The sequence below is a fragment of the Hyphomonas sp. CACIAM 19H1 genome (genome assembly GCF_003325995.1).
Lineage (GTDB): Bacteria > Pseudomonadota > Alphaproteobacteria > Caulobacterales > Hyphomonadaceae > Hyphomonas > Hyphomonas polymorpha.
Genome location: NZ_CP016437.1, coordinates 346362 through 401522, shown reverse-complemented (window position 1 = coordinate 401522; position 55161 = coordinate 346362). Strand labels below are relative to the sequence as shown.

Below are 55161 nucleotides of genomic sequence, written 5' to 3'. Positions count from 1 at the left end.
CCCGTGATCATCCAGCGCATAGTCCGAAGGCGGCAGGATCGAGAGTGCGCTCCCCTCGGCAGCCAGCCGGATCGATTTCAGCGTCAGGGCCTCCCCGTCGAGCCGCATCGGGCCGCTGCCTGCCGGGGTCACCTTCATTGTGGCGCGCACCTGCGTGGCGGCGGGGTCCAGCCGGAACTCAAGGCGGACCTCATCAATCGAGAAGGGATAGGGCGTATAATCAGCAAGGCGGACGGCGACGGGGGTTTCAGTTCGCATCAATCGGGTCTCCGGGAGGGGTGACAGGCCTGCAGGGATACCGGAGCGGGCCTGCGCCGTCGAGGCCCGTTGCCCATACGGTAGCCCTCTGGCAAAGGGGGACCATGCGTCATCCTCCCTCTTTGCGGCTGATCCGCAGGCTGGCTGCCTTTGCCGCCCTGGTGGTCGCCATCGTCGTTGCCTATCTGTCGCTGATGCCGGTGGATGAGGGTCCGGCCCCCGTCTTTACCGACAAGGTGAACCATTTCCTGGCTTATGCCGGGCTTGCCGCCCCTCTGACACTCGCCTTGCATCCCAAGCGCTGGCTGAGCGCGGTGATCGTGGCCACGGTTTACGGGATCGGGCTGGAATTTGCCCAGGCGATGGGGGATGCCGGCCGCGAAGGATCGGTGCTCGACGCGCTGGCAAACTTTCTGGGCGCCCTGGCCGGCGCAGCGCTGATCCGCTTCAGCGCGGGCGTGCGGCCCTGATCACTCCGCCGCGGTCGCGGCTGTGTCTTCTTCCAGGCGATAAACAGCCCGCAGGATCTTGGCGCAGCGCGCCGCCACCGGGCGCAGCTCCTCGGGCACATTCTTCGGATTGGCACCAGCGAACTCCGCAATCTTGCGCGCAACGCGGAAAAGATCGGGCGTGTGGGCAATCATCCGGGCCTGGTGTTCGACGCGGGCCGGATCGCGGTCATATTCCGTGGCCGGCACCCGCCAGCCGCTATTGGGCCCGTCATCGGTAGCAACTGCCGGATAGGTGCCCGGCGTCACACCGAGCGCCACCTGCCCGTCTCCGGAACGCCATTTCATCAGGCGCCGGACGACCCGCCACTGCTCGATCAGCGTGTCGTCCTCGTCATCTTCTTCGCTGCGTTCTTGGCGGTGCATGGCCTCTTCAGACACAAGTTCATGCGCCTGAAACAGCCGGCCGAGGCCGCAATCATAGGTGATACGCAGGGGCTCATCGACACCCTTCACCCAATGGGGCACCACCCGCTCGATCGGCACCCAGGTGCCCACCGGCTTTACGTAAACCCGCTGAGACTTGTGAAACAGCGCCTTTGCCATGACGGATGACCCCACCTCGATCAACCCGCATACATGCCAGAGGAGTATGTCGCCGAGGTAAGCACAATCGATCAAATTTCCCCGAAGTAACGGGCGAATTTGTTTCCCTTGGGTCACGGCTTTCCGTGCGCGTAAAGCGCGCTATGGTTCCTCATCAGCGATAAACGAGACACGCCCGCAAGGGCGATTGGGAGCCTGACGCGCCATGAATTTCGATTTTTCCGAAGACCAAAAGTTCCTTGCCAATGAGGCCCGGAAATTCCTTTCGCAGGAATGCACCACGGCTGTCGTGCGCACGGTTCTGAACGACGACAAGAAAGCCTATCACAAGGAGCTCTGGGGCAAGATCGGCGAGATGGGCTGGCTGGGCGCGGCCATTCCGGAAGAGCATGGCGGCCTGGGCCTGGGCATGCTGGAGATGTGCGTGCTGGCCGAAGAAATGGGCCGCGCGATTGCGCCGGTACCGTTTGCCTCCACCGCCTATTACCTGACCGAAGCGGTGAAGCTCGCCGGCAATGACGGCCAGAAAGCTGCCCTGCTGCCGAAGATTGCCGCCGGCGAAGTGATCGGCGCCTATGCCGCCAGCGAAGGCCCCGGCCATCCCGACGCCGCCAGCCTGAAGACCACGTTCGATGGCAAGACCCTTTCGGGCACCAAGATCCCGGTGACCGATGGCGACATCGCCACCCATGCCATTGTTCTGGCCAAGGAAGGTTCGGGCGCCTCGCTGGTGCTGGTGGACCTCTCCGGCGCCGGCGTTACCCGCAAGAGCGTGCAGACGCTCGACCCGACGCGCAGCCATGCCGAGATCACCTTCTCCGGCACCCCGGCCGAGCGCCTCGGCGGCAAGGGCGAAGGCGAAACGCTGAATGATGAGCTGCTCAACCGCGTGGCCGTTCTGCTGGCCTTTGAACAGCTGGGCGGCGCTTCGGTCTGCCTCGAAATGGCCAATGACTATGCCAAGAACCGCTATGCCTTCGGCCGCCCGATCGGGGGCAACCAGGCGATCAAGCACAAGCTGGCGGACATGTATGTGAAGAACGAAGTGGCCCGGTCCAACTGCTATTACGGCGCCTGGGCGCTTTCCACCGGCGCCGCCGAACTGCCGGAAGCCGCCGCTGCCGCCCGCGTCGCCGCGTCGGAAGCCTACTGGTTTGCCTCGAAGGAAAACATCCAGACGCATGGCGGCATGGGCTTCACCTGGGAAGTCGACTGCCACCTCTTCTATCGCCGCGCCAAGCTGCTGAACGTGCAGGCCGGCGCGCCGAAGGTCTGGAAGGAAAAGCTGGTGCGTGCGCTTGAGGCCAAGAATGCGGCCTGAGGCATCTGCCTCTTACGGAAGGACCGGGCGGCAGGAGATGTCCCGCCGCCCGGCGCCCGGATTATTCTGCCGCTGCGGCAGGAACGCCCGGATAGTTGTTCGTGCCGGCCGACTTCCAGGTGAGCGTATCTGCCGGGGTGTTGCCGGGGCCGGTGAAGACCTGCAGCGTGGCGGTGTCGTAGGAGATGTCGAAGTTCTCGATCACGGCATTCCCCTCGCCCGAATAGGTCGAGTAGTTGTTGAGCGTGGCGTTCGTCAGCTTCCAGACCTGACGGCCCGGCGCGCCATCCGTGGTCATCGTGATCTGCAGGGACGGAACGCTCGTGCCGTTGATGACATGGCTCAGAACCTTGACGGACGAGGTGTCGAAGCTGCGCGTGACGTAAAGCGAGCCGGTGTAGAGTTCGGACCGCTTTGGCTCGACCGGCATGTAGGTTTCCGGATCATAGACCGGCTGCTGCGAGACGCTGAAGGTCAGGTTGGTGGCAGGAATCTTGGTACCGCCGACATCAATCTCGATACCGGCATGGGCAAGCCCAGCGATCAGCAGAGAGGCCGCTGCGGCACCGATGAACCTGCGAGATTTCGTAACGACTTGCGACATGAGTATCCGTCCCTTTTTCTTTTGACGCCCCCGGCGGAATCGCCCCGGCGCCTGCGTGTCATAGGACGACGCAATTCCGGATGGAATATGGCAACACGCCGGCAGCATCCGCACACGGCAAAAAAATCCGGGGACAGAGCCTTCCCGCCCTACCCCACCCGATAATCAAAAACAGCAAACACAGACGATAACGAACGGAGTGCCCCATGGACTTCAATGATACCCCCGAAGAAGCCGCCTTCCGCAAAGAGGCCAACGACTTCCTCTCCAAACATCTGGAGCTGAAGAACGGTGCCAAGCCACGCGCATCCGGCGAGTCCGCACTCGCCCGCGCAAAAGCCTGGCAGAAGACCAAGGCCGAGAACAAGTTTGCCCAGATCACCTGGCCCAAGGAATGGGGCGGCCGCGGCGGCACCTCGATGGAAGCCGTTATCTGGGGCCAGGAGGAGTCCAAGTATGACGCGCCGACCGGCCCGTTCGCCATTGGCCTTGGCATGTGCATCCCGACCGTGATCGCGTTCGGCTCTGACGAGCATAAGAAGAAATATGTCCAGAAAGCCCTCTTCGGCGAGGAAATCTGGTGCCAGCTCTTCTCCGAGCCTTCGGCCGGTTCGGACGTGGCAGGCCTCAAGACCCGCGCGGTGAAGGATGGCGACGAGTGGGTGATCAACGGCCAGAAGGTCTGGACCTCAGGCGCGCACTATTCCGACTACGGCATTCTCTTGGTCCGTACCGATCCGAAAGTGCCCAAGCACAAAGGCCTGACCATGTTCATCGTGAACATGAAACAGCCCGGCGTGGAAGTCCGCCCGATCCACCAGGCTTCCGGTGGCCGCGAGTTCAACGAGGTGTATTTCACCGATGTGCGCATTCCGGACTCTGACCGTCTCGGCGAAGTCGGCGCGGGCTGGAAAGTGGCCCTCGTGACGCTGATGAACGAGCGCCTTGCTGTGGGTGGCTCGCCCGGTCCCGACTGGGGTGAGATCATGGCCTATGCCAAGACCGCCGGCACGATGGACGACCAGGCCTTCCGCGAGAAACTCGCTGACTGGTATGTCGCCGCGCAGGGCTACAAGCTGACGAAGTTCCGCACCCAGACGGCTCTGTCCCGTGGCCAGACGCCCGGCCCGGAAAACTCGATCGGCAAGATCATCACCGCCAACCATCTGCAGGACATCTGCAACTCGGCCATCGAGATGCAGGACCATTACGGCATCATCACCGAAGCCGACCGGATGCCGGCCGATGCGATCTTCCAGCAGAGCTTCATGTGGGCGCCGGGCCTGCGGATCGCCGGGGGCACCGACGAGATCCTGAAGAACATCATCGCCGAGCGCGTGCTGGGACTGCCCCAGGATGTGCGCGTCGACAAGGATCTGGCCTTCGACGAAATGAAGTCCGGCTGATCGGCCACCGCTTCAGGAAACAGAAACGCCGGCCGCGTCAGACGCGGCCGGCGTTTTCTTTTCCGGAGAAGGCTCCTCAGGGCTGGCGGGTGGCGTCGGCAATGAAGGCGGCCGCTTCCCGCGCGCAGGCCTGCCCGGCCTGCACCAGCGCCTCGGCGCGCGCCGCGTCGGTGCGGCCCCGCGCAGTGGCCGAGGTGGCAATCGAGGTCTGGCGGAAAACGCTGCGTTCCTTGCCCCGGAGGATCGCGCCTTCAAGGCGGCAGCGGGCCGCATCCCCCTTCAGGGTGAGGTCGGAAATGCGCCAGGAAAATTCGAAATCGGTGAAAGCGCCCGCCTGCGCCGGCAGGGCCACATTGGCGCCCTCCCCGCTCAGCAGGTCGAGCAGGGCTTCCTGCATCAGGCTGGTGGCGCGGTCCGTCCACTGAACAGAACGCACATAGCGCATCGCGCCGGTTTCATCTTCGGCGGCAATGGAGCGGCCAGCCAGCAGGCGGGAGGCTTCCGGCTCACGCACGGTGACGGAGGCCGCCAGCTCATAAGCCGGATCGAGCGGGCTCAGCCGGTAGAGGGCATCTGCCGGATCACGTTGCGGGATGACGCTTGCGCAGGCGCCCAGCGACAGTGCGGCAGCGGCCAGGATCAGGGGGCGGAACATCAGCGTTTCTCCTCATAGGGCACAGCTTCGCCGACCAGCAGCGACTGGGGATTGCTTTCCAGCTCTCTCAGGAAGCGGTCAAACCGGTTAAGCATGATGCGCAGCTCCTTGCTGGCAACACCGGCATTCTGGAAGGTTTCGGTGGCCGGGCCCTCGATGATGGCAGTCGCGGCAGCGACGGCCTCTGCGCTGCGGTCGAGCGTGCCGCTGGCCGATTTGGCAACGGTGCGCAGATCAGCGACGAGGATCTTGAGATCTTCGGCTGCCGCCGCCAGGCTGGTATCGGCCGAGTCGCCGAACTCCTGGAACTCGACCGACGCCTTCTCGAAGGCGACGGCGGCGCGGGAGACATCGTCCACAGCAGCGGCGGCCTTGTCGATGAGGCCATCGTTTGCGGCGAGCTTTCCGGTGGCGATCTCGATATTCTTCAGCGTGGCATTGACCGAGGCGATGTTCTCGTCGGTCAGCATCTTGTTGATATTGTCGAAGGTGAGGTTGGCGCGGCCGAGCGCCTGGGCGCCGCCAGCAACGATCTGGTCGACCAGTGTACGCTCCGACCGGATGACGGGCACAGGTTCGCCCGCGCGCGCTTCAAGCGGACGGCCTGTGCCGGCGGTGATCTGGATGAAGGTTGTGCCGGTGATGCCGGCGAGCTGGATCGAGGCGCTGGAATCTTCGCGTACCGGCGTTTCGCGCGAAACCCGGACCCGGGCGCGCACCTTGGAGGAGTCACCCCGGTCTACCCGGACGGTTGCGACCTCACCCACCTTGATGCCAATATAGCGCACGGCGGCCCCCTCCTCCAGGGAGACCGGCCCATCGAACACGATGTCGTAGGCTTTGTAATCGCGGCTGAACTCCGACTGGCCGAGCCAGAGAACAAAGCCAGCGACCAGCGCGGCGGCGAGGATCACCAGACCGCCAATCAATGCATAGTTTGCCCGGGTTTCCATGGGTCCAAACTCTCCTAATAGCCAGCCGAGGCCGCACGTCCGCGCGGCCCGCCAAAGTATTGCTGTATCCAGGGGTGATCGACGCGCCGCAGCTCGTCCATCGTGCCGACGGCCAGCACGCGCTTTTCACCGATCACGGCGATCCGGTCACAGACCGCGTGCAGCGTGTCGAGATCGTGGGTGACGAGGAAGACAGTGAGGCCAAGCGCCTGCTGCAGATCGCGGATCAGCTTGTCGAAGGCTGCCGCGGTGATGGGGTCAAGACCGGCGGTCGGCTCGTCCAGGAACAGAAGTTCCGGATCGAGCGCGAGGGCGCGGGCGAGCGCAGCACGCTTGCGCATGCCGCCAGAAAGGTCTGCGGGGTATTTGTCACCGGCGCTGGGGGAAAGACCCGCCATCTGGATCTTCATGTCGGCCAGCTGGGCGCGCAGGGTCGGATTGAGATCGGTATGCTCGCGCATCGGCACCATGACGTTTTCCCGCACGGTGAGGTTTGAGAACAGGGCCCCATCCTGGAACATGATGCCCCAGCGGCGCTCCAGCGCGGTGCGCTCTTCCCGGTTCAGCAGGCCGAGCTGTTCGCCAAAGACTTCGACCGTGCCGGATTCGGGCTGCTTGAGACCGACGATGGCCCGTAGCGTGACGGATTTACCGCCCCCGGACGGACCGATGATGCCGATGACTTCGCCGCGCTCGATGTCGAGATCAAACTCATCGAGCACGACATTGCGGCCATAGGCGACTTTCATGTCGCGGATCTTGATGACGGGGTCGGCGCTCATATGCCCATCTCCATGTAGAAGATGGCAAACAGCGCATCGATGACGATGATGGCGAAGATGGCCTGAACCACGGAGGTGGTGGTCGCCTTGCCCAGCGACTGGACCGAGCCGCCCACCTGCAGGCCCTGGCGGCAGGCGATCAAGGCAACGACGAGGCCGAACACCGGTGACTTCGACATGCCGACCCAGAACTGGTCGAGTGTCACAGCTTCCCGCATCTGCTCCAGAAACACTGCCGGAGCGATATCCAGCGTGCCCCAGCAGACGGCCATGCCGCCGGCAATGCCGGAGACGGTGGCCACGAAGGTCAGCACCGGCGTCATCACCAGCATCGCAAGGACACGCGGCGCGACGATGACATCCATCGGCTTGAGGCCGAGGGTCTGCATCGCGTCGATTTCCTGACGCATCTTCATCGAGCCGATCTGGGCGGTGAAGGAGGAGTTCGTGCGGCCGGCCAGCACGATGCCGGTCAGCACCACGCCGAATTCGCGCAGCACGGCAAAGCCGATGAGCTGGACGGTGAAGACTTCGAGCCCGAAATCGCTGAGCAGGGTGGCGCCGATGAAAGCGATGACGAGGCCGACAAAGAAGGAAAGGAAAGCGATGATCGGCATCGCGTTGAGGCCGGCTTCTTCCATCACCGAGACGATGGAGGTCCAACGCAGCTTCCAGGGCTGGACAGCGAGGCGGGCAACGGTAACCAGGGTTTCGCCAAGGAATGCCAAGCTTGCCTGGGTTTCCTTTATGAAATCAACGCTGCCCTTGCCCGTCCGCTCCAGCAGGGCGAGGAGGCCGGTATCGCGCTTTTCAGCCGGCGGGGCCGGCTCGGCATGCGCGTGAACCTGCTCGAGCAGGCTCTCCACGGAAGCATGTTCACCCAGGATACGGGGTGGCCAGGCAGCGCCCTTTTCGCGCAGGGTGCGGTCAATCAGAAACGCGCCGGAAGTATCGAGGCGGCCCAGCGCGGACACGTCCAGACATTCCGGGACATCTCCGGACACGGCGCGCAGCTGGGCATCCAGCTGGTTAATCGTCGCCACCGTCCAGTCTCCGCTGAGGCGGAGGACGCGGCCTTCATCGCTCTCTTCAAGCGTGAAGCTGGGGGCGGTAGAGTTCAGCATTCTTCGGGTCCTGACTGACCTCAATAACAAAACATGCTTAAGGACGGCGTGTGCCAAACCAAGACAATTCGTCTGTGAGGATTAACCCATGGGTCATTTCCGGCTTGAAGCTGCTCATATTTCCACCCCTCTGAACGCGGCGTTCGCGATTTCCCGCGGCGCCAAGACGAGCGCCGAGACCGTGCGCGTGCGCCTCACGGATGGGGATAACTCCGGACGGGGGGAAAGCGTTCCCTATGGCCGGTATGGGGAGACGGTCGACACTGTCCTGGCGGAGATCGAAGCGGCGCGCGCAGAGATCGAGGCCGGGATCAGCCTTGAGGCCCTGCAGAGCCTGATGAAGCCAGGCGCGGCACGCTGCGCGGTGGACTGCGCGCTGTGGGATCTGGAAGCGAAGAAAGCGGGCAAGCCGGTCTGGCAGCTGGCGGGGCTGCCGGAGCCCAGGCCGGTGGAGACGGCGAGGACGATTACGCTGGACGCGCCTGCCGCCATGGCGGACGCCGCGCGCGCAGCGCCGGGCAAGCTGCTGAAGCTGAAACTTGGCGGGCCGGGCGACATTGCCCGGCTGCAGGCAGTGCATGAAGCGCGGCCCGATGCGCGCCTGATCGCCGACGCCAATGAGGGCCTCTCCCCGGCTGATCTGCCGGCCCTGATGAAGGCGGCGGCGGAGCTGGGTGTGGTGCTGATCGAGCAGCCCCTGCCCGCCGGCCAGGATGAGGCGCTGCTGAAGCGGCCCGGCGCGGTGGCCCTCTGCGCCGATGAGAGCGCCCACACCAGCGCCGACATCCAGACCCTCGCCCGCTGCTATGACGCTGTGAATATCAAGCTCGACAAGGCGGGCGGGCTGACCGAAGCGATCGCCATGGCGCGCGCCGCGCGCGGGGCCGGCATGGGCGTGATGGTGGGCTGTATGGTGGCAGGCTCGCTGTCGATGGCGCCGGCAGTGCTGCTGGCGCAGCTGGCAGATGCGGCAGATCTGGACGGGCCGCTCTGGCTGGCGGGCGATATTGAAGACGGGCTGACGTTTACGGACGGTGTTGTGGCGCCGCCGGGAGCAGCGCTCTGGGGGTAAACGGAAAGTAGGCCAGGCCGGTCCGGCGAACTGCCCCCCCGTCAATTGGCCGGGCCGGTGACGCTTTCGATGGGCAGCACATAGTGGCGGTTGCAGAACTGACAGTCGATGGCGAGGGTGCCATCGGGCTCAACCAGATCACGCAGCGACTCTTCGGGCATGCCGCGCAGCGTCTGCAGCAGGCGCTCCTCATTGCAGGTGCACCGGTCATCGACCGCGCGGCTGTCTTCCAGGCGCACGCCCTGTTCATGGAACAGGCGGAAAAGAAGATCCGTCATCGGAAGGCCAGGGTCTGACAGTTCCGCAGGCGTCAGCGTGGCGAACAGGGCCTCAGCCTCGCGCCAGGCTTCCTGCGTATCGCCGCGGGTCTCGTCGCCGGCGATGCGCTGGATCATCATGCCGCCGCAGATCCAGTCTCCGCCTTCGGTAGGCTCCACCGACAGCCGGATACGCGAGGGCACCTGCTCGGACATGCTGTAATAATCCTCCGCACACTGGGCAAGCGTGCCCTTGTTGAGCGGAACGATGCCCTGATAGGGCTGCAGGTTGGGATTGTCCTGCAGCAGGATCAGGCCAAGCCGGCCAGCGCGCCCGAAAAGCTGGGGCATATGCGGTGGCTTGCCCTTGTTGAGGCGGTCAAGATTTGCCCAGGCCTCTTCATCATAGCGGGCATAGCCGCGCACGCCGCCATTGGTGGTGTATTCTCCCACCAGCATGCGCACGGGACCATCGCCTTCAGCCTGAACCAGGATGCGGCCATCAAACTTCAGCGAGGAGCCGACAAGGGCCGCCAGCGCAACCGCTTCGCCGAGGATGCGGGCGAGGTTTTCAGGGTAATCATGCCGGGCCAGGATCGGGGTGAGGCTGCCCGCGCCCATGCGCACGGCGCGCCCGCGGATGGGGCGATCCTCAATCTGGAAACTGGCGGTGAAATCACCGGTCTGGAAGGCAGGCAGGGTCATGGGGCATATCCCGTTCGGGGCAATGGGGCGGTCAAGGCGCCCCATGTGGCAGCGAGGGGCCCTGATCGCAAGGGGGCGCCCTGCCCTGGCCTATTTCCCGAGGCACCAGCGCAGGATAGCTTTCTGGGCGTGGAGGCGGTTTTCGGCTTCGTCGAAGACGAGGCTGGCCGGGCCGTCGATGACTTCGGCGTCGACTTCCTCGCCCCGGTGGGCCGGCAGGCAGTGGAGGAATTTCGCCCCGCCGGCCGCCAGCGCCATCAGCTCCTCGGTGACCGCATAGGGCTCAAGGATCTGCAGGCGGCGTTCGGCGTCGGTATCCCCCATCGAGACGAAGGTGTCAGCGATCACGACATCGGCGCCGGCAACGGCTTCCTCAGCAGTCTCGAAAAGCTCGATCCGGCCCTGAAGCTCGGCCGCGATCTCCAGATCGTCTTCATCCGGAGCAAACCGCTTCGGCGTGCCGATGGCGAGGGAAAAGCCGAATTTCGGCGCGGCATGAATGAAACTGGCGCAGACATTGTTGCCATCCCCCACCCAGGCGATGCGCGCGCCCTGCAGGGTGAGCCCGTGTTCTTCCAGCGTCAGCAGGTCTGCCATGATCTGGCAGGGATGGGAGCGGTCCGTGAGGCCATTGATGACCGGGACGGTGGCCGCTTCGGCAAAGACTTCCACATCGGTATGATCATTGGCGCGGATCATCACCGCATCGACATAGCGGGAGAGCACCTTGGCGGTGTCGTCGATCGTTTCGCCCCGGCCGAGTTGCATGTCGGACGAAGTGGCGGTGATCGAGGATCCGCCCAGCTGGCGCATGGCCATATCAAAGGAGAAGCGCGTGCGGGTGGATGATTTCTCGAAAATCATCGCCAGCGTGTGGCCGTCCAGCGGGGCGCCGTCATCCACCTTACCCTTCGGCCAGCCAATGCGGGCCTTCTTCATGCGGTGGGCCTCATCGAGGATCGCGCGGAGTTCAGCGCGCTCAATGGGCCAGATATCAAGGAAATGGCGGATCGTCATGAGCGCTGCCCCCGCAAAAGAAAGGGCGCCGCATAGCGTGTTTTTCGGAGGATCGCCAGTGTTTGTTGGTGAAATCACCGGCAGGAACTACCCGCCCGGCAGCGCGGGCGGGCAGAAGGCCAGCTTGGGGCGCGTCAGGCCCGCTTAATGACGCGGACGACCAGAAGCAGGATCACTGCGCCTATCGTGGCATGGAGGATTGCTCCCAGGATGCCAGCGCCGAGGCTGACCCCGATGGCGGGAAAGACATAGCCCGCAATGAATGCGCCGAGGATGCCGACAACGATATTGCCGATAAGCCCAAAGCCGAAACCTTTGACGATCAGCCCGGCGAGCCAGCCGGCAACCGCGCCGATCAGCAGAAATATCAGAATACTTTCAAGGGTCATTCTGGGTCTCCTTCCCGTTATGCAGGCCTCAGTGTGCAGCGGCCGGGTGGCCGCAGAGAGCCTGACGGGCAGTCTCGTGGCTGCCCTTAGGGAAAGGATAGGACTGATCCGGGCCGCGCGGGAAGCAAAAATTCGCCTCGGACGAGTGTGCCCTCCCGATCACACTTACAGTGCGTTCAATCGAAAACTGCAAAATTACCGGAACGCGCCTTATATTCATCAGTTTTATAGGCTCTGCCTCCGCACTCGAAACCATAGGAAATTCAAACGTGAATGAAGCTCATTTTCTAGCGTATTTGCTACGCATTCTCAAATCTGGAATGTGGCGATTGCAAGGCCGATTGCAATGACGGATCCTTATTCTCGCACCACACCAACAATAAATCTAAAGTGGAACAATCTACGGCACAATTGCCGGATGTTTCCGACTGTCGCGGACTGCGCCGAGCATTGTGTGCCCAGTCTGCGCGCCTGCGCCCGGCTGTTTTGCGGGTCGCTGAGCGAGGGAGACAGCCTCGTCGAGAACTTCCTGCAGGAATTGCTGACATTTCCGGTGACGCAGGAGACGTTGCGTACACCCAGGGGGCTGATGGCCACCTTCGAGACCTTTCTCCGCGGCCGGTTTGGAGCCCAATCCCGGCGCATCCTCCTGTCCGTGCCGCCCGAGCGGACGGCGAATGCCTGGATGACGATTGACGAGTTTCTACGCGCGCTTTCGCGCATCTAGAGGCGCCCGCGCGCCCTTCCTACGCTCGGAATCCGTAGGCGCGCTCCACCCTGGCGACGCGGATCGTGTAGGCCGAATAGAAGGCTTCGCGGCCCCGTTTCTGGGCGGCGATATGATCGGCCTGGCGTCTCCACGCGCGGATGGCGTCTTCGCTCTCCCAGTAGGAGACGGTGATCTCCAGCCCGCCCTCGCCTTGCGCGGACTCATAGCCGAGGAAGCCCGGCATCGTATGGGCAAGGGTGACCATCGCTTCGGCGGTTTCGGCATATTCCGCCTCCTCCCGGCCGGAGAATATGGCCGTGAAGATGACGGCCCAATAGGGCGCCTCGGGCGTGGTGGCAATCATGGCGGTGTCCCCCTCTTATGGCCCCTTCACAGGCCTGTCATTGTGGCACGTCATAGGCGGGCCTATCTAGCCCCCTTCCCGCGCCCCGCCAGCTAGCGTCCGGCGGCAAAGTGCCCTAAGGGAGGCGCACAGTTTCAACCCTTTCCGGGAGTTAGCCCAGATATGGACAGAGTTCTCATCATCGGCGCCGGCGCAGCCGGTTCAGTCGTCGCCAAAAAGTGCGCGATGGACCGCGACACGTTCAAACACATCACCCTCGCCTCGCGCCGCATCGAGAGCTGCGAGAAGGTGGCGAAGGATTGCGTGACGCCCATCGAGATTGCGCAGGTGGACGCCGATGACGTGGCCGCCACGGTGGCGCTCATCAAGAAGGTAAAGCCCGACCTCGTGATCAACATGGCCCTGCCCTATCAGGACCTGCCGATCATGGACGCCTGCCTCGAGGCGGGCACGAACTATCTCGACACCGCCAATTACGAGCCGCGCGAAGTGGCGAAGTTCGAGTATAGCTGGCAGTGGGCCTATCAGGACAAGTTCAAGGCGGCCGGCCTCACCGCCATTCTCGGCTGCGGGTTTGATCCCGGCGTGTCCAACATCTGGTGCGCCTATGCGCAGGAGCACCTGTTCGACGAGATTCACTATATCGACATCGTGGACTGCAATGCCGGCGACCATGGCAAGACCTTCGCCACCAACTTCAATCCGGAGATCAACCTCCGGGAAGTGACGCAGGACGGCAAATACTGGAAGAATGGCGAATGGATCGAGATCCCGGCGCTCAGCATCAAGACGATGGTGGACTATCCCGAAGTCGGCCCGCGCGCCTCTTACCTCATCTATCATGAGGAAGAGGAAAGCCTTGTAAAGAACATCCGCGGCCTGAAACAGATCCGCTTCTGGATGACCTTTGGCGACGCCTACATCAAGCACCTGGAAGTGTTCAAATCCATCGGCCTGATTTCGCTCGAGCCGATCAAGCACAAGGGCATGGACATCATCCCGATGGAATTCCTGCGCGACCTGCTGCCGCCGCCCTCCTCCCTTGCCGAAGGCTATTCCGGCAAGACGAGCATCGGCGTGATCATCCGTGGCAAGAAGGATGGCGAGAAGATCGCCAAGATGCTGTACAATGTCTGCGACCATACCGAGACCAACAAGGAAGTCGGCGCGCAGGCGGTGAGCTACACCACGGGCGTACCCCCGGTCTCCGGCGCGGCGATGTTCTTCCGCGGCATCTGGAAAGGCCCCGGCGTGTTCAACGTCGAGGAGTTCCCCTCTGCGCCTTTCCTCGAAGACGTGGCCAAGCGCGGCCTGCCGACAACGATCATCGACATCAAGCCGGGCGACCAGGATCCGCTGTTTGAGGTGGTGACCTGACCGCGAAGCCCCTCACCTCCCATCGCTGCGCGATGGGCCCCTCCTCTCCCGGAGGGAGAGGGGCTTCACCACGCCATCTCAAACGCAACATTACCCCTCTCCCGCTTGCGGGAGAGGAGGGACCCGCGCCCAAATGGCGTGGGAGGTGAGGGCCTTCTGACATGACCGACATTCAAACCCCCTGCTTCGTCCTCGATACCGCCCGTCTCCGGAAGAATCTCGAAACGGCAAAGCGTGTGCGCGAGGAGGCAGGTTGCAAAATCCTGCTGGCGACGAAGGCGTTTGCGATGCCGGCTGCCTTCCCGCTGATGAAAGATTATCTCGATGGCACGACCGCCAGCGGCGAGCATGAGGCGATCATGGGCTCGCAAGAATTCGGCAAGGAAGTGCATGTCTATTCGCCTGCCTACACCGAAGATGAAGTCCGCCGTCTGACGAAGGTGGCCCAGCATATCTATTTCAATTCGGCCGAGCAGCTAGGCCGCTTTGGCGACATTGCGCGGGATGCCGGCTGCCATGTCGGCCTGCGGGTGAACCCCGGCTATTCCAATGCGACGCTGGGCGGGGACCTCTACAACCCCACCGCCCCGACCAGCCGGTTTGGCGAAGTGCCGTCAAAGCTGGCGCAGGTGAACTGGAGCGGCGTCGATATTTTCCACGTCCATGCCCTCTGCGAGAGCCTTCACGAAGGCTCGGTTGGCCTCATCGAATATGTGTCGGAGCATTTTGCGCCTTATCTGGAACAGGTTTCGGCGGTGAATTTCGGCGGCGGGCATTTCCTCAACAAGCCGGGATACAATGTCGACGCGCTGATCGCTGCCATCCTGAAATTCAAGGCGCGGTTTGGCATCGAGGTGATCCTTGAGCCGGGCGCGGGGCTGGTGGTGAACACCGGCGAGTTGCACTCGACCGTTCTGGCGCTGCACTGGAACGAGATGGACCTGGCGATCCTAGATGCCTCCGCCTCGACCCACATGCCGGACGTTCTGGAAGTGCCCTACCGCCCGGACGTGATCGGCGCGGGCCAGCCGGGGCAATTTCCGTACACGTATCGTTTTGGCGGCAAGACCTGCATGACCGGCGATGTGATTGGCGATTATTCCTTCGAAAAGCCGCTGGAACCGGGCGATCAGATCATCTTCACCGACCAGATGCATTACAGCTTCGTCAAGACCAACACCTTCAACGGAACCCCGCTCGCCAACCTCGCCATCCGCTGGGAAGACGGCCGCGTGGAGCAGATCTCCGACTTTGGTTATGGCGAGTTCCGCCGGCGGCTGGGGCGTTAGGCAGAACGGGAGAACGGCTCACCCTGAGCGAAGTCGAAGGGTGAGCCGGAGTGCGCGGAGCTTTTGGCCATCCTTCGACTTCGCTCAGGATGAGTGTAGGGGGCGCGGTGGGCGTTTCTAAACACCGAATTTCTCTACACGAAACACCTGCTCATTGCTCAGCGCAGGAATCCGCCCGCGCGCCCTGGCAACCTCTGCGAGGTCAAGCTCTGCCATCACGACGCCGGGCTCGGCGGCGCCACCTTCGGCAAGCACGTCGCCCCAGGGCGAGACGATCAGCGAATGCCCGAAAGTTTCCCGGCCATCTTCATGCTTGCCCGCCTGAGCCGGCGCAATGACGAAGCACCCCGTCTCAATGGCGCGGGCGCGCACCAGGACATGCCAGTGCGCCTCACCGGTGACCTTGGTAAAAGCAGCCGGAATGGCGAGAATGTCGGCGCCCGCCATGGCCAGCGCACGATGGAGATGCGGAAAGCGGACATCATAGCAAATGGTGAGGCCGATCCTGCCTGCAGGCGTCTGCGCCAGCACGGCCGTTTCGCCGGGGCGGTAGGCGCGGCTTTCGCGGTAATTCTGGCCGTCGCCAACTTCGACATCGAACATATGGATCTTGTCATAGCGGGCGATGACACCGCCATAGGGCCCGATAAGGAAGGAGCGATTGGCGAAGCGGTCGTCCGCGCCATCTTCCAGCGCAATCGCCAAAGAGCCGATCAGCAGCGTGATGCCCAGCTCTGCGGCGAGCGCGCGGAAAGCGGGCAGGCTTTCGTCCTCCGTCTCCGTGCGCACTTTCGGCCGGGCCATGCCGGGGCGAATATCCAGAAGGTTTGTCATTTCCGGCGTGGCAATGAAGCGCGCACCCTGCCCGGCGACCTGCCGGATGAGGGCAGTGGCAGCGGCGAGGTTTGCGGCAGGCTCGGTGCCCGAGCGCATCTGGATGCAGGCGGCGGTGAGTTTCATGGGCAGCAGACTAGCGCGCCAGAAGCCTTGCCGCCAGCGCCTCTCGCGCCAAAGCGGCGCTGGCGAGGCGCAGAGGCTTCTGGTAGTTTGCAGGCAGGCTGCACAGGGTGGAGCCTTTGGGGGACAGGCAATGCCCGGCTGGGTGAAACTCGCGCGCATGGTGGTCGGGGGGCTGATCCTCCTTGTCCTGTTGTTTGTGCTCGGTGTGTGGCTCTGGTCCTACCCGCCCGCGCCGGGCAAGTTCTTCAAGGCGGACGTGGCGGCTGCCACCGGGCCGGGGCATCTGCTGAAATCTGAGCCTTACAAGCGCGGCGTGCCCAAAGGCGCGGTTGCGCGCCGCATTCTTTATACCACAACGCTGAGCGGCGGCGCCCCGGCAACGGCCAGCGCCCTCGTAATGTGGAAGCCGCAGGAAAACATCGCGCTCCCCCGGCGGGTGATCCTCTGGGCGCATGGCACGCTGGGCGCCGCGCCCGGCTGTGGCGCCTCGATGCAGGCAAACCCCTTTGCCGATGTGCCGGCCCTCAGCGCGCTGCTGGAAGAAGGCTGGATCTATGTGGCCAGCGATTATGCCGGGCTGACGACGCAAGGGCCCCACCCCTATCTGATCGGCGATGGGGAAGCGCGCTCCGTGCTGGATGCGGCGCGGGCAGCGCATGACCTCTCAGAGCTGACCCTGTCGCTGGAAACCGTGATCTGGGGCCACTCCCAGGGCGGGCACGCCGCGCTCTGGAGCGGCATCCTGGCGCGCAGCTATGCCCCAGAGCTTCAGGTGAAGGGGATTGCAGCGCTTGCTCCGGCTACAGACCTTCCTGCCATCGTGGCAGAAACCGAAGCAACCCCGGTAGGCCGGATCTTCTCGTCCTTTGCGGCACGCGCCTATGCCGATACCTATCCCGACCTCTATTTCAGCGGCATCGTCCGGCCGCAGGCAGGCTGGCAGGCCAAGGAAATTGCAGAGCGCTGCTTTGCCGATGCGCGGGTGGTTGTGCCGTTGCTGCTGGCAGAAAGGTTCACTGAAGGCACCATTTTCCGGGGCGGAGAGACGGGCACAAGTTTCCGGCGGAAACTGGCCGAAAACATCCCCAACGGAAAGCTCGGCGCGCCGGTGCTGATCCTGCAGGGCAGGCGCGACGACGTGGTGAGCGCGAAGATGCAGGCCGGCTATGCGCGCGAGCGGTGCGCGGCGGGGGAAATCATCGACTATCAGCTATTCGACACGCTGGACCATGTGTCCATCGTGGCGCCCGATGCGCCAACCGTGCCGATCTTGGTAAAATGGACCCGGGCCCGGTTTGACGGAACGCCCGCGCCGAAGGTCTGCCCCAGATGATCACCCGCTACCGAGCAACCAGGGATCGTTCTGCACCCGCAGCATGACGGCCATCCGGTTCTGGGCGTTGAGCTTGGAGAGGACCGATGAAACATGATGCTCCACCGTGCGCGGCGAACGGCCGAGTTCTTCGGAAATCTCGCGGTTGGAACAGCCTCTGACAATCAGGCGCAGCACATCCTGCTCGCGGCGGGTCAGGCCGAGGGGATGATCGCGGGCCGCGCTGTAGGTGCCCCGGCGGGGCCGCGGCAGACTGCGGGTGACGCCAAGCTCTGCCGCGCGCCGCCGCGCGAAGGCCGCGCCAGCTTCTGCGCCCATGGCCTGTAGATCATGCACCGCCTGGCCGAGCAGCTCCACGTCATCACTCTGCAGACGGACAATAGCCGAGGCATAGGGCATACCCAGCGCCCTCCAGGCATCTGACGCCTGCTCAATCTTACCAGCCAATTCAAGCTGGAAGGGTTCGGGCAATGTTTCGGGGGTGAGGCCGGGCACCTGCCGGCCAAGGCGCCGCGCCCAGACGGCCCGTTCCCCGATATTCCAGGGATGGCGGTCGCCATCGGCGAGGGTGAACAGGGCGTCGAGATGTTCCCCCGCAAGGCCGGGATTGCCGGAAAGCCAGGCATGTTCGATCAGCGTCAGCCGCGCGGGCACGATATGCTGCAACTCATCGGTCGCCATGGCATCGGCATAGGCTTGCTCCATCAGGCGGGGCGCTTCGGGCGCAGTCAGGCGCATGGCTGCCCGCGCCTGCACCAGCAGGGCCGGTAAGCGAACGACAAGGGTCAACCGCTCGCGATCAGTGACGGAGGCGGCCAGCCTGACGGCGTCTTTCAGCCGCCCCTGCTCCATCCGCAAAAGCGCAAGGCGGCCCGAGAGGTAAAGCGTCCAGGCGTCGAGATCATGATCGATGTCAAAGGTGATGCCATCGGCGATCACCTTTTCGGCAAGTTCGAACTTGCGGAACTCGACGGCATATTCGGCAAGGTTTGTGTAGGCCCGGGCCGCATGTTCATGCAGGTTGTGGGCCAGCGATATGTCGAGGCTCTCCTGCAGCAGGGCTTCACCCTCCGTCCGTCCCCGGAAAGCCAGCGCCGTGCCGATATTGTTGAGGGCGTGGGCACGCAGATCCGGCCGGGGGAAATCTGCTTCCAGCGCCAGGGCACGCTCGCCCCAATAGACAGCATCTTCCATCTGATCGTTCAGCATGTGCAACTGAGACCGCAGGGAATAGGCCATGGCCTGCTCGGCGGAAGGTGGAATGCTTTCCAGAACCTGGATCGCCTGGTCTGCAAGGCGCGCAGCCTCCAGCGCCTCGCCGCGATACCAGTGCATTCGCGAGAGCCAGCGGAGGTTCTCGCCAACCTTGTCCTGCCGGCCGAGCACGCGCCAGAGCGTAATCGCATGGCGGCGGGCGTCGAGCACATCCTCATCAATCGGTGCGGCAAGGGCGCTCTCATAAGCCCAGCGTTCATGCAGCAGCGCGGCGGTTTCGGGGTCTGCCTCTTCAACGAAGCGAAGCGCCGTACCCAGATGGGCGGCGGCTTCGCGGTGGGCACCGCTGGCGGCGGCCCGCTCTGCCGCTTCCGGCGCAATTGCCAGCACGGCCGCGCCGTCAAGCGCGCCAGCCGCATGGTGCACCATCTGGTCCAGCGGCGCCTCAGCCCCCAGCGCGCGAAGGGCTTCCAGTATACGAACATGATGGCTGCGCCGGACCTTGGCGGGAATACGCTCCAGCGTGGCGGTCCGCGCGATCTCGTGCCGGAAGCGGATGTCACCGGCGGTGGAGGCCTGAAGGATGCCACTGGCAGTCAGCTCTCCGGCCAGCGTCACCGCCTCCTCGCCGCCAAGCCGGACCAGCAGCGCAGGCGGGACCGCAGCAGGGATAACGCTGATCAGTTCCAGCAGTTCGCGCGCGCCGCCGGAGAGCTGTGCCTGGCGGACGGTAACGGCCTCGCGGATGGAGCCGGGCAGATTGTCGGCCGCGCCCTGCCCGGCCGCCAGCATCTCGGTGACGAGAAAAGGGTTTCCGGATGTTTTCTGATAGAGCCAGTCTCCCGGCAGACCCGCCTTGCGCGCCATGGCGCTGACGGCTTTCGGGGAGAGACGGCGGAGGGGCACAGCCTCGCGCACGGTGGGGGGCAACTCCTCCAGCACCTGGGTCAGAGGATGTTGCGCGCCGGTTTCGTCATCCCGGTAGGTCAGCACAAGGACCAGCGGCAGGAAGGCAATTCGGCGGCCAAGATAGCGCAGCAGGTCCAGCGTGGCATGATCAGCCCAGTGCATGTCTTCCCAGACCATCAGGATCGGGCTGTTGGAACGGCTGATCGTGTCAAGGATTGCTGCGAAGAGGCGCGGCCGGTCGCCGTTTTCCAGCAGGGCACGGACCTTTGGCCCCAGCATCTCCGCCATATCGCGCACGGGGCCGAGCGGGCGGGGGGTGTAAAGCGCGTCGCAGCCGCCCGCAGCCGCACGCCAGCCTCGGGGCAGACGGGCAAACAGGCCGCGGATCAGCGAAGTCTTGCCGATACCGGCCTCCCCGCAGACCAGCGCCACACTCCCCTGGCCCCGGCTCGCCGCCGCAATCAGGACATCCAGCCGCTCGAAATCCCGTTCACGCTCTACCAGCACTACAGACCGCTCCCCTTCCAGCCTGCTCTCCCCAAAGCCAGCCAGAAGATGAGCTTAACCGGGGCCCACGCACATGAAAGCTCAAATTGGAGCAAAGCCCGCCGAAATTTAGGTATCTGCACGGACGCGAGCAGTACTCAGATTTGCTAATTCAGCAGCAGCAAGTGTGGGGGGACCGCACGTGCGCATTTGCAGGGGACAGGCTATGCTCTCTCAGCCTGTCCCTTTTCTTTAAGCGAAAACAAGGATTAAGCGCCGATATTGGCCCGCACGAAATCGGCGCGCTCAGGAACAGACGCGCACGGAAGCTCGACCAGGTTGTATCCGAGCTCCGTATACACACGCCGCATCGTCTCACAGGTACGCCGGGCGGTCTCAAAGTCCTGACGGCGCTCGGGATCGGTGTGAAAGATCTCCTCCCAGGGCGGCGCCAGAAAGACGAGCGAATTGTACCGGTGGGTTTTGGCGGCTTGCCGGATATGCGCGGGCACCTCCAGCCCTTCCAGCGTCAGATAGCCCGCCACATCCGGCACGCCCCGGTCAAACAGGATGGGGCCCGGCCGTGTCGCCGCCTCGCTGAGGGAACGCAGTTCCCAGCCGAGCATCAGTTCGGCAAACAGCGCGCGATCTTTCCAGGGCAGCGCGCGGCCGCCAATGGCCATCTGGGAACGGATGATCCCCCGCCCCGCCTCGGGCATCATGGCGATCCCCTGCCCGGCCAGATGCGCCAGCAGCGTCGTCTTGCCCGCGCCGGGGCCGCCGGTGAGGATGAAGCAGTGTCGGTGGTCTTGGCGCATGAGGGTACTTACCGCCGGATGGCGCCCGCCGAAAAAGGCAGGCGCCAAGGAGCGGCAGAAATCAAAGCCGGCGGGCGCTTACGGCGCCCATTCGGTCAGGGCGGCGTCGATCATGCTGACGGCGTCGCGTACCTGGGCGTCGTCGATGATCAGCGGCGGGGCGAGGCGCAGGACATTGTTCCCTGCCACGCCCGCCAGAAGGCCCTCTTCCCGGCAGAGGGTCTGCAGGTTTTTCGGGTCTGCCTTGAGGCGCAGGCCGGTGAGCAGGCCCTTGCCGGTAACGCCTTCGACCTTGTCCGGATGGCTGTCAGCGAGGCTTTTCAGGCCCTGCGCCAACGTACCGGAAACGCGGCGGACATTGGCCAGGAATTCCTCATTCGAGATGATGTCCCACACCGCATTGCCGACCGCCATCGCCAGCGGGTTGCCGCCATAGGTCGAGCCATGGCTGCCCGGCTGCATCGGTTCGGCAACAGCTTCGGTCATAAGACATGCGCCGAAGGGGAAGCCCCCGCCGATGCCCTTGGCCGCGGCGATCACATCAGGCTCCACATCGGCGGCCCACTGATAGCCCCAGAGCTTGCCCGTACGGCCCATGCCGCACTGGACCTCATCGAACATCAGCAGCACGCCATGCTGGTCGCACAGCTCGCGCAGGCCTTTGAGGCATTGCTCGGGCATGGCGCGCACGCCGCCCTCGCCCTGCACCGGCTCTACCAGCACAGCGGCCGTGGTCGAGGCGGCCAGCGCAGCCTTCAGGGCGTCATGATCGCCCCATTCCAGATGCACGAAGCCCGGCAGTTTCGGGCCGAAGCCTTCCAGGTATTTCGGGTTGCCGCCCGCATTGATCGCCCCGATGGAGCGGCCATGGAAGGCACCGGTGAAGGTGATGATGTCGATCCGGTCCGGGTCTCCGGCAGCCCAGTGATACTTGCGCGCCGCCTTGATGGCACACTCGATCGCTTCGGTGCCCGAATTGGTGAAGAACACCCGGTCAGCAAAGGTATCGCGGCAAATCTTGTCGGCGAGTTCCTCCTGCCCCTTGATCCGGAACATGTTGGAGGTGTGCCAAAGCTTGCCAGCCTGATCGCGCAGGGCGTCAATCATGGCCGGATGCGCATGGCCCAGCGCGTTGACCGCGATGCCCGCGATGAAATCGAGATAACGTCGCCCGTCCTCGGTGAACATGTAGACGCCTTCGCCCTGCACGAACACTTCCTCCGGCGGGCGGTAAACGGGAAGGATGTGCTGGCGGGGATCTTCCATCTTGGTCTCCTTTGACGCGGCGATGATCCGGGGGCGGGGCTGGTTAAGGCGCCACGCATGGGGCGCGGCGCTGGGCAAGTCAACACAGGGGGAAGGATTACAGCGATTTAATCGAAAAACGATAATATCGCTTGACGTTTATCGATAAGTGCATATTGTTATTCATGAAGCCGGGACCGGCGGCGCGGTGACAACGCCCCTCGACTCCCCCTGAACCATCGCGGTTGCTGGTCCCGGTCTTCTCCCTCAAATCGTGAAAACGGCCCCTGAAATGAAAAAGAGGCGTAGCCCCGTCCCCGGTCGCTACGCCCCTCCACCGTTTGCAGCGTTTCCTCCCAGAAACTTGCCTACCCATACGGCAACGTTTTCGGGGATGTGTCAAGAATGTGTCCAAAAAAAATTTAAAGGGGGCGTTTTGTCCCTGTGCCCGGCTGACGCATAAGGGATTGTACGATACTGTTCGCCTCCTCGCTCCAGGGCGCCCGGATTGAGCGCGTAAGCGAAGCCTGACTTTTCAGGATTACCCCATCATCAAGCACCTTGAGACCATTGGCCCGCAAGGTGGCGCCGGTTGTGGTGATATCGACCACCACATCCGCCGTGCCGGTGGCAGGGGCGGCCTCTGTGGCGCCAGCGCTTTCGACGAGGCGATATTCGCCCACCGATTTCTGGGCAAAATATCGCCGGGTGATGCGCAGATATTTGGTGGCGACCCGCAGGCGGCGGTTATGCGCCTTGCGAAAGGCGGCGCCGGCGGCTTCCAGATCTGCCATCGTGTCAACATCAAACCAGGCCTGGGGCACGGCAACCACAACATCAGCCCCGCCAAATCCGAGGCGCTTGAGCACTTCGAAATCCACCGGACCATCCGGCGACAGATCATGCAGCAGGTCTTCCCCGGTTACGCCCAGATGCAGGCTGCCCTCGATCAGGCCCTGCGCGATCTCGCTGGCCGAGAGAAGACGCACTTCGGCATCGATGCCTTCAATCTCTGCCGTGTACCCCCGCTCCCCGCCAATCTGGCGAACGGTGTGGCCAATGCTGGCGAGCCAGTCTTCAGTCTGTTCCTTGAGACGCCCCTTGGAGGGAACCGCAATCGTGATCCGGCTCATGCTCCTGCCCTCCGCACACGCACCATACGGTCCGGCCGCACCACGCCGCCGATCCCGGTTGCCGACACCTTGCCGCCGGAAAGCCCCGTCAGCAGGCCGTCATACCGTCCGCCTGCGGCAACCGGCTGGGTGAGTTCCAGACCCGGCGCGAGGATTTCAAATACAAACCCATCATAATAGGTGAAACGGCGGCCAAAGCCCGTGCGGAAGCGCGCGGTCTGCGCGGCAGCCGGCACCCGCGCGAGGATCGCCTCGGCCCGCGCCTTGAGCGCCGCAATGGCGCCGGGCACGGCGCCAAGCCCATGGGTCTCGGCAAGTGCGGAAAGCGTTCCGGCCGCCTCTCCCAGCGGGCAATCGACCTCACGCAGGGCAAGCAGCACATCGCGCGTGACCTGGCTGAGGCCCCCTGCCTCAATGGCCGCGCAGCGTGCTTTCAGGCCCTCGACAATCTCGGCGAGGCTTCGCCCCCCGGCCATCGGAATATTCCGCTCAGAGAGCAGATTGCCAAGCGCAGCGACCGGGTCGGCCGCGCTCAGCACTACTGCCACATCAGGCTCCAGCGGGCGGGAGGCCGCGTCCAGCACCGCGCGCACGCCGCCCTCCTGCCGGAAGGCGCGCTTCAGCAGATCCGCCGTCACGCCGGGCAGGCCAAGCGCATCAATGAAGGCCGGAAAGATTGCCAGATCGCCCATGATGACGCCGGAAGGCGCCACGCCGCAGGCTTCCACCGCGCGGTGGATCAGCGCGAAGAGTTCGGCATCGGCCTCTGCGCTCGCCTCATGGCCGAAGCGTTCGAGGCCCACTTGGGTGAATTCCAGCTGATCATCCGGCGCAACGGGTATGCGGAAGGCGCGCGCGGCATAGGTATAGGTCTTCGCGCCGCCCTCGCCGGCTGCGCGCCGGGCCGCTTCACGCTGGGCGACAGGCAGCGTCAGGTCTGGCCGCATCGCCATGTCGGCGCCGCGATAATCCTGGAACACGCAGAGCCGGGCGCGGACAGCTTCGCCGGAAAGCTCCAGCGGAATGTCCGCTGGCAGAACATAGTCAGGGTCAATCGGCGTGCCGCCAGCCGTCTCCACGACCGCGCGGGCAACCGCCACAAGAGCGTCGTGTTTCATGCGTGGGCCTCGACGATACGGCGGACAGTCTCGACCATTTCGGCGCGGGGCACTTCGATCTGGCCGGGGCGCGCTTCGCGGTATTCCTCATTGGAGGAAATCGCCTTGGCCTTCTGCGCGCCGATTTCCAGATCCTTGATGGTAACCGTGCCCTTCTCGATCTCGTCAGTGCCGACAATGACCACTGCAGGCGAACTGCGCCGGTCGGCATATTTCATCTGCGGGCGTATGCCCGAGGCCCCCATATAGGCTTCCGCCCGGATGCCGCCGCGGCGCAGCTCTGCGGCAAGGCCGAGGGCAATGCCCGGATTATCCTTGTCCAGATTGAGCACGACCACCGGCCCATCGAGCTTTCCGCCCTCGCCCAGGATGGCCAGCGCCGCAGCCAGCCGCGAGATACCAATGGAAAATCCGGTGGCGGGCACGGTTTCGCCGGTGAAACGCGCGACGAGATCATCATACCGCCCGCCGCCCCCGATGGATCCGATGCGGTATTTCTTGCCATCTTCGCCGGTCACCTCACGCAGCAGCTCTGCCTCGAACACAGGCCCGGTATAATATTCCAGCCCTCTGACTACGGAGGGATCGATCTTGACGTCATCCTCCGGCGCGCCCAGCGCCTCAAGCGCCAGCGCGATGGCTTCCAGCTCTCCGAGGCCTGCCTTGCCCTCTTCCGTGCTGCCGGCCGCCTTGGCGAGATTGGCCAGCGTCATGGCGCGGGTCTCAGCGCCCGCCTCGGCAAAGGCGAGCACGCGTTTGACTTCTTCCGCTCCGAGCCCGGCGCCCTTGGTGAAGTCGCCGCTCTCGTCCTTGCGGCCTGCGCCGAGGAGGTCCGCCACGCCCGAAGCGCCGAGACGGTCGAGCTTGTCGAGCGCGCGCAGGATGGCGAGGCGGGTGTCGCCAGAGGTCGCGCCCACCCCGTCCAGCACACCGTTGAGCAGCCGCCGCGTGTTGACGCGGATGACGAACTCTCCGGGCTTCATGCCCAGCGCGCGGAGCGCTTCGGCGCCCATGGCGATCATCTCGGCATCGGCATGCAGGCCGGGCGCGCCGACCGTATCGGCGTCGCACTGCCAGAATTCGCGGAACCGGCCAGGGCCGGGCTTCTCGTTGCGCCAGACAGGCCCAGCAGCATAGCGGCGGAACGGGCGGCCAAGCCCCTGCCCCTGCTCGGCCACGAAACGGGCAAGCGGCGCTGTCAGATCATAGCGCAGCGCCATCCACTGCTCGTCATCATCCTGCAGGGAGAACACGCCGGCATTGGGACGATCAGAATCGGGCAGGAACTTGCCGAGCGCGTCAGCATATTCAAACGCCCCGGTATCGAGCGCCTCAAAGCCCCATTGCCGGTAAACCCCGGTCACCGTCTCCACGAGCTTCGCCTGGGCATGGATCAGGGCCTCGCGCTTGTCGGGAAAGCCGCGCGGCTTGCGGGCGAGATCCTTGCCAGAGAGGGGGCGGGCGTCCTTGGTGCTCATGGGTCTTCAGATCCTGTTTGCCGGCTGGCCCCGCAATAACCGCAGGCAGCCCGATTGGAAAGGCGGCACAAAGGCCGTGAGGCGGGCCCGTTCGGCCTGCCGCATCTGGTCTGGTTCTCGGGGGGGAGGAACACGTTTCAGAGGCGCAGCCGGACCGGTTCGCGCCTCAGCGGCGCGTCATGCGGGGTGATGATGGTGGTGCATGCCTGTGTTCATTGCCGGGGCCGATACGCAGCCAGGCATGAAAAGTCAACAATATCGCCAGATTTCGTGGCTTGTCTTTGCGGCAGCTTCTGCGAAACCACACACCCGTGACGGAAGCCGCTGCCCCCTCGCCCAGCCTGAAGGAGCTCGCCTCGGCCAGCTTTCGCGTCGGCTGTCTCGGCTTTGGCGGCCCGGCGGGGCAGATCGCCCTGATGCACCGCGTCTTCGTGGAGGAGAAGCGGTGGATCGGTGAGGCCGAATACCTGCACGCGCTTAACTACTGCATGTTGCTGCCCGGCCCAGAGGCGCAGCAGCTGGCCACCTATGCCGGATGGCGCCTGCGCGGCGTGACCGGCGGGGTGATTGCCGGACTGCTGTTCGTGCTGCCCGGCGCCCTGGTCGTGTTCGTGCTGACCTGGCTTTATGCCGCCTGGGGCACGCTGCCCGTGGTGGCCGCCCTTTTCTACGGCGTGAAGGCGGCGGTGATCGGCTTTATTCTGGAAGCGCTGGTCAAGGTCGGCCGCCGGGCGCTCAAAGGCCCCCAGGATATTGCCCTGGCTGCGGCGGCTTTCCTCGGCCTCTTCCTGTTCCAGATGCCCTTCCCGCTGGTGATCGGCTTGGCGGCAGCGATTGGCCTCATACGCAGCCTCTCGCAGCCAAGGCCTGCCACAGCAGCGCTCCCCATCCCTGCGGAAAAGGCCAGCGCCGCAAGAGCATTGAAGGCTGCGGCCAGTTGGGGGGCGCTCTGGTTTGCCCCGCTGATCGCCGCCATGGTGATGCTCGGGCCGGATCATGTGCTTACCAAGGTCGGCGTCTTCTTTTCCAAGCTGGCGGTGCTGACCTTTGGCGGGGCTTATACCGTTCTGGCCTATCTGCAGCAGCAGGCGGTGGAAGCTGAAGGCTGGCTCACGGCGCCGCAGATGATCGATGGCCTCGGCCTTGCCGAAACGACACCAGGACCGCTGGTGCTGGTCAACCAGTTCGTCGGCTTCATGGCCGGTTGGCAGACGGAAGGCGGCGGGCTGTGGTTGGCCGCCGCCGCAGCGCTGATGGCCAGCTGGTGCACCTTTGCCCCCTCCTTCGTGTGGATCTTTGCCGGCGCCCCCTTTTCGGAAGGGTTGCGGCGCAGCCGGGCGGCGGCCGGCATATTGCAGGCGATTACTGCCGCTGTGTTCGGGATCATAGCCAAGGTGGCAGCCGTGTTCGGGATGGCGGTGTTGTTCCGGGGCGCGATCAACACGCCCCTGCCCTGGGGTAGCCACCTCTCCCTGCCAGACCTTACGCAGCCGGATCTGCTGGCCATGGTTATTGCGGCCGGCGCTGCAATTGCCCTGATCCGCTACAAGGTGAACATCGTTCTGGTCGTCCTGGGCTGCGCGCTGGCAGGGTTGCTCAGCCTTTGGATGTAGACTGACAGCGGCGCGGCGAGGCTTGACGGCGCTGGTGCTTGATCTACCCTGCGCGGCGTCAACCGGGTCCGGGCCCCTCTGGTGTTTGCGGCGGCAAGCGCGATGTCGGAACCTTGAAGCAACACGCGCGGACGCGGCGCACTGCTTTGACGGCACCCCAATCATGCCAGATTTCCTGACCGTGGAATATGCGGCGCAGCCCTTATGGCTGTGGACCGCTTTTCTCTCCCTCATCTGTTTTCTGCTCTGGGTCGATCTTGGCCTGCTGAACAAGAAAGACGAGGTCATCTCCCCGAAGAAAAGCGCCATCATGTGGTCCTGCTTTGCTTCGCTCGCCGTGGCCTTCGGCTTCTACATCTATTTCGGCTACGAGCCGGACCCACAATTCTACAACAGCCCGGAAAACCTCAACCAGCAGGCTGCGGTCCAGTTCGCCACCGGCTATCTGCTTGAGACCGCGCTTGCCTTCGACAACATCTTCGTCATCGGCATGGTGTTCACCTTCTTTGCCGTGCCCCGGGAATATCAGCACCGGGTGCTGTTCTGGGGCATCCTGGGCGCCATCGTGTTCCGGGGGATTTTCATCTCGCTGGGCGCGGCGGTGGTCAACGAGTTCACCTGGGTATTGTTTATCTTCGCCGCCTTCCTGCTCTACACGGGCGGCAAGATGCTGATCCCCGGCGAAGGCCCCGAAGAGGAAGAGCTCAATCTGGAGAAGAACCCGATCTTCCGTTTCCTGAAGAAACGCCTGCGGGTGACCGACGAGATCACCAACCACAACTTCTTCATCAGGAAGATCGACCCCGACACCGGCAAGATGACCCGCTATGCCACGCCGCTGCTGCTGGCGCTGTTCATGGTCGAGACGGTCGACATCATCTTTGCAGTGGACTCGGTGCCGGCCATCTTTGCCGTCACCCGCGATCCGTTCATCGTTTACACATCCAACATCTTCGCCATCCTCGGCCTGCGTTCGATGTATTTCATGCTGTCAGCAGCCGTGGAGCGGTTCAAATACCTCAAATACGGCCTTGCCGCCGTACTGGTGCTGATCGGCATCAAGATCTTCTGGAACTTCCTGCTCTACAAGGAACTCCACATCGTGCCTTACCTTGAGCCGCACTGGTCGCTGATGCTGACCATCGCGCTGCTGGGCGGGGCGATCCTCTTCTCGCTGTGGAAGACGAGCGCCGATAAGCCTCACGCAGGCAGCTGACAATGAACGCCCTTCGTCAGGCGCCCGCAGTGGTCCTGACGAAGGGTTTTCCCTCTTCCCGGCGCGGGATCACCTTGAAGATGCCGGTGCCCCGCATCAGCAGCTTGTCGCCCGTCCAGATGCGGCCTTCAACCGTGAACACATCATCCTGCCGGCCGACGATCACGCCCTTGCCCTCGACAAAGCTGCCCAGCGGCGCGCCGGAGACGAAGTCGCACATCAGGCGGACGGTCACCCACCAGGTATCGTCATCCTTTTCCACGGCGGCGCCCCAGGCCATATCGGCGAAGGTCATCAGCATCCCGCCATGGGCGTTCATCATGCCGTTGGTGTGGTATTCCTCCACCCGGAAGGCGCGCATCAGCGTGCCGTCTTCGCGCTTCTCGAACAGCGGGCCAATCTGGCGGCCAAAGCCGCGATGCCAGGCCAGCTGGGTATAGCCGGGCGGGAGCTCTGTGGTCTGATAGCGGTTGAAATCGTCGGTCATGGGCAGGCTCCTAAACCCGGCCGCGCCTTCCCTGCAAGACCTGCCTTCAAATTGCCGCAACGTTCCGCAAACGATTTTTCCCATGACGCGCGTGGTGGCTTTCGTTCTCGTATTCCTTGGCCTTGTTGCTCAGCCGGTGACGGCAGAGCCGAGAGCACGGGATGACATGCTCGCCAGCGCATCGATCCTTGCGGCGCAGGAACCGCTGGACGCCTGCGGCGGGCGCAAGCTGCTCGACAAGATCGTGCCCGATGGCCCGTTCCTGGAGGCCTGCAAGTTTCACGACGCCTGCTACCGCTCCGGCGCGCTGGATCAGGGCCGCTGCGACGCAGACTTCCTCACCGACATGCAGACTGCCTGCGATGCGGAATACCCTCTCAGCAAAGCGGGCGCGCAGAACGCAACTTGCCGGGTAGCAGCAGCCACCTATTACAAGGCGGTCAATTCCCGCTTCGGCGCCCTGCTCTATCCGGGCGGCCGTACCGAAGGACAGCTTGGCGAGATCACCCAGCGCGTGACCGGCCATGGCGGCACGCCGCATCTGGAAGCCTGCAGTGAGGTGACCAACACCGCCAATCGCAAGCTGCGCTATTACCTCACCCTGCATGATGCCAAGGGTCAGTGGATCGCCACCGCCCCGGCTCTGAAGTCAGCCGCGCTGCAGCCAGGCGAGACGCGCCGGCTTTGCGCAGGCACCGCGCTCTCCTTCTTCCGCAGCGCGCAGAATATGGGTCCGGCCTATGCCGTGACGCTGAAGGCAGATGACCCCGCCTCAATCAACCCGTTCGGCGATCTTGTCAGCCTCGACCGGATGGATTGCGAGACGGCCAGCGGAGCCTGTCAGAGAGTGGCGCCCTAGATCTCGACCATGTCGAAATCGGATTTCGGCGTGCCACAGAGCGGGCAGATCCAGTCGGCCGGAATATCGCTCCAGCGCGTTCCGGGGGCGAGGCCCTCATTCGGGTCGCCCTCCTTCTCGTCATAGATGTAGCCGCAGGTGCGGCACTGCCATGTCTTGAACCCGTCGCTCATGTGTCCTCCCCGTCCGGCCTGCGCAGCCGGGCCTTGATTGATGTGATCAGCGCGCCATGTACCGGAACCGGGTCGAAAGCGGGATCGACCAGCGCCTGGATGCGCATTCCCAGAAGCGAGCAGCCCACCAGCAGCGCTTCGGCATCTGCGTCTATATCTGCGCTGATATGGCCATTGGCCGTGCCGCGCTCGATGAAGCCGCGGATCAGCGCCCGCTCGATCTCGTGGGAGTCGCGAAACGCTTCGCGCGTTTCCAGCCGGTCAGCCACCGCGGCGGCCAGCAGCATGAAATAGGTGTCTGCCTCTTCGGATTCCCGCATGGCCAGGCAATGGAGGTCGACGAAGGCGCATAGCGCGCTCAGCCCGTCCATATCCGAAACCCTCGCCGCATCGAGGTATTCCCCCTGCCCCTCATGCAGGCGGGCGATCACGGCCCGGATCAGCCCTTCCTTGGACCCGAACCGCTGCGTGACCAGCCCCCGGGAGAAGCCCGCCTCCTTGCCGATCGCGTCAAAGGTTGCGGCAGACACGCCCTGCTCGCCCACAACCCGGATGGCCGCGCTGAGCAACTCACGCTCCGACCGGTCACGCCTTTCGGCCTGAGTCAGCCGGCCCGCCGCTGCAGATGATCTCGTGCCTGTGTCAGACATACGCACCCCGTAACATACTTGTTGGCTGTATAGCAAGTTTGATGTAGAGCAATCTGGACCCCGGTAATCGCAAAACCCGGAAGTGGGAGGACTAAAAGCATGACCATACCTGAACACATTGCCCGTGATGTTGTTGACCCCAAAGCCTATGCTGATGGCAAGCGCGTCGATGAGGCCTTCCGCTGGCTGCGCGCCAACGCGCCGCTGGATGTGGCTGAGTTGGAAGGCTTTGACCCCTTCTGGGTCGTGACCCGTCATGCCGACATTCTCAACATCGAAAGACAGAACGATCTGTTCCACAATGAAGACCGCTCGGCCACGCTGACCACCATCGAAAGCGACAAGCGCGTACGCGAGATGATGGGCGGCAAGCCGAACATCCTGCGCTCGCTGGTGCAGATGGATAACCCGGACCACATGCAGTACCGCCGCCTGACGCAGGCCTGGTTCATGCCGCAGAACCTGCGCAAGCTGGAAGACCGGGTGCGCGAGATTGCGCGCGGCTTCATCGACCAGATGGCGGAAAAAGGCACCGAATGCGACTTCGCCCGCGATGTCGCCTTCCTCTATCCGCTGCATGTCGTCATGGAAGTTCTGGGCGTGCCGCCGATTGACGAGCCGCGCATGCTGAAGCTGACGCAGGAACTCTTCGGCACCCAGGACCCGGACGTGAACCGGGCCGGCAAGGAAGTCGGCGGCACCGAAGACACGCTGAAGATGATCAATGAAACGATCTTCGACTTCATGACCTATTTCAACGCCATGACCGAAGACCGCCGCCAGAACCCGCGCGAAGACCTTGCCAGCGTGATCGCCAATGGCGCCGTCTATGGCCAGCCGCTCGGCCATCTCGAAGCCATGAGCTATTACATCATCGCCGCCACCGCCGGCCACGACACCACCTCCAACACCACCGCCGGGGCCATGTGGGCGCTGGCCGAAAATCCCGACCAGTTCCGCAAGGTGAAAGACGATCTCTCGCTGATCCCGTCCATGGTGGAGGAATCCATCCGCTGGGAAACGCCGGTGAAACACTTCATGCGCACCGCCACTGACGACACCGAAATCGCCGGGCGGAAGATCGCCAGGAATGACTGGCTGTTCCTGGCCTATCCTTCCGGCAACCGGGACGAAGCCGTGTTCGAAGACCCTTACAGCTTCAAGGTCGACCGCTCGCCCAACAAGCATGTCGCCTTCGGCTATGGCGCGCATGTGTGCCTGGGCCAGCACCTTGCCCGGATGGAAATGCGCGTCCTGTGGGAAGAACTCCTGCCGCGCCTCAAATCGGTGGAACTGGCCGGGAAGCCTTCACGCACGCAGGCAAACTTCGTCAGCGGCCCGAAAACCGTGCCGATCCGCTTCAAGATGAACTGAGAAGCCGGGCGGTCAGCGCGCAGCCACGCGGCGCAGCACCAGCCACCACAAGGCTGCCCAGGCGGTGCCCAGGCACCAGCCTGCCAGCACATCGGTTGGCCAGTGAACGCCAAGATAGATCCTGCTGATCCCGACAAGAAAGGTCAGCAGGATCGCGCCGGCAAAGATCAGCGTCCTGATGGGCCGGGCCGGCTGCCCGCTGGCCAGCAATGCGCCGATGATCAGAAAGGCAACCGTTGCCTGCAGGGCGTGGCCGCTGGGAAAACTCGAATGCGCCGTATGGGTCAGATGATCCACAAGGTCGGGGCGCAGCCTGTCGATCCCCTGTTTCAGCAGGTGGGTCAGCAGGCCGCTCGACCCGATGGCCAATGATAAAATGATCGCCGTGACGTAGTTTCTCAGCAAGGCGTAATAAAGCGCCGCTCCGAGGGTCAGCAGAGTGAGGGCCGTGTACCCGCCAAGCGCTGTGATGTCCGCCATCGGGTGCGTCAGCCAGGCGCTGAACACCGGCTGGGAGAGGTCACCGGGCACCCGGAACCAGCTCAGCACTCCATGATCGAAGCCATGCGCGGCGCCGGCAGACACCAGCCCGGCAAGACTTGCAAACCCCAGCACGCCAAGGGCAATCAGCGCGAGGGGCCAGCGATCTGCGCGCGTCATGCCAACCCCGCCCGGCCAAGCGCTTCTGCCTGCCGTGCCGCCACCGTCTCCACCGAGAAGCCCTCAAGGCTCTCCTCAAACAGCTGGTGGAAGTTCAGCTCCGCCCCCAGCCGCAGATAGGCGGCGCCAAGGCCAATGGCAGCGCGGTCCATGAACACAAACTCGCGGGGGATCTTCACCGGTCCCTTTTCCTTCAGCAGCTGGCGCACCCGGAACGCTTCCTTGCGGCCATACTCGCCCGCCGAAACCCCATCGGCCACCGTGCGCACCCGGTCATCGATGATCGGCCCATAGATGAAGCGCGCCCAGACGTTCAGCACCTCCACCAGCTCCCGCGACAGGTTCTGGAACCCCCAGGCCTCATAGGCGGCATAAGCGGCATCGAAATCATCATGCAGCATCGCCCGGTAGAGATCGACGACGCCCGCCACAAAGGCCGGCGGGAAGATGCGCACACAGCCAAAGTCGAGCAGGTTGATCCCCTCCCCGCCGCCGGTCACCTGATAATTGCCAAGATGCGGATCGCCATGGATCACGGCGTAGGAGTTCATCGGCGCCCACCAGGTCCAGAACAGCATCTCGGCGATCTGGTTGCGCACTTCCTGCGGCGCGGTCTGAAAGGCGTCGAGCCGCTCGCCCTCCAGCCAGGTCATGGTGATGAGCCGGGCCGTCGACAGCTCCGTCACCGGCTTCGGGCAGGTGATGAACGCCTTGTCGGCCAGCATGTCCCGGTAGAGGGCCATGTGTTTGGCCTCACGGGCGTAATCGAGTTCCTCGCGCAGCCGGTCGGTGATCTCCTCGACCATCTCGTCGGCATCAATCGAGCCGTCCATGCGCTTGAAGAGGCCCAGAAGTGTCCGGAGTTGTCCGATATCGGACTCCACCGCGCTCGCCATGTCCGGATATTGCAGCTTGCAGGCAGCCCTGCGGCCATCATGCAGGGTGGCTTCGTGCACCTGCCCCAGCGAGGCGGCATGGCTCGCCTCCTTGCCAAATGCCGCAAACTTGCCCTCCCAGTCCGCGCCCAGCTCGGCCCGCATCCGCCGCTTCACGAAGGGCCAGCCCATGGCCGGGGCCTCGGCCTGCAGCTTGGCAAATTCGGCGGCGTATTCCGGCGGCAAGAGGTCCGGTACGGTGGACACCATCTGCGCCACCTTCATCAGCGGCCCCTTGGACTTGCCCAGCGCCGCCGCCATCGCCCTGGCCACCCGCTCATCGCCCTTGTCCCCGCCAAACAGCGACTGGGCCGCAAAGGTCAGCCCTGCGCCAGACAGGTTGGCCCCCACCTTCGCGGTGCGGGCGATGCGGCCGGACAGGCGGTTGCGTTCAGGATCGGAGGTGTCGGAAGGGGGCGGGCTCATGCCCAAGATATAGAAGCCCTGTCCCGGGATGGACAGGCGGCAGGTGACCGGGGTGACAAACTGTTCATGTAGGCGTATACGCCGCCTCCAGATCGCCACAATTACTGAGGCCCCGCCCTGCACCATCCACGCCCGTTTTCCTGATCAGCCCTCCTGAGACCTGAACCCAGAACGACGCGACCCCGCAGCGCCTGCATCCCAAAGACAACACCGGCAGCCCAGACGCCGCCCTCCCCTCAAGGACCCATCATGGCCTACAAGACCCTCATCACCGAAGTGAACACAGAAGACGGGTACGCCGTTATCCAGATGAACCGCGCCGAGAGCCTGAACGCCCTCAGCGAGGAGATGATGTCGGAACTCACCCAGGCGCTGGACCGGTTCGAGGCGGACGACACCATCCTCTGCGTGATCCTTACCGGCTCCAAACGGGCCTTCTCCGGCGGCGCCGATGTCAAGGAAATCCAGGGCAAGACCTTCCCCCAGTCCTATTATGAGGATTTCATCACCCGGAACTGGGAACGCGCCGCCCGGGCCCGCAAGCCGATCATCGCGGCGGTCGGGGGCTATGCCATCGGCGGGGGCTGCGAGCTCGCCATGATGTGCGACATCATCCTGGCCGCCGACAATGCCCGTTTCGGCCAGCCGGAAATCCGCCTCGGCGTGATGCCCGGCGCCGGGGCCACCCAGCGCCTCACCCGCGCCATCGGCAAGTCGAAGGCCATGGAACTCTGCCTGACCGGGCGGATGATGGAGGCCGACGAGGCAGAACGCTGCGGCCTTGTCGCCCGGATCGTGCCCGCCGATGAACTGATGGAAGAAGCCCGGACCCTGGCCACCACCATCGCCGCCATGCCCCGGGCTGCCGCCATGATGACCAAGGAAGCCATCAATGCGGCCTTCGAAACCCCGCTATCGCAGGGAATCCAGTTCGAACGCCGCCTCTTCCAGTCGCTTTTTGCCACCGATGACCAGAAAGAAGGCATGAAAGCCTATGTGGAGAAGCGGTCCGCGCATTTCCGGGACCGCTGAGGGCAGCGGCGAAAAGGCTGCTTTTCCGTCACGATGGCGGTTGACGCCACAGGGCCGTTTATGTATCTCCGCGCCTTCTGCCCGAGGGAGTTCCCGCCGGGCGCCAGGAGTTTGTTATGGCGAATACCCGCTCAGCCAAGAAAATGGTGCGCAAGATCGAAGCGCGCACCGAGGTCAACAAAGCTCGCCGCTCTCGCGTGCGCACCTATGTTCGCAAGGTCGAAGAAGCGATCGCATCCGGCGACAAGTCGGCCGCTCAGGAAGCCCTGAAAGCTGCCCAGCCGGAAATCATGCGCTCTGTGACCAAAGGCGTGACCCACAAGAACACGGCTTCCCGCAAGGTTTCGCGCCTTTCGGCCCGCGTCAAGGCAATGGCCTGAGGCAGCGCGCAGGCTCGCTACCAGCCTTTGAACGGTAGCTGAAAAGATGGCCCGCCAGGTAAGCGCCCGGCGGGTTTTCCTTTTCTACCCCCTCCGAATGGCAGGCGCGGGAGATGGTTCTCCGGCAGGCCCTTGAACGCCCCATCGCGATGGATCGGGGCACTTTTTCTATGGGATCAACCTTGCTGCACGGCGATGTTGCACCCCAGCAAAGGCAAGGTCAAAAAAACTGTATTCCACAGGCCTGAGAATGCTTTCCGTATTGACAGAACAGAAGCGAACAAAAGTAAGCGGGCGATCACTTCAAACTTTTTTTGAGACGTCAGTTGCATGAATCTCTGCTGATTTTTTTTCGGAGACCGGGGTGTCAACACGCGAAATGCGGCTGTCAAAAAAAGTTAGTACTTGCCAGAAAAATCCCCCGGGAATAATTTCTCCATACCAGCGAATTTAGTCCCGGTACAGAGTTTTTTGTGTTTCAGGCGGGGGCCTGCCGGGTAGTGTCGTGTGCTCGCTGGGATGAGCGAAGATAATTAGAAACGGGGCTCGGTGATGGACCGAAACGGAATGACTGTCTCGCCTTTTGGATCAGAGGCGGTCGATAACAACGATGCTTTTGAAGCGACAGGTCAAAGGATCTGGAACGGCGTTCGCGATGTCCTGCGGGACAAGATCGCGGAATCTGAATTTGACCGCTGGATTGAAGATCTGCGCCTCGTCGCAGATCATGAAGGCGAAATGATCGTGGCTGCGCGGGATCCGCTGGCCTTTGATCGGGTAACCAGCCAGTATCTGCGCGTGATCGAGAAACTGTGGGCCGCCGCTGACCCGGCAGAGCGCACGTTCAAATTGATCTGTTGGCGGAATGCTCCGGCGGATCTGCGCGATCTGGTCGACGACCCCTGGGCAATTGAGGCACCGGCCGCGCCGGTTGAGCCGGAAGCGCCTGCCACATCGTCTGGAGCTGGCCCGGCCATGACCTTCGATACGCTGGTCACCGGCCCGTCGAACGAGATTGCCGTGACGCTGGCAAAGCGCATCGCGGCTGGCCTTCCGGCCGGCACCGCCACCACGCTGATCTATGGCCCTCCGGGCACCGGCAAGACCCACCTGATGCAGGCCCTCCGCCAGGAAACGGCCCGCCGGGATACCGGGCGCCGGATTGTCTATCTGACGGCTGAGGAATTCATGTCGGCCTATCTCGACGGCGTCAAAGCCCGTGACACGAGCGACCTGAAGAAACGCCTGCGGGCCGCCTCGATCCTGCTGATCGACGACCTGCACCGGATCGCCGGCAAGCCGGGCACCGAGGCCGAGCTCTATCAGAACATCCGCGAAGTCACCTCCAATGGTGGCCAGGTTGTTCTGGTGGGCGACTCCGCGCCGGGCGAAGCCAACGGCTTCGGCCAGCGGATGCGCAGCGAAATCAAGGGCGCTACCGCCGTTGAGGTCGCCCTGCCCGACGCAGACATGCGCCGCGAAATCCTCGTGCGCCTCGCCGGTCACATCGCCGAGAACCATCCGGCTTTCGTGCTGACCGAAGAGATGATGCAGCGCCTCAATAACGGCATCCGCGGCCCCGGCCGCGAGCTGACCGGCGCCGTGTGGAGCCTCTACACCGAGGCCGGCTTTGGCGAGCGCGCCCCGACGATGGAGATGCTCGAGAAGATCATCCGCCGTCATGCGGGCGAGCAGCGCGAGCCTTCGATCGACGTGATCAAGCGCGCGACGCTGAAAGTCTTCCCGATTGCGAAGTCGGACCTTGAAGGCCCCAGCAAGATGCGCGGTTTCGTCTATCCGCGTCAGATCGCGATGTATCTCTGCCGCACCCTGACCCGGAAATCCTTCCCCCAGATCGGCCGCGCCTTCGGCAAACGCGACCACACAACTGTTCTCTATGCGTTCCGGCGCATGGAGGGGGATCTCGGAAAAGATCAGGAGCTTGCCTCCGATATCGCCAAGGTACAGGCGGTGATCCACGAGCTGATGGAAAGCGGTCAAAACTGACCCCTTTTCCGCGCCCGTTCAGCGCCAGCGCTTGGCTTTTTCCGGAAGTTCGTTAAGGCTCTGCAGCCCGCTCCTGCCCGGAGCGGGCTGATTCTTGCCGGCCCCGGCGGAACAGAGCTTAATGAAAACCCGGCGCAAGACTAGGAAACGGAGCCCTGGCCGGCTCCCTGATGGACGGATGACACGATGAAACTGACGATCGAACGCGGAGACCTTCTGGACGCCCTCAGCCATGTCCAGAACATTGTCGAGCGCCGGACGACGATTCCGATCCTCTCCAACGTCCTGCTCGAAGCCTCGCAAGGCGCGCTGAAGCTCACCGCGACCGACCTCGACATCGAAGCGGTCGACTCTGCCGATGCGAAAGTCTCCAAGCCCGGCGCCATCACCGCCCCGGCCGGTACGCTGTTTGACGTTGTCCGCAAGCTGCCCTCGGGCGCCGAGGTCGAACTGGAGCTCAACCCGGAATCCCAGCGCCTGACGATCGCCGCCGGCCGCTCGCGGTTCGAGCTGCCCACCCTGCCCGCCTCCGATTTCCAGACGATGACGCCGGATGAAGGCGCCGTCAGCTTCAAGCTCCCCGCCAAGGAGTTTGCGCGCCTGATCGACAAGACCCGTTTCGCCATCTCCACCGAGGAGACGCGCTATTATCTCAACGGCATCTACCTGCACGCCGCCAAATCCGATGATGGCAGCGCCGTACTGCGCACAGTAGCCACCGATGGCCACCGTCTGGCACTGGCTGAACTGAAAGCCCCCAATGGCGCCGAAAAACTCACCGGCGTGATCGTGCCCCGCAAGACGGTCGGCGAAGCCCGCCGCCTGGTCGATGGGCTCGACGAGGATGTCGAGATCGAAGTCTCCGACACCAAGATCATCCTGCGCGCTGGCCGCGCTGTGCTGACCTCGAAACTGATCGACGGCTCCTTCCCCGATTACGCCCGCGTCATCCCGAAAGGCAATGACAAGAAGATGACCGTCGACAACAAATCCTTCGAGGCCGCCGTGGACCGCGTCTCCACCGTCTCGGCAGAGCGGTCGCGCTCGGTGAAGCTGTCTGTTGCCAATGGCCGCCTGACGTTGGCGGTGAACCACGCCGAAACCGGCGCGGGCAATGAGGAAATCGAGGCCGAGTATGAAGCCGATCCGATGGAAATCGGCTTCAACGCCAAATACCTGCTCGACATCGCCAGCCAGATTGAATCGCCCGATGTGGAGTTCATGTTCAACGACCCGGCCTCGCCCGCGCTTGTGCTCGACCCGTCAGACGGATCTGCACGCTATGTGGTGATGCCGCTGCGGGTGTAGGGTATGAGTGTGGACCGCCGGATATTCCTCGGCGGCTCCCTCGCCTTCGCGGCGCTGTCAGCCCTGCCTGCAGGTGCCCAAACCACGGAGACCGGCATGTACGGCCTGATCGGAAAGTTCATTGCCGCCGATGGCACGCGCGACGAGTTGATCGGCTACCTGCTCGAAGGCCTGCGCGATATGCCCGGCTGTCTCAGCTATATCGTGGCCAGCGACCCAGCCGACGCCAACGCCATCTGGGTCACCGAAGCCTGGCGCGATGCCGATAGCCACAAGGCGTCCCTTGCCCTGCCCCAGGTTCAGGCGGCCATCCAGAAAGCGCGCCCGCTGATCGCCGGCATGGAACAGATCGCCGAGACACAGCCGCAAGGCGGGCACGGCCTTACCTCCGGCGGCTGAGCCGGCATGACCGCCCTTACCCGTCTCAGCCTGACAGACTTCCGCAACTATGCGGGCCTGACCCTGCGCCTCGATGGGCGCCATGTCTGCCTCTATGGCTCCAATGGCGCGGGCAAGACAAACCTTCTCGAAGCAGTCAGCCAGTTCGGCCCCGGCCGCGGCCTGCGCAGCGCCCAGCTTTCCGAGATGACCCGCCGCGACGCGCCCGGCGGCTGGGCGCTCGCCGCCACGCTGGATGACGAGCAGAAGATATCGATCCATCTGGAAGGCGCCGGCACCGCCAAACGCAGTGTACGGATTGATGGCGCCCCCGCCTCCCCCGGCGACCTCGCCGAGCGTATCCGCATCGTCTGGCTCACCCCCGCGATGGACGGCGTATTCCGTGGCGGCGCGTCCGACCGGCGCCGCTTCTTTGACCGGCTGGTGCTCGCCCACCTGCCCGCCCATGGCAAAGCCTCCGCGCGCTATGAAAAAGCCCTTGCCGAACGCAATGCCCTGATCGAGCGCGGCCATGTCGACCCCGCCTGGGCCGACGCGATCGAGGCCCGCCTTGCCGAAGCGGGCACCGAGATGGCCATCAACCGCGCCATCGTGCTCGAAGCCCTCCAACTCGCCATCGACGCGCGCCCCGAAGGTCATTTCCCAAAGGCGGATCTGACCCTGGAAGGCGAGGCCGAAGCCGCCGCGCTGAGGGGCGAAGACTTCCGCACCATTTTCGACCTGCTGGTAGACGCCTACCGGAACGGCCGCCGCCGCGACATCGCCGCCGGGCGCACGCTCTCAGGCCCCCACCGCACAGACCTCGCCGTGATCCACAGGCCCACGGCCGCTCCTGCGGGGGAAGCCTCTACCGGCCAGCAGAAAGCCCTGCTGATCGGGCTCATCCTCGCCTCCGCCACCGCCCTGTCTGCGGGCGGCTCGGGCCCCTCGCCCCTGCTGCTGCTCGATGAAGCCGCCGCCCATCTTGATCCAGACCGCCGCGCCGCCCTCTTCGACGAGCTCTCCGCCCTCGGCGGCCAGGCCTGGCTGACAGGCACCGAAGCCTTCCTCTTCGAAGCCTTCGGCGACCGCGCCCAGCGCATCCGCGTGGACGAGGGCACGGCCGCCCTCTCCGAATAGACCCCCAGCAGGCAGTGGACCCCGGCCCCGCAGCAGATTAGGTAAGGGTTCGAAATAAGGAGCCCGCCCCATGAAAACCCGCGCCGCCGTCGCCTTTGAAGCCAAGAAACCGCTCGAGATTGTCGAGCTTGACCTGGAAGGCCCCAAGGCCGGCGAAGTTCTGGTCGAGATCATGGCGACCGGCATCTGCCACACCGACGCCTACACGCTCGACGGGCTGGACAGTGAAGGCATTTTCCCCAGCGTGCTGGGCCATGAGGGCGCCGGCATCGTGCGCGAAGTCGGCGCAGGCGTCACCAGCGTGAAGCCGGGCGATCACGTCATCCCGCTCTACACACCCGAATGCCGCCAGTGCAAAAGCTGCCTCTCGGGCAAGACCAATCTGTGTACGGCCATCCGCGCCACCCAAGGCAAGGGTCTGATGCCGGACGGCACCAGCCGCTTCAGCTATAAAGGCCAGACCGTCTTCCACTATATGGGCTGCTCCACCTTCTCGAACTTCACCGTCCTGCCCGAAATCGCCGTGGCGAAAATCCGCGAAGATGCGCCGTTCGACAAAGCCTGCTATGTCGGCTGCGGCGTCACCACTGGCGTGGGCGCGGTCGTCAATACGGCCAAGGTTCAGGTGGGCGAGAATGTCGTCGTCTTCGGCCTCGGCGGTATCGGCCTCAACGTCATCCAGGGCGCGCGCATGGCGGGCGCCGACATGATCGTCGGCGTCGATATCAATGACAGCAAGGAAGAATGGGGCCGCAAATTCGGCATGACGCATTTCGTCAATCCGAAAAACGTCTCCGATGTCGTCGCGCACATTGTCGAGCTGACCGGCGGCGGCGCAGACTATTCCTTCGACTGCACCGGCAACACCACCGTGATGCGCCAGGCCCTCGAATGCTGCCATCGCGGCTGGGGCACTTCGGTCATCATCGGCGTGGCCGAAGCGGGCAAGGAAATCAGTACACGTCCCTTCCAGCTCGTCACCGGCCGCAACTGGCGCGGCACCGCCTTCGGCGGCGCCAAGGGCCGCACGGACGTTCCCAAGATCGTCGACTGGTACATGAACGGCAAGATCGAAATCGACCCGATGATCACCCACGTCATGACCCTCGACAAGATCAACGACGCCTTCGACCTGATGCACGAAGGCAAGTCGATCCGGAGTGTGGTGGTGTATTGAAAAATCAATTGCCAGATCGGACAGCGCTGAACAAAATATCTCTGATCTCTTTGTTCAGCTGCTGCTTTCCAACTCCTACACTAACCCTCATTGCTTGCACTAACCCAACCATACCTTCTTGAGTGTCGCTGTGCGAAAGCAGCATAGGTGATGCCTCAAGCGCAGCGAGAGCTTTTACCACATTGGCTGGAGCGAATCCGGAGATCTTCTGTTTACCGGCCACCATAAGAGCTGTTGCTTGCTCGGTTCGTTCTGAGTGCGGATGCAGAATTGACGCTCTCTGCGCGAGCCCTGTGAGGTATTCTGAATACGCCTCAATCAGCAAATCTCTTCTTTTGTCGACCCTCGACTGGCCCCAACTGATTATCGATTGGACCATGGTACCTAAAAGCGCCAGAATCGCGCCGAGAACCAACAATAGTGCTTGAGACATTGCGCCATCCCCAAGAAGCCAGAATGGCAGTTTACATCAATGCGCTGCCTTCTGATAAGTAACAACTCAAACGGAGGAAACACAAATGTTCAGTCACGTAATGGTCGGGTCTAACGACATCGGCAAATCCAAGAAATTCTATGACGCCCTGTTCGGCGCGCTCGGCGGCAAGCCGGCGATCCAGGACCCGAAAGGCCGCCTGATCTATATCCACAATGGCAGCATGTTCCTGGTGACGGCACCGATCGATGGCCAGCCAGCCTGCCACGCCAATGGCGGCACCATCGGCTTTGCGGCGGCTTCCACCGAGCAGGCCGATGCCTGGCACAAGGCCGGCGTGGAAGCCGGCGGCACCGCCATTGAAGACCCGCCGGGCTGGCGTGAAGGCGGCGGCATGAAGCTCTACCTGGCCTATCTGCGCGATCCGGATGGCAACAAGATCTGCGCCATGATGCGCGGCTGATGACAGCGGGGAGTATCCGGCCATGGTCTATCCCCGCCCGGATACTCCCGACCTGTCGCGCATAAAATCCGGCGCCATCCGCGCCATCGCCGAACTGGCCATCGCCAGCGGCAACAAAGTCGTCTCCCTTGCAGACTGGACCAAAGCCGTCGTCGCCCATATGCGCGATGGCCTCACCCCCGCCCTGAAGGCAGAAATCGCCGCCCGCTGGCCCGCCCTCGAATATTATTCCGACGCCGGAAGCCCGCATAACGCGCCCGACGAAGGCTATATCGAAAACGGCTTCGCCATCTCCTTCCCCCGCCCCCGCTGAGCCGCCTTACGCCAGCGCCAGCCGGTAGTTCGTCCGCACAAGGCGCTTTGACAGCCGGAAATCCTTCAGCGGCGCCCCGCGCACGCGCTCCAGCAGCGCATCTGCCCGCGCCTTCGCGGCCTCGTCCATCGCGTCATAAGCGTCGGTCACCGCCTGCAGCCGGTAGAGCGGAAAGGTCCGCGCCTGCGCCGGGCCGCGCGTGCCTTCAATGTCGATCCAGATTTCCCCCAGCCCGCGCGGCAGGAATGCGCCCGCCGCCGCTTCGCTGGCCCAGCCTTCAAACAGCCGCGCCGTCTCCACCAGCGCCGGAAACTGCTCGCGCATCTGCCGCGCCAGGATCGGCTCCAGCGTCTCGGGGATCTTGTCCTCCGCCAGCAGATCACCCGCGCCCTTCCCGCCCGCATGCGCCCGCTCCACCCAGTCGGCCACGCGCGGGGCCAGCCGCTTCATCAGTTCGCCAGAGGCCGGGTCGCGGTAAAGATGCGCATAGAGCGGCCCGATAAAGGCAAAGTCCGCCAGGCACGGCCGCCCGCCCAGCAGATAGGGATGCTGCTCGAGATGCGCCGAAAACTCTCCTAGAAACGCCTCATAAGACGCCTCGATCCCCGGAATGGTTTCGGGATGCACGCCCAGGATCGGCAGCGCGCCCTTGAAGCGCTGGCCATTCTTCTTGCCGATCTCATACTGCTCGCCCCGGCTCGCCTGCGGCGCAGACAGAGCGCCAAACTCGGCATAAGCCCAATCCTCGTTATAGCTCCACCGGTAATGCATGGCCGGCAGGGTCAGCCATTCATCCGCATAGAGATGGAGCAGCTGCGCCACGAACCGCTGCAGCGGCGTCTGCGGTATCGCGGGCGGGGAAAGCCCCTCGCGCGCTTCCACCGTCTCGATGATGTCGGCGGAGTCCTGCACTGCCTCGCCCTCCGGCGTCACCATCACCGGGATCACCGGCCAGCCGACCTTCGGCAGGATCACATCGCGGTAAACCGCCTGCGTGGCCAACTCCTCGCGAAAGTCCACGCCCCGCCAACGCAGATAGGCCCGCGCCTTGCCGGTGAAATAGCTGACCTCAGCCCCATACAGCGTATATCCGCCCATGCCTGTCCCTTTGACGTCTCTTGCTTCTGTATTGCCATCTCAAATGCCAATAGATCAGGCAAGCCCCCGCCCCGCTTTCCTTGACGAGACGGGCGGCAAGAGGCCAGAAGGGCCCTATCCCCGTTTGCCTGCCAGCCAGAGAGTATGCCCATGACCCAGCTTACCCAAGTCTCCGCCTGGAAATCCTTTGGCGGCACGCTTTCGGTCTATGATCATGAGAGTCCGCTACTCGGCTGCACCATGCGCTTTGCCGTCTATGTTCCGCCCCAGGCCGCCCATGGCCCCGTGCCGGTGCTCTGGTATCTCTCCGGCCTCACCTGCACCTGGGCCAACATGATGGAAAAGTCCGGCGTGCAGGAACATGCCGCCCGTCACGGCCTCATCATCATCGCGCCAGACACTTCCCCCCGCGGCGAACACGTCCCCAATGACGACGCCTATGATCTCGGCCAGGGCGCAGGCTTTTACCTCACCGCCACGCAGGAACCCTGGGCGAAAAACTACAAGATGGACCAGTATATCACCGATGAACTGCCCGCCCTCATCGCCGCGAATGTTCCGTCAGCGGATATGTCGCGCCAGGGCATCTTCGGCCATTCCATGGGCGGTCACGGCGCCATCACGCTGCACCTGAAAAATCAGGGCACCTACAAATCCTGCTCGGCCTTCTCGCCCATCACATCCCCCTGCCGCGTGCCCTGGGGCGAAAAGGCGTTCACCGCCTATCTCGGCCCCCTCTCCGTTGCCTGGGAACAGTATGACGCCACAGAGCTGGTGAAAGAGCGCCAGTCCAAAGCCCTGATCCTGATCGATACGGGCACGGCAGACAGTTTCCTCGAAACCCAGCTCAAACCCGAAATCTTCATCAAGGCGTGCGAGAAGGACGGCCAGCGGCTCGATTACCGCCTGCGCGAAGGCTACGGCCACGACTATTATTTCATCGCCACCTTCATGGACGAACACATTGCCCATCACGCCAAGGCCCTGAAAGGCTAGACCGCCTTTGCGTGGCGCTGCGGCGCGGCGGCGGGTGAGCGCGCGTCAAAACACTGGGCCACCGTGCGCAGCATGATGCGCGCCTCTTCCGGCACGGTCACCACCGTTCCGGAAACATGGCAGAGCCCTACCCGCTCCAGCTCCCGCGCTGCGTCCAGCGCGCCATCCAGCCGGTCATCGGGCACGTCCATTTCGGCGCAAATTTCGGCCGCATCCACCTCCAGCCGGCACATCAGCGTCTCCAGCGCCCGGGCGCGCAGGCGGTCATCCGGCGTCAGCGCAATGCCGCGCTCGGCCGGCAGATGGCCTGCGGTGACCGCTTCGCCCCACGCCTTGCGGTCCTTGAGGTTCTGGCTGAAGCCCTCGCGGAACTGCGAAATGGCCGTGGCGCCCATGCCGATCAGGGTCTCGCACGGGTCATCCGTATACCCCTGGAAATTCCGGTGCAGGCGGCCTTCGCGCGCGGCAATCGCCAGCGTGTCATCGGCCCGGGCATAATGGTCCAGCCCGATGGCCACATACCCGGCCCCTTCCAGGGTCATCGCCGCCACACGGGCCTGCGTGAACCGCTCATGGAGGCCCGCCAGGGCGTTCTCATCAATCGCGCGCTGATGTTTGGCAAACCAAGGCACATGCGCATAGCCGAACACGGAGACACGCGCCGCGCCCATCTCGGCGGCAAAGCGGGCGGCCTCCACCACATGCTGCGTGGTCTGGTAAGGCAGGCCATACATCAGGTCCATGTTGACGGCATCGATACCCGCCCCGCGCAGATCCTCGATCAGCGCCACCACCATGTCGCGCGGCTGGATGCGGTTGATCGCATGCTGCACATCCTCCGCGAGTGTCTGCACCCCGAGGCTCACCCGGTTGACCCCGGCGCGCGCAAAAGTGGGCACCTGCCCCGGCTTCATCGTGCGCGGGTCCAGTTCCACGGCAATTTCCGCGCCCGTGCGGAGGCCGAAATGGCGCTGCAATGCGTCCATCAGTTCCAGGAAATCATTCGGGTTCAGAATGTTGGGAGAGCCGCCGCCAAAGTGCAGATGGCCGATCCCGCCATGCGGCCCCATCGCCCGCCCGCGCAGCGAAACCTCCTTCAGCAGAAGGCCCACATACTCTGCCACCCGCCGGTAACCATTGGGCACGCTGGTGGCACAGCCGCAATACCAGCAGAGCTTGTCGCAGAAGGGAATGTGCAGATAGGCGGAGATCGCCTCATCGGCGCGTGTGGCCGCCGACCAGGCCATGGCTGCGGCCACGCCCGTCTCAGGCGTAAAATCCGCCGCCGTCGGATAGCTGGTATAGCGGGGCACAGCGCGCGTCGCGTAGGGGATCCAGGCGTCTTTCATGGCCGGGGAGATACCACCGCTTAAGGATGTTCACTGTAAGTATTCTCCCTTATGTGGCGTCCTGCCATGGCGCCCGCCCCCGTTCTGTGTCATTGGGCACCGATTGTGACGCCTGAAAGTCTTGTCTCCTCCATGAATCTGCCTGAAACCCTGCCTGCCGCCCTCCGCGCAGCCATCCTTGAGCGTGGCTACGAAAACCTCACCGAAGTCCAGTCCGCCGCCACCGCGCCGGAACTGGAAGGACGCGACCTTCTGGTCTCCGCGCGCACCGGTTCAGGCAAAACGGTTGCCTTCGGCCTCGCCATCGCGAATGAGCTCCTCGCCGGGGAGGAAACCTTCCTCATCCGCGCGTCCGCCCCCCTCGGCCTGATCATCGCGCCCACGCGCGAGCTTGCCCTGCAGGTCGCCCGCGAGCTGCGCTGGCTCTACGCCAACGCCAATGCCGAAATCGCCACCTGTGTCGGCGGCATGGACATGCGCGACGAGCGCCGGGCGCTGGAACGCGGCGCCCATATCGTTGTCGGCACGCCGGGCCGCCTGTCAGACCATATCAATCGCGGCTCGCTCGACACCTCCGAAATCCGCGCCGTGGTGCTCGACGAAGCTGACGAGATGCTCGACATGGGCTTCCGCGAAGAGCTTGAGCACATCCTCGAAGATACGCCTGCGGATCGCCGTACCCTGATGTTTTCGGCCACCGTGCCGAAAGGTATCGCCGCGCTCGCCTCTCGCTACCAGAAAGATGCCTTGCGCATCACCACGGCCAGCGACACCACCGCCCATGCCGACATCGCTTATGAAGCGCTGATGGTTGCCCCAGGCGACGAAGAAAACGCCATCGTCAACATCGTGCGCCATTCCGACACGGAAAGCGCCATCGTCTTCTGCTCCACCCGCGCCGCCGTGAACCATCTCGTCACGCGCCTCGGCAATCGCGGTTTCAGCGTTGTGGCCCTCTCGGGCGAGTTCAGCCAGAAAGAGCGCGCCAACGCCCTCTCCTCGCTGCGCTCTGGCCGTGCCCGCGTCTGCATCGCCACCGATGTCGCCGCCCGCGGCCTGGACCTGCCAAAGCTCGACCTCGTGATCCATGCTGACCTGCCGCGTGATCCGGCCACCCTGCTCCACCGTTCGGGCCGCACAGGCCGCGCCGGCCGCAAGGGTATCAGCACACTGATCGTTGCGCCCAAGGCCCGCCGCAGGGTCGAGCGCCTCCTGCAGGATGCCAAGGTTGAGGCCCGCTGGGCCCGCCCGCCGTCTGCCGATGATGTCACCGCGCGTGATGACGCCCGCCTTCTGGCCGATACCGCCCTCACCAATCCGATGGTGGAGAAGGAAGAAGACCTCGTCTCCCGTCTGATGGCGGAACATACGCCAGAGCAGATCGCCGCCGCTTTCATCCGCAAGGCCCGCGCTGGCCGCTCGGCGCCCGAAGACCTGCGCGAAGTGGACGACCGCCCGGCCCGCAAACCCCGCGAGGATCGCGGCGAGCGCGAGTGGCAGGACCGCCCCGAGCGCGCCCCGCGTGAGCGCCGCGACTGGTCGGACCGCGAACCACGTGAGCCGCGCGAACCCCGCGCCCGGCGTGAACGTGCCAGCATCGACGGCGCCGTCTGGATCGCCATCAATGTCGGCCGCAAGAAGAATGCCGATCCCAAATGGCTGCTGCCGATGCTCTGCAAGGCCGGCGGCATCGACCGCGACCAGATCGGCCAGATCCGGATCAATTCCGGCAACACCCATGTCGAGCTGACCCCCGAAGGCGCCGAGCGCCTGTTCGAGCACGCCGAGAATGGCCGCCTTGAGGGCAGCCTGCAGGCCTTCCCGCTCGATGGCGTGCCCGAGATCGAGGATGCCGCCCCCCCGCCCCGCCGCGAACGCCGCCCGGAAGGGCGCAGCGAAAGCCGCAGCGAGGATCGCCCGCCCCGCTTCGACCGGGCCGAACGCCCGGAACGCCGCGAGCCGCGTGAGCGCAAGAGCGACTGGAACCCCGCCGAACGTCCCGCCCGCAGCAGCAGCGAGCGCCCCGACTGGAAAGACCGCTCCAGCCGCGCTGAGAAGCCCGCCGGAAAGCGGTATGACGGCCCCCGCGAGGAAGGCCGCAGCGAGCGTCCCGCCAAGCCCGCCTGGGCCGGCAACAAGGACAAGCCGTCCTTCACCAAGGGCCCCGGAAAGTCTGCCGGAAAGCCCTCGGGCAAGCCGGCCGGCAAGGGCAAACCGGGCGGTAAATCCGGCCCACCCAAGGGGCCAAAAGGCAAGAGTTTCCAGGGTCTGAAGAAGCCGCGCGCGTAAGCCGCCGCCGGGGCGGCCCCGCCGCCCCGAAAACCCTCGGCAATCCCCTGATTCCAAATACTTTTTTGCCGCCCCCGAGGCACTGCAAAATGATTGCCGCTCCGGTTCCCAGCGGAGCGTAAATCCCCTATATTTAAGGGGAATTTCGAAGAATCATCGAGAAAGCAATTCCCATGGCCGAAGACATCCATCCCGAAGCCCCCGAACAGGGCGGCGAAGGCGAATATGGCGCGGGCTCCATCAAGGTCCTGAAGGGCCTGGATGCCGTGCGCAAGCGCCCCGGCATGTATATCGGCGACACCGATGACGGCTCCGGTCTCCACCACATGATCTACGAGGTCGTCGACAACGCCATCGACGAGGCCCTCGCCGGCCATGCCGACCGCGTCACCGTCACGCTCTACCCTGATGGCTCAGCCGAGATCACGGATAACGGCCGCGGCATCCCCGTCGGCATGCACCCCACCGAAGGCGTCTCCGCCGCCGAGGTGATCATGACCCAGCTGCACGCGGGCGGTAAGTTCGATTCCAACTCCTACAAGGTCTCCGGCGGCCTGCACGGCGTGGGCGTCTCGGTCGTCAACGCCCTGTCTGACTGGCTGGAACTGACCATCCACCGCGAAGGCAAGGAACACTTCGTCCGCTTCGTCGAGGGCGGCCGGGTCGAGGCGCCGCTGGAAACGCGCGGGCCTTCCCCGAAGCGGGAGAATGGCAAGCCCTATACCGGCACCGCCGTGCGCTTCCTGTCCTCGCCTGCCACCTTCACGATGACCGATTACGACCGCAAGACCCTGGAACACCGCCTGCGGGAGCTCGCCTTCCTCAACAGCGGCGTACGGATCATCTTCCGCGACGAGCGGGAGGCAGAGCCCTATGAGACCGTCCTGGAATATGAAGGCGGCGTGAAGGCCTTCGTCCAGCATGTCGACCGTCAGAAACAATCCCTGATCGGCGAGCCGATCTATGTCATCGGCGAGAAAGACGGCATCACCGTCGAAGCCGCGATGGAATGGACCGACAGCTATCACGAATCGGTCCTCTGCTTCACCAACAACATCCCCCAGCGCGATGGCGGCACCCACCTTGCCGGCTTCCGCGGCGCGCTGACGCGCATCATCAACAAATACGCCAACGAAACCGGCGTGGCGAAGAAATCCAAGGTCGAAATTTCCGGCGATGACGCCCGCGAGGGGATGACCTGCGTGCTGTCGGTCAAGGTGCCGGACCCGAAGTTCAGCTCACAGACGAAAGACAAGCTCGTCTCCTCCGAGGTCCGCCCGGTCGTCGAAAGCCTGATCAACGAGAAGCTGGGCGAGTGGTTCGAAGAGAACCCCAAAAAAGCCCAGATCATCATGGAGAAGATCGTCGAGGCCGCCGCCGCGCGCGAGGCCGCCCGCAAGGCGCGCGAGCTCACCCGCCGCAAATCCGCGCTCGACATTACCTCCCTTCCGGGGAAACTGGCAGACTGCCAGGAAAAAGACCCGGCCAAATCCGAACTCTTCATCGTCGAGGGTGACTCCGCCGGCGGCTCTGCCAAACAGGGCCGCAGCCGAGACAATCAGGCCATCCTGCCCCTGCGCGGCAAGATCCTCAACGTGGAGCGCGCGCGCTTTGACAAGATGCTCTCCTCCGATCAGGTCGGCACACTGATCATGGCGCTCGGCGCCGGCATCGGGCGGGATGAGTTCGACATCAACAAGCTGCGCTATCACAAGATCATCATCATGACCGATGCTGACGTCGACGGCGCCCACATCCGCACCCTGCTGCTCACCTTCTTCTATCGTCAGATGCCGGAGATTATCGAGCGCGGCTTCCTCTACATCGCCCAGCCCCCGCTCTACAAAGTCACGCGCGGGCGCTCCGAGCGCTATGTGAAGGATGATGGAGAGCTCGAAGCCTACCTGATTGAGGAAGGCACGAGCGGGGAAACCCTGATCCTTGCCGATGGCACGCAGATTGCCGGCGCTGACCTGCGCGAGCAGGTCCACCAGGCAGCGAGCTTCCGCGCCAGCCTGCGCCGTCTCGCCCTGCGCGCGCCGGCAGACCTGATCGAACACGCCGCCCTCACCGGCGCGATGAAACCCGGCGCGGGCCAGGAGGAGGCAGACGCGACCGCCGCCCGCCTCAACCGCCTCGCCGAAGAAGGCGAAGACACATGGGCCGGCCGCTTCGTGGAAGGCGCGCTCGTCCTGCAGCGCACGGTGCGCGGCGTGGACGAAACCGCCGTCCTGCCCCCCGCCCTCCTCGCCAGCCAGGACGCCATGCGCCTCACCGAGCGCGCCAATGGCCTGCGCGAGCTTTATGCCGAGCCTGCCATCCTGCGGCATGAGAAAGGCGGCGAAATTGCCGTGAACGGACCATCGACCCTGCTCGGCGCGGTGCTGGAATCTGGCCGGAAGGGCCTGAAGATCCAGCGCTATAAGGGCCTCGGCGAAATGAACGCCAGCCAGCTCTGGGAAACCACACTGGACGCCAACGCCCGCACATTGCTGCAGGTCAAGGTCGAACACGCCGACGAAGCCGACGAACTCTTCACGAAGTTGATGGGCGACGTGGTCGAACCCCGCCGCGAATTCATCGAAGAGTTTGCGCTTGAGGCAGAGGTGGATGTCTAATGCATTCTCCATTTTTGGCTCTGTGAAACGTGATCGGCCTCACCTGTGATGCGTGAGTTTTCTCTTTTTGCTGGCTTACCCCTCATAGCGCTCTGCGGGGTGAGCTGTTCCGCACAACAAGCAGCAATCGAGCCCCCAGCGCCCACACCAGTCATCGCCGACGACTCGAGCGAAGATGCTTGGGCATGGAAGTACATGGACCCATTTTGGGGAAATGCTGACGGAACAGCAGAAAGAGCGCGCTGAAAGCGATGCAAGCGACTTTATTGCGTCAGGCGGAGATATAGAAATTCGGTCAAAAGAAAGCGCCGCAACTATAAAACCAATGATTGATGTTGCCCCGGTGAAATACTCTGCAAGCGTCAAATGCACAGCAGCTTATTGGGTTGCAGCTGAGGGGCGCCTCACAACAGCGGCGCATGCATCGAACAGAATAGGCAGCATTGTGTATGTCACGTTTACATCCACCCCAGCTCCCGACGAAATCCCTTTCAATGATCGAGCATCTTTGGACAATTTCAGAGAAAGAATTTATGCGGACTACCTGATTTATCTAAATGATGCTCAGGAAAAAGTTTTGATGGACTCGGATTGGCCAATCAGCGCCATGGAAGAATGTGATGAAGTTTTCCCCGAGCCGCAATGACACCTGACGACGAAGCGCTCACAATACTATAGCTTCGCAACCATCCCCGCCCTTGCGCGTTAAATCCTCCGTGGGGGGACGCACGCCAACGCAAGGAGCGAGCCCCATGAAAGCCCAATCTGAAGCCCAGCAGAAAGCCGCCGGCGCGGCCCTCAGTGCCAAGCGCGGCGAGACGCCCAAATCCAAACTCCAGGGCGCTTCGAAAGAGATGTACGAGACCATGACCGAGAAGGAACTCGAAGACATGGCCTCCACCAAGCACGACAAGATCCCGGAACGGAAAGGCTAGGCTTCACGGGCAGAGCCCTCACCTCCCACGCCCTTCGGGCGCGGGCCCCTCCTCTCCCGAACGCGGGAGAGGGGTTAAGGTAGCGCAACGCCTCTTACCCCTCTCCCATAAAATGGGAGAGGCTGCGCAGGGAAAGCGTTTGCCCTGCAAACGTCCGTAGCAGGCCATTGCAAAGCAATGGGAGGTGAGGGTCTTCCGCCCTATCCAACACTTCCCGCCCCTGCTGCGAACAGAATTCTCAATCCCTACAAAGCCCTACAAATTTCTTCCCAAAACCTTCCCCACCCCCTCCGCGTCCCGGCGTATGCTCCGCCTCATGACGATGCTCGCCGCCCTCCGCAGACATCCCGATTTCGCCGGGTTCTTTGACCTGGTGTTCCCGCTGTTCTGGCCGATGCTGGCCTGGCAACTCGTCCGCGCTTCCAAACAGCTCGCCGCCATGGGCCGGGGCCCGTCCCTTGTCCGCGTCCACTGGTGGGGCGGCATCACGATAGCCTATCTCGGCGACCGCACGCCGGACCCGTCTGCCTACAGACCAGTCACGCCCCTGCGCGCAGCATGGGATGATCCCATCTGGTCAACCGCCGTTCCCGCTTTCCTCAACGCCGAAGCACGCGCTGTAATCTTCCCCTGCGCAAGCGGGGGCTTTGAGGGAAAAGCGTTTGCACTGCAAATGCCCCGAGAAGGAATGAAGGGCGCCTGCACCCTCTCGCCCATCACCGACACATCCTAGCGCCTAACCAACCCCGAATTCAGCCCCAAACACCGGCCAGCCCACGCTGCGTCCGGGCAAATCTGCTGGCTGAAACCTGCACGCGCCCGCCATCCTTCGACTTCGCTCAGGATGAGCTCCGACAGGCTGCGTCCGAGAAGCTCATCCTGAGCGAAGTCGAAGGATGTCAGCGGGCATCCCGCCCCCTCTAAACCGCTTCCAGCTCCAGCCCCACGCCGGCAATCTTCACCACGCGGTCCACCACGCAGAGGTTCATGCCGCGCGCCCGCTGCAGCGCCACGCGCGGTTCCTTCACGGCGATCTGGAACTGGATCAGCCTTTCCTCCGGCCCCTGACGGAATTCAATCCCCGCCTCGTCTGCCACGCGCAGGTAACGCCGCCCCTTGGGCACGGCCAGGATATCGGCCCAGTGCGCCGCCATGCCTTCGGGGTCCGGCCCCGCCAGCACCGCGCCGCGCAGGGCGCCCGGCTTTGCCCGCTTCTGCCAGCCCGGCCCCGCCCAGCGCCAGCTTGCCGCCGGGCGCGCCTCGTCGATGGAGACAATCGCCCCGCCCACATCGGCGGGGTGAAGATGGCTCGCGGCAATGTCGTCGAGGTCCATGTTCCACACGCGGCGCACGCCCAGCTGGTCCACCCGCGCGCGGGCGGCCGCCAGATCCTCGGTCTGGAAGATCGCCATATAGCCCCCTTCCCCACCCCGCTCGATGAAGCGGGCCGCCGGCGCCTTGCCGCTTGTCGGCACGACGACTTCCAGGAACTGGTCCCCGATCGGGAACACGCGGTTGACGAGACCAAACTCCTCCACGCCGGGGTCGATGAACGGCTCGCCCAGGCCCAGCAGTTCGGCCAGCTGATCAGCGGTGCTCAGGCTTCGGGCGGCAATCACCAATTGTCGGAGACGCGGCAGGGTCATGGTTGTGGTTCTCCCCGGAGGTATTTTCTTTTGAGAAGACCCTAACGAGCAGAACAAACGCCGCAACAACGACGCAAGGTAAACAAGGTTATGCTATTACGCACGGATTGCTTTCCCCGCCGGAAGGCGCCACTGGCTCGGGCAAGATGACCAAACCGCATGCAAATCCCCCGGGGCATGGCAGCCCCGCCGTCAAGGATCATGATCCCGGCCATGATCATGACCACGCCCATGGTCACGGCCACAGCAGCGCCACCGGGCTAGACTGCCCGGCCGATCCCGGCGCGCATGCCCACGATCACGGCCATGGCCACGATCACAGCCATGCCGGCCATTCCCATGACCATCATGCTGACATGACCAGCGCCGACTCCCGCCGCCGCGTGGCCATTGCCGCCGTGCTGACAGCCGCCTTCATGTTTGCCGAAGTGGCCGGCGGCCTCATCTCCGGCTCCCTCGCCCTCCTGGCAGACGCCGCCCACATGTTCACCGATGCCGGCTCGCTGCTGCTCGCCTGGATCGGTTACAAACTCGCCGAGCGCCCGGCCGATCCTGCCCGCTCCTATGGCTTCGCGCGGATGAAAATCCTTGCCGCCTTTACCAATGGCGTGCTGCTGATCCTGCTCGGCCTCTGGATCATCTGGGAAGCGGTCCACCGCCTCCTCGCCCCGGTCGAGGTGATGGGCGGCCTGATGATGATCGTCGCGGCCGGCGGCCTGCTGGTCAATATCGCCGCTTTCGCTGTTCTGCATGGCGGCGACAGGCAAGACCTGAACCTGCGCGGCGCCCTCTGGCATGTGGCCGGCGATCTTCTCGGCTCGGTCGCTGCCATCGCCGCGGCCGGCATCATCCTCTGGACAGGCTGGACCCCGGCCGACCCGATCCTCTCCGCCCTCGTCGCCGTGCTGGTGATCGTGGCGGGCGTGCGCATCATGCGCCAGTCTGGCCATATCCTGCTGGAAGGGACCCCTCCGGGTCTCTCGGTGTCCGAAATTGTCCATGATCTGTCCGGAAATGTCCCCGGCGTGTCCCGGGTTGCCCATGTCCATGCCTGGTCGTTGACCGAATCGCGGCCCCTGGTGACGCTGGAAGTCACCGCCGCGCCGGGCGCCAATCCCGAATCCCTGCGCCGCGATGTGAAGGCGCGCCTAGCCAGCCGGTTCAAGGTTTCCCA

55 protein-coding genes (2 of these 55 running past the window's edge) are annotated in these 55161 nt (G+C 63.9%); 28 read left to right on the top strand and 27 right to left on the bottom strand.

What is annotated here, in order from left to right:
* A protein-coding gene (pepN, locus tag BBF93_RS01950; RefSeq protein WP_114104808.1) for an aminopeptidase N crosses the window boundary here: on the bottom strand, positions 1-258 show its 5' portion. Its footprint begins 2364 nt before the window's first position; only the first 258 of its 2622 coding nucleotides appear in the window; it begins with the start codon at positions 256-258; its stop codon lies beyond the left edge, outside the window.
* A 104-nt stretch (positions 259-362) separates the two neighbouring features.
* Here pepN and BBF93_RS01945 point away from each other — a divergent pair, with 104 nt between their 5' ends.
* Positions 363-728, top strand: coding sequence for a VanZ family protein (locus BBF93_RS01945; protein WP_114104807.1), 366 nt, complete (start codon positions 363-365; stop codon positions 726-728).
* On the opposite strand, the gene BBF93_RS01940 is transcribed toward BBF93_RS01945, so the two are convergent.
* Positions 729-1313 carry a hypothetical protein gene (locus tag BBF93_RS01940; protein WP_199288430.1) on the bottom strand — a complete coding sequence of 195 codons (585 nt, stop codon included), beginning with the start codon at positions 1311-1313 and terminating at the stop codon, positions 729-731.
* Positions 1314-1518: 205 nt separating this feature from the next.
* Between BBF93_RS01940 and BBF93_RS01935 the strand changes: the two genes are divergently transcribed.
* The gene (locus BBF93_RS01935) at positions 1519-2634 is read left to right on the top strand and encodes an acyl-CoA dehydrogenase family protein (RefSeq protein WP_035594082.1); all 1116 of its coding nucleotides are present in this window, start codon (positions 1519-1521) and stop codon (positions 2632-2634) included.
* A 61-nt stretch (positions 2635-2695) separates the two neighbouring features.
* Here BBF93_RS01935 and BBF93_RS01930 read toward each other — a convergent pair whose 3' ends face one another.
* A complete protein-coding gene (locus BBF93_RS01930) occupies positions 2696-3238 on the bottom strand; it encodes a type VI secretion system tube protein Hcp (RefSeq protein WP_162786368.1) in 543 nt (180 codons plus the stop codon).
* A 206-nt stretch (positions 3239-3444) separates the two neighbouring features.
* Between BBF93_RS01930 and BBF93_RS01925 the strand changes: the two genes are divergently transcribed.
* Entirely contained in the window at positions 3445-4644 is a 1200-nt protein-coding gene (locus BBF93_RS01925) for an acyl-CoA dehydrogenase family protein (protein WP_035594078.1), read from the top strand.
* A 76-nt stretch (positions 4645-4720) separates the two neighbouring features.
* Here the strand turns inward: BBF93_RS01925 and BBF93_RS01920 are convergent, their stop codons facing one another.
* From BBF93_RS01920 to BBF93_RS01905, 4 genes are read right to left on the bottom strand one after another with little or no spacing between them, the layout of a single operon-like run.
* Positions 4721-5299 carry an ABC-type transport auxiliary lipoprotein family protein gene (locus BBF93_RS01920; RefSeq protein WP_114104805.1) on the bottom strand — a complete coding sequence of 193 codons (579 nt, stop codon included), beginning with the start codon at positions 5297-5299 and terminating at the stop codon, positions 4721-4723.
* Complete coding sequence (locus BBF93_RS01915) at positions 5299-6252, bottom strand: MlaD family protein (RefSeq protein WP_114104804.1); 954 nt, start codon at positions 6250-6252, stop codon at positions 5299-5301. Before BBF93_RS01915 ends, BBF93_RS01920 begins: the two co-directional genes overlap by 1 nt.
* 14 nt (positions 6253-6266) lie before the next feature.
* A complete protein-coding gene (locus tag BBF93_RS01910; RefSeq protein WP_035594074.1) occupies positions 6267-7034 on the bottom strand; it encodes an ABC transporter ATP-binding protein in 768 nt (255 codons plus the stop codon).
* Entirely contained in the window at positions 7031-8158 is a 1128-nt protein-coding gene (locus BBF93_RS01905) for an ABC transporter permease (protein WP_035594072.1), read from the bottom strand. The genes BBF93_RS01910 and BBF93_RS01905 overlap by 4 nt, the downstream gene beginning before the upstream one ends.
* Positions 8159-8246: 88 nt before the next feature.
* Here BBF93_RS01905 and dgcA point away from each other — a divergent pair, with 88 nt between their 5' ends.
* Entirely contained in the window at positions 8247-9230 is a 984-nt protein-coding gene (dgcA, locus tag BBF93_RS01900; protein WP_114104803.1) for an N-acetyl-D-Glu racemase DgcA, read from the top strand.
* A gap of 41 nt (positions 9231-9271) precedes the next feature.
* On the opposite strand, the gene BBF93_RS01895 is transcribed toward dgcA, so the two are convergent.
* The 3 genes from BBF93_RS01895 to BBF93_RS01885 all read right to left on the bottom strand — a co-directional run bounded on the left by BBF93_RS01895 (position 9272) and on the right by BBF93_RS01885 (position 11598).
* The gene (locus tag BBF93_RS01895; protein ID WP_035594070.1) at positions 9272-10192 is read right to left on the bottom strand and encodes an Hsp33 family molecular chaperone HslO; all 921 of its coding nucleotides are present in this window, start codon (positions 10190-10192) and stop codon (positions 9272-9274) included.
* 90 nt (positions 10193-10282) lie between these two features.
* Positions 10283-11209 (bottom strand): ornithine carbamoyltransferase, encoded by a 927-nt coding sequence (argF, locus tag BBF93_RS01890; RefSeq protein ID WP_035594068.1) that lies wholly within the window; start codon positions 11207-11209, stop codon positions 10283-10285.
* Positions 11210-11343: 134 nt separating this feature from the next.
* The gene (locus BBF93_RS01885; protein ID WP_035594066.1) at positions 11344-11598 is read right to left on the bottom strand and encodes a GlsB/YeaQ/YmgE family stress response membrane protein; all 255 of its coding nucleotides are present in this window, start codon (positions 11596-11598) and stop codon (positions 11344-11346) included.
* A 418-nt stretch (positions 11599-12016) separates the two neighbouring features.
* Here BBF93_RS01885 and BBF93_RS01880 point away from each other — a divergent pair, with 418 nt between their 5' ends.
* Entirely contained in the window at positions 12017-12325 is a 309-nt protein-coding gene (locus tag BBF93_RS01880; protein ID WP_114104801.1) for a hypothetical protein, read from the top strand.
* A gap of 19 nt (positions 12326-12344) precedes the next feature.
* On the opposite strand, the gene BBF93_RS01875 is transcribed toward BBF93_RS01880, so the two are convergent.
* Positions 12345-12671, bottom strand: a complete 327-nt coding sequence (locus BBF93_RS01875; protein WP_114104800.1) for an antibiotic biosynthesis monooxygenase — start codon at positions 12669-12671, stop codon at positions 12345-12347.
* A 162-nt stretch (positions 12672-12833) separates the two neighbouring features.
* On the opposite strand from BBF93_RS01875, the gene BBF93_RS01870 reads away from it, so the two are divergent.
* Both BBF93_RS01870 and BBF93_RS01865 read left to right on the top strand, forming a co-directional pair.
* Positions 12834-14048 carry a saccharopine dehydrogenase family protein gene (locus tag BBF93_RS01870; protein ID WP_114104799.1) on the top strand — a complete coding sequence of 405 codons (1215 nt, stop codon included), beginning with the start codon at positions 12834-12836 and terminating at the stop codon, positions 14046-14048.
* Positions 14049-14209: 161 nt separating this feature from the next.
* Entirely contained in the window at positions 14210-15337 is a 1128-nt protein-coding gene (locus BBF93_RS01865) for a carboxynorspermidine decarboxylase (protein WP_114104798.1), read from the top strand.
* A gap of 117 nt (positions 15338-15454) precedes the next feature.
* On the opposite strand, the gene BBF93_RS01860 is transcribed toward BBF93_RS01865, so the two are convergent.
* Positions 15455-16297: a carbon-nitrogen hydrolase family protein gene (locus BBF93_RS01860; protein ID WP_114104797.1), complete on the bottom strand. Its 843-nt coding sequence runs from the start codon at positions 16295-16297 to the stop codon at positions 15455-15457.
* 130 nt (positions 16298-16427) lie between these two features.
* Between BBF93_RS01860 and BBF93_RS01855 the strand changes: the two genes are divergently transcribed.
* Positions 16428-17630, top strand: coding sequence for a lipase family protein (locus tag BBF93_RS01855; RefSeq protein ID WP_162786367.1), 1203 nt, complete (start codon positions 16428-16430; stop codon positions 17628-17630).
* Here BBF93_RS01855 and BBF93_RS01850 read toward each other — a convergent pair whose 3' ends face one another.
* The 6 genes from BBF93_RS01850 to hisS all read right to left on the bottom strand — a co-directional run bounded on the left by BBF93_RS01850 (position 17631) and on the right by hisS (position 26032).
* Positions 17631-20261 (bottom strand): AAA family ATPase, encoded by a 2631-nt coding sequence (locus BBF93_RS01850; RefSeq protein WP_114104795.1) that lies wholly within the window; start codon positions 20259-20261, stop codon positions 17631-17633.
* Positions 20262-20509: 248 nt separating this feature from the next.
* Positions 20510-21058, bottom strand: a complete 549-nt coding sequence (locus BBF93_RS01845; RefSeq protein ID WP_114104794.1) for an AAA family ATPase — start codon at positions 21056-21058, stop codon at positions 20510-20512.
* 78 nt (positions 21059-21136) lie between these two features.
* Complete coding sequence (locus BBF93_RS01840; protein WP_114104793.1) at positions 21137-22324, bottom strand: aspartate aminotransferase family protein; 1188 nt, start codon at positions 22322-22324, stop codon at positions 21137-21139.
* Positions 22325-22725: 401 nt separating this feature from the next.
* Positions 22726-23436 carry an ATP phosphoribosyltransferase gene (gene hisG / locus BBF93_RS01835; RefSeq protein WP_035594056.1) on the bottom strand — a complete coding sequence of 237 codons (711 nt, stop codon included), beginning with the start codon at positions 23434-23436 and terminating at the stop codon, positions 22726-22728.
* Positions 23433-24554, bottom strand: a complete 1122-nt coding sequence (locus tag BBF93_RS01830; RefSeq protein ID WP_114104792.1) for an ATP phosphoribosyltransferase regulatory subunit — start codon at positions 24552-24554, stop codon at positions 23433-23435. The genes hisG and BBF93_RS01830 overlap by 4 nt, the downstream gene beginning before the upstream one ends.
* The gene (gene hisS, locus BBF93_RS01825) at positions 24551-26032 is read right to left on the bottom strand and encodes a histidine--tRNA ligase (protein ID WP_114104791.1); all 1482 of its coding nucleotides are present in this window, start codon (positions 26030-26032) and stop codon (positions 24551-24553) included. Before hisS ends, BBF93_RS01830 begins: the two co-directional genes overlap by 4 nt.
* 311 nt (positions 26033-26343) lie before the next feature.
* On the opposite strand from hisS, the gene chrA reads away from it, so the two are divergent.
* Together chrA and BBF93_RS01815 are read left to right on the top strand one after the other, a co-directional pair.
* On the top strand, positions 26344-27645 hold the full coding sequence (chrA, locus tag BBF93_RS01820; RefSeq protein WP_233349236.1) for a chromate efflux transporter: 1302 nt from the start codon (positions 26344-26346) through the stop codon (positions 27643-27645).
* Between the two features lie 163 nt (positions 27646-27808).
* Entirely contained in the window at positions 27809-28861 is a 1053-nt protein-coding gene (locus BBF93_RS01815) for a TerC family protein (protein ID WP_035594050.1), read from the top strand.
* Positions 28862-28877: 16 nt separating this feature from the next.
* Here the strand turns inward: BBF93_RS01815 and BBF93_RS01810 are convergent, their stop codons facing one another.
* Complete coding sequence (locus tag BBF93_RS01810; protein ID WP_035594048.1) at positions 28878-29348, bottom strand: PaaI family thioesterase; 471 nt, start codon at positions 29346-29348, stop codon at positions 28878-28880.
* Positions 29349-29430: 82 nt separating this feature from the next.
* Here BBF93_RS01810 and BBF93_RS01805 point away from each other — a divergent pair, with 82 nt between their 5' ends.
* A complete protein-coding gene (locus BBF93_RS01805; protein ID WP_114104790.1) occupies positions 29431-30207 on the top strand; it encodes a hypothetical protein in 777 nt (258 codons plus the stop codon).
* Here the strand turns inward: BBF93_RS01805 and BBF93_RS01800 are convergent.
* Positions 30204-30380, bottom strand: a complete 177-nt coding sequence (locus BBF93_RS01800; protein ID WP_035594044.1) for a rubredoxin — start codon at positions 30378-30380, stop codon at positions 30204-30206. The two genes, BBF93_RS01805 and BBF93_RS01800, sit on opposite strands and share 4 nt — an antisense overlap.
* Positions 30377-31030 (bottom strand): TetR/AcrR family transcriptional regulator, encoded by a 654-nt coding sequence (locus BBF93_RS01795; RefSeq protein ID WP_084324107.1) that lies wholly within the window; start codon positions 31028-31030, stop codon positions 30377-30379. The genes BBF93_RS01800 and BBF93_RS01795 overlap by 4 nt, the downstream gene beginning before the upstream one ends.
* 99 nt (positions 31031-31129) lie before the next feature.
* On the opposite strand from BBF93_RS01795, the gene BBF93_RS01790 reads away from it, so the two are divergent.
* A complete protein-coding gene (locus tag BBF93_RS01790; RefSeq protein ID WP_035594042.1) occupies positions 31130-32404 on the top strand; it encodes a cytochrome P450 in 1275 nt (424 codons plus the stop codon).
* Between the two features lie 12 nt (positions 32405-32416).
* Here the strand turns inward: BBF93_RS01790 and BBF93_RS01785 are convergent, their stop codons facing one another.
* Positions 32417-33064, bottom strand: coding sequence for a phosphatase PAP2 family protein (locus tag BBF93_RS01785; protein WP_035594040.1), 648 nt, complete (start codon positions 33062-33064; stop codon positions 32417-32419).
* Complete coding sequence (locus BBF93_RS01780; protein WP_035594258.1) at positions 33061-34425, bottom strand: AarF/ABC1/UbiB kinase family protein; 1365 nt, start codon at positions 34423-34425, stop codon at positions 33061-33063. Before BBF93_RS01780 ends, BBF93_RS01785 begins: the two co-directional genes overlap by 4 nt.
* Before the next feature lie 249 nt (positions 34426-34674).
* On the opposite strand from BBF93_RS01780, the gene BBF93_RS01775 reads away from it, so the two are divergent.
* From BBF93_RS01775 to BBF93_RS01745, 7 genes are all read left to right on the top strand, one after another.
* Complete coding sequence (locus BBF93_RS01775) at positions 34675-35457, top strand: enoyl-CoA hydratase-related protein (protein ID WP_035594038.1); 783 nt, start codon at positions 34675-34677, stop codon at positions 35455-35457.
* A gap of 116 nt (positions 35458-35573) precedes the next feature.
* Positions 35574-35837 carry a 30S ribosomal protein S20 gene (gene rpsT, locus BBF93_RS01770; protein WP_035594036.1) on the top strand — a complete coding sequence of 88 codons (264 nt, stop codon included), beginning with the start codon at positions 35574-35576 and terminating at the stop codon, positions 35835-35837.
* 567 nt (positions 35838-36404) lie between these two features.
* Positions 36405-37844 carry a chromosomal replication initiator protein DnaA gene (gene dnaA, locus BBF93_RS01765; protein ID WP_035594034.1) on the top strand — a complete coding sequence of 480 codons (1440 nt, stop codon included), beginning with the start codon at positions 36405-36407 and terminating at the stop codon, positions 37842-37844.
* 186 nt (positions 37845-38030) lie between these two features.
* Positions 38031-39152: a DNA polymerase III subunit beta gene (dnaN, locus tag BBF93_RS01760; RefSeq protein ID WP_035594033.1), complete on the top strand. Its 1122-nt coding sequence runs from the start codon at positions 38031-38033 to the stop codon at positions 39150-39152.
* 3 nt (positions 39153-39155) lie between these two features.
* The gene (locus BBF93_RS01755) at positions 39156-39551 is read left to right on the top strand and encodes a putative quinol monooxygenase (RefSeq protein WP_035594030.1); all 396 of its coding nucleotides are present in this window, start codon (positions 39156-39158) and stop codon (positions 39549-39551) included.
* 6 nt (positions 39552-39557) lie between these two features.
* On the top strand, positions 39558-40670 hold the full coding sequence (recF, locus tag BBF93_RS01750) for a DNA replication/repair protein RecF (protein ID WP_035594028.1): 1113 nt from the start codon (positions 39558-39560) through the stop codon (positions 40668-40670).
* A gap of 70 nt (positions 40671-40740) precedes the next feature.
* Positions 40741-41847 carry an S-(hydroxymethyl)glutathione dehydrogenase/class III alcohol dehydrogenase gene (locus tag BBF93_RS01745; protein ID WP_035594026.1) on the top strand — a complete coding sequence of 369 codons (1107 nt, stop codon included), beginning with the start codon at positions 40741-40743 and terminating at the stop codon, positions 41845-41847.
* A 4-nt stretch (positions 41848-41851) separates the two neighbouring features.
* Here the strand turns inward: BBF93_RS01745 and BBF93_RS01740 are convergent, their stop codons facing one another.
* The gene (locus BBF93_RS01740; protein WP_035594024.1) at positions 41852-42280 is read right to left on the bottom strand and encodes a hypothetical protein; all 429 of its coding nucleotides are present in this window, start codon (positions 42278-42280) and stop codon (positions 41852-41854) included.
* Between the two features lie 85 nt (positions 42281-42365).
* Between BBF93_RS01740 and BBF93_RS01735 the strand changes: the two genes are divergently transcribed.
* Positions 42366-42743 carry a VOC family protein gene (locus BBF93_RS01735; RefSeq protein WP_035594022.1) on the top strand — a complete coding sequence of 126 codons (378 nt, stop codon included), beginning with the start codon at positions 42366-42368 and terminating at the stop codon, positions 42741-42743.
* 22 nt (positions 42744-42765) lie between these two features.
* Entirely contained in the window at positions 42766-43056 is a 291-nt protein-coding gene (locus tag BBF93_RS01730; RefSeq protein ID WP_035594020.1) for a hypothetical protein, read from the top strand.
* Positions 43057-43062: 6 nt separating this feature from the next.
* Here BBF93_RS01730 and BBF93_RS01725 read toward each other — a convergent pair whose 3' ends face one another.
* The gene (locus tag BBF93_RS01725) at positions 43063-44154 is read right to left on the bottom strand and encodes a glutathione S-transferase (RefSeq protein WP_114104789.1); all 1092 of its coding nucleotides are present in this window, start codon (positions 44152-44154) and stop codon (positions 43063-43065) included.
* 150 nt (positions 44155-44304) lie between these two features.
* On the opposite strand from BBF93_RS01725, the gene fghA reads away from it, so the two are divergent.
* Positions 44305-45150, top strand: coding sequence for an S-formylglutathione hydrolase (gene fghA, locus BBF93_RS01720; protein WP_035594016.1), 846 nt, complete (start codon positions 44305-44307; stop codon positions 45148-45150).
* Here fghA and hemN read toward each other — a convergent pair.
* Positions 45147-46499: an oxygen-independent coproporphyrinogen III oxidase gene (hemN, locus tag BBF93_RS01715; protein ID WP_035594014.1), complete on the bottom strand. Its 1353-nt coding sequence runs from the start codon at positions 46497-46499 to the stop codon at positions 45147-45149. The genes fghA and hemN overlap by 4 nt on opposite strands.
* A 132-nt stretch (positions 46500-46631) precedes the next feature.
* Between hemN and BBF93_RS01710 the strand changes: the two genes are divergently transcribed.
* The 5 genes from BBF93_RS01710 (at position 46632) to BBF93_RS01690 (ending at position 53074) form a co-directional block, all read left to right on the top strand.
* Positions 46632-48788, top strand: coding sequence for a DEAD/DEAH box helicase (locus tag BBF93_RS01710; RefSeq protein WP_035594012.1), 2157 nt, complete (start codon positions 46632-46634; stop codon positions 48786-48788).
* Between the two features lie 173 nt (positions 48789-48961).
* Positions 48962-51406, top strand: a complete 2445-nt coding sequence (gene gyrB, locus BBF93_RS01705) for a DNA topoisomerase (ATP-hydrolyzing) subunit B (protein ID WP_035594011.1) — start codon at positions 48962-48964, stop codon at positions 51404-51406.
* A gap of 214 nt (positions 51407-51620) precedes the next feature.
* Positions 51621-52052, top strand: coding sequence for a hypothetical protein (locus tag BBF93_RS01700; RefSeq protein ID WP_035594009.1), 432 nt, complete (start codon positions 51621-51623; stop codon positions 52050-52052).
* Positions 52053-52158: 106 nt separating this feature from the next.
* Complete coding sequence (locus BBF93_RS01695; protein ID WP_035594007.1) at positions 52159-52341, top strand: DUF3008 family protein; 183 nt, start codon at positions 52159-52161, stop codon at positions 52339-52341.
* Positions 52342-52657: 316 nt separating this feature from the next.
* Positions 52658-53074: a hypothetical protein gene (locus BBF93_RS01690; RefSeq protein WP_157532628.1), complete on the top strand. Its 417-nt coding sequence runs from the start codon at positions 52658-52660 to the stop codon at positions 53072-53074.
* A gap of 187 nt (positions 53075-53261) precedes the next feature.
* On the opposite strand, the gene BBF93_RS01685 is transcribed toward BBF93_RS01690, so the two are convergent.
* Positions 53262-53987, bottom strand: coding sequence for a VOC family protein (locus tag BBF93_RS01685; protein ID WP_084324105.1), 726 nt, complete (start codon positions 53985-53987; stop codon positions 53262-53264).
* 146 nt (positions 53988-54133) lie between these two features.
* Here BBF93_RS01685 and BBF93_RS01680 point away from each other — a divergent pair, with 146 nt between their 5' ends.
* A protein-coding gene (locus BBF93_RS01680) for a cation diffusion facilitator family transporter (protein WP_084324118.1) crosses the window boundary here: on the top strand, positions 54134-55161 show its 5' portion. It continues 34 nt past the right edge of the window; only the first 1028 of its 1062 coding nucleotides appear in the window; its start codon is at positions 54134-54136; its stop codon lies off the right edge, out of view.

Excerpts from the sequence above, each read along its gene's own strand:
- BBF93_RS01785 (WP_035594040.1), bottom strand. The coding sequence starts at position 33,064 with ATGACGCGCGCAGATCGCTGGCCCCTCGCGCTGATTGCCCTTGGCGTG.
- BBF93_RS01860 (WP_114104797.1), bottom strand. The coding sequence starts at position 16,297 with ATGAAACTCACCGCCGCCTGCATCCAGATGCGCTCGGGCACCGAGCCT.
- BBF93_RS01895 (WP_035594070.1), bottom strand. The coding sequence starts at position 10,192 with ATGACCCTGCCTGCCTTCCAGACCGGTGATTTCACCGCCAGTTTCCAG.
- BBF93_RS01790 (WP_035594042.1), top strand. The coding sequence starts at position 31,130 with ATGACCATACCTGAACACATTGCCCGTGATGTTGTTGACCCCAAAGCC.
- BBF93_RS01840 (WP_114104793.1), bottom strand. The coding sequence starts at position 22,324 with ATGGAAGATCCCCGCCAGCACATCCTTCCCGTTTACCGCCCGCCGGAG.
- rpsT (WP_035594036.1), top strand. The coding sequence starts at position 35,574 with ATGGCGAATACCCGCTCAGCCAAGAAAATGGTGCGCAAGATCGAAGCG.
- BBF93_RS01810 (WP_035594048.1), bottom strand. The coding sequence starts at position 29,348 with ATGACCGACGATTTCAACCGCTATCAGACCACAGAGCTCCCGCCCGGC.
- BBF93_RS01935 (WP_035594082.1), top strand. The coding sequence starts at position 1,519 with ATGAATTTCGATTTTTCCGAAGACCAAAAGTTCCTTGCCAATGAGGCC.
- BBF93_RS01755 (WP_035594030.1), top strand. The coding sequence starts at position 39,156 with ATGAGTGTGGACCGCCGGATATTCCTCGGCGGCTCCCTCGCCTTCGCG.
- BBF93_RS01865 (WP_114104798.1), top strand. The coding sequence starts at position 14,210 with ATGACCGACATTCAAACCCCCTGCTTCGTCCTCGATACCGCCCGTCTC.
- BBF93_RS01690 (WP_157532628.1), top strand. The coding sequence starts at position 52,658 with ATGACGATGCTCGCCGCCCTCCGCAGACATCCCGATTTCGCCGGGTTC.
- BBF93_RS01745 (WP_035594026.1), top strand. The coding sequence starts at position 40,741 with ATGAAAACCCGCGCCGCCGTCGCCTTTGAAGCCAAGAAACCGCTCGAG.
- BBF93_RS01855 (WP_162786367.1), top strand. The coding sequence starts at position 16,428 with ATGCCCGGCTGGGTGAAACTCGCGCGCATGGTGGTCGGGGGGCTGATC.
- gyrB (WP_035594011.1), top strand. The coding sequence starts at position 48,962 with ATGGCCGAAGACATCCATCCCGAAGCCCCCGAACAGGGCGGCGAAGGC.
- BBF93_RS01830 (WP_114104792.1), bottom strand. The coding sequence starts at position 24,554 with ATGAAACACGACGCTCTTGTGGCGGTTGCCCGCGCGGTCGTGGAGACG.
- BBF93_RS01695 (WP_035594007.1), top strand. The coding sequence starts at position 52,159 with ATGAAAGCCCAATCTGAAGCCCAGCAGAAAGCCGCCGGCGCGGCCCTC.
- BBF93_RS01700 (WP_035594009.1), top strand. The coding sequence starts at position 51,621 with ATGCTGACGGAACAGCAGAAAGAGCGCGCTGAAAGCGATGCAAGCGAC.
- BBF93_RS01815 (WP_035594050.1), top strand. The coding sequence starts at position 27,809 with ATGCCAGATTTCCTGACCGTGGAATATGCGGCGCAGCCCTTATGGCTG.
- BBF93_RS01780 (WP_035594258.1), bottom strand. The coding sequence starts at position 34,425 with ATGAGCCCGCCCCCTTCCGACACCTCCGATCCTGAACGCAACCGCCTG.
- BBF93_RS01870 (WP_114104799.1), top strand. The coding sequence starts at position 12,834 with ATGGACAGAGTTCTCATCATCGGCGCCGGCGCAGCCGGTTCAGTCGTC.
- BBF93_RS01845 (WP_114104794.1), bottom strand. The coding sequence starts at position 21,058 with ATGCGCCAAGACCACCGACACTGCTTCATCCTCACCGGCGGCCCCGGC.
- BBF93_RS01925 (WP_035594078.1), top strand. The coding sequence starts at position 3,445 with ATGGACTTCAATGATACCCCCGAAGAAGCCGCCTTCCGCAAAGAGGCC.
- fghA (WP_035594016.1), top strand. The coding sequence starts at position 44,305 with ATGACCCAGCTTACCCAAGTCTCCGCCTGGAAATCCTTTGGCGGCACG.
- BBF93_RS01740 (WP_035594024.1), bottom strand. The coding sequence starts at position 42,280 with ATGTCTCAAGCACTATTGTTGGTTCTCGGCGCGATTCTGGCGCTTTTA.
- hemN (WP_035594014.1), bottom strand. The coding sequence starts at position 46,499 with ATGAAAGACGCCTGGATCCCCTACGCGACGCGCGCTGTGCCCCGCTAT.
- hisG (WP_035594056.1), bottom strand. The coding sequence starts at position 23,436 with ATGAGCCGGATCACGATTGCGGTTCCCTCCAAGGGGCGTCTCAAGGAA.
- BBF93_RS01710 (WP_035594012.1), top strand. The coding sequence starts at position 46,632 with ATGAATCTGCCTGAAACCCTGCCTGCCGCCCTCCGCGCAGCCATCCTT.
- BBF93_RS01910 (WP_035594074.1), bottom strand. The coding sequence starts at position 7,034 with ATGAGCGCCGACCCCGTCATCAAGATCCGCGACATGAAAGTCGCCTAT.
- BBF93_RS01805 (WP_114104790.1), top strand. The coding sequence starts at position 29,431 with ATGACGCGCGTGGTGGCTTTCGTTCTCGTATTCCTTGGCCTTGTTGCT.
- recF (WP_035594028.1), top strand. The coding sequence starts at position 39,558 with ATGACCGCCCTTACCCGTCTCAGCCTGACAGACTTCCGCAACTATGCG.
- BBF93_RS01685 (WP_084324105.1), bottom strand. The coding sequence starts at position 53,987 with ATGACCCTGCCGCGTCTCCGACAATTGGTGATTGCCGCCCGAAGCCTG.
- BBF93_RS01735 (WP_035594022.1), top strand. The coding sequence starts at position 42,366 with ATGTTCAGTCACGTAATGGTCGGGTCTAACGACATCGGCAAATCCAAG.
- BBF93_RS01905 (WP_035594072.1), bottom strand. The coding sequence starts at position 8,158 with ATGCTGAACTCTACCGCCCCCAGCTTCACGCTTGAAGAGAGCGATGAA.
- BBF93_RS01945 (WP_114104807.1), top strand. The coding sequence starts at position 363 with ATGCGTCATCCTCCCTCTTTGCGGCTGATCCGCAGGCTGGCTGCCTTT.
- BBF93_RS01800 (WP_035594044.1), bottom strand. The coding sequence starts at position 30,380 with ATGAGCGACGGGTTCAAGACATGGCAGTGCCGCACCTGCGGCTACATC.
- BBF93_RS01930 (WP_162786368.1), bottom strand. The coding sequence starts at position 3,238 with ATGTCGCAAGTCGTTACGAAATCTCGCAGGTTCATCGGTGCCGCAGCG.
- BBF93_RS01725 (WP_114104789.1), bottom strand. The coding sequence starts at position 44,154 with ATGGGCGGATATACGCTGTATGGGGCTGAGGTCAGCTATTTCACCGGC.
- BBF93_RS01920 (WP_114104805.1), bottom strand. The coding sequence starts at position 5,299 with ATGTTCCGCCCCCTGATCCTGGCCGCTGCCGCACTGTCGCTGGGCGCC.
- hisS (WP_114104791.1), bottom strand. The coding sequence starts at position 26,032 with ATGAGCACCAAGGACGCCCGCCCCCTCTCTGGCAAGGATCTCGCCCGC.
- dnaA (WP_035594034.1), top strand. The coding sequence starts at position 36,405 with ATGACTGTCTCGCCTTTTGGATCAGAGGCGGTCGATAACAACGATGCT.
- BBF93_RS01885 (WP_035594066.1), bottom strand. The coding sequence starts at position 11,598 with ATGACCCTTGAAAGTATTCTGATATTTCTGCTGATCGGCGCGGTTGCC.
- BBF93_RS01795 (WP_084324107.1), bottom strand. The coding sequence starts at position 31,030 with ATGTCTGACACAGGCACGAGATCATCTGCAGCGGCGGGCCGGCTGACT.
- BBF93_RS01940 (WP_199288430.1), bottom strand. The coding sequence starts at position 1,313 with ATGGCAAAGGCGCTGTTTCACAAGTCTCAGCGGGTTTACGTAAAGCCG.
- BBF93_RS01775 (WP_035594038.1), top strand. The coding sequence starts at position 34,675 with ATGGCCTACAAGACCCTCATCACCGAAGTGAACACAGAAGACGGGTAC.
- BBF93_RS01915 (WP_114104804.1), bottom strand. The coding sequence starts at position 6,252 with ATGGAAACCCGGGCAAACTATGCATTGATTGGCGGTCTGGTGATCCTC.
- dgcA (WP_114104803.1), top strand. The coding sequence starts at position 8,247 with ATGGGTCATTTCCGGCTTGAAGCTGCTCATATTTCCACCCCTCTGAAC.
- dnaN (WP_035594033.1), top strand. The coding sequence starts at position 38,031 with ATGAAACTGACGATCGAACGCGGAGACCTTCTGGACGCCCTCAGCCAT.
- BBF93_RS01875 (WP_114104800.1), bottom strand. The coding sequence starts at position 12,671 with ATGATTGCCACCACGCCCGAGGCGCCCTATTGGGCCGTCATCTTCACG.
- BBF93_RS01730 (WP_035594020.1), top strand. The coding sequence starts at position 42,766 with ATGGTCTATCCCCGCCCGGATACTCCCGACCTGTCGCGCATAAAATCC.
- BBF93_RS01880 (WP_114104801.1), top strand. The coding sequence starts at position 12,017 with ATGTTTCCGACTGTCGCGGACTGCGCCGAGCATTGTGTGCCCAGTCTG.
- argF (WP_035594068.1), bottom strand. The coding sequence starts at position 11,209 with ATGACGATCCGCCATTTCCTTGATATCTGGCCCATTGAGCGCGCTGAA.